The organism is Muribacter muris, from assembly GCF_004569585.1.
GTDB lineage: Bacteria > Pseudomonadota > Gammaproteobacteria > Enterobacterales > Pasteurellaceae > Muribacter > Muribacter muris.
In genome coordinates this window covers 1-52,010 of sequence record NZ_SPPA01000021.1, presented here as the reverse complement: position 1 = coordinate 52,010, position 52,010 = coordinate 1, and the positions used below count along the sequence as shown (strand labels likewise).

46 protein-coding genes, 2 tRNA genes, 1 other RNA gene and 2 pseudogenes are annotated in these 52,010 nt (G+C 45.9%); 30 read left to right on the top strand and 21 right to left on the bottom strand.

Annotation, left to right across the window (positions count from 1 at the left end; all coding sequences use genetic code 11):
• Positions 1-190, top strand: a pseudogene (locus E4T80_RS09480) (IS481 family transposase); the annotation flags it as partial.
• A gap of 109 nt (positions 191-299) precedes the next feature.
• Here the strand turns inward: E4T80_RS09480 and fdhE are convergent.
• The 4 genes from fdhE to fdnG form a co-directional block, all read right to left on the bottom strand.
• Entirely contained in the window at positions 300-1,220 is a 921-nt protein-coding gene (gene fdhE / locus E4T80_RS09475; protein ID WP_135057776.1) for a formate dehydrogenase accessory protein FdhE, read from the bottom strand.
• Between the two features lie 103 nt (positions 1,221-1,323).
• Positions 1,324-2,001, bottom strand: a complete 678-nt coding sequence (locus E4T80_RS09470; RefSeq protein ID WP_135057773.1) for a formate dehydrogenase subunit gamma — start codon at positions 1,999-2,001, stop codon at positions 1,324-1,326.
• Positions 1,994-2,890, bottom strand: coding sequence for a formate dehydrogenase subunit beta (fdxH, locus tag E4T80_RS09465; RefSeq protein ID WP_135057771.1), 897 nt, complete (start codon positions 2,888-2,890; stop codon positions 1,994-1,996). Before fdxH ends, E4T80_RS09470 begins: the two co-directional genes overlap by 8 nt.
• Positions 2,891-5,959 (bottom strand): formate dehydrogenase-N subunit alpha, encoded by a 3,069-nt coding sequence (gene fdnG, locus E4T80_RS09460; protein WP_167740716.1) that lies wholly within the window; start codon positions 5,957-5,959, stop codon positions 2,891-2,893.
• A 230-nt stretch (positions 5,960-6,189) separates the two neighbouring features.
• Here fdnG and fdhD point away from each other — a divergent pair, with 230 nt between their 5' ends.
• Positions 6,190-6,999: a formate dehydrogenase accessory sulfurtransferase FdhD gene (fdhD, locus tag E4T80_RS09450; protein ID WP_135057762.1), complete on the top strand. Its 810-nt coding sequence runs from the start codon at positions 6,190-6,192 to the stop codon at positions 6,997-6,999.
• Between the two features lie 41 nt (positions 7,000-7,040).
• On the opposite strand, the gene E4T80_RS09445 is transcribed toward fdhD, so the two are convergent.
• From E4T80_RS09445 to E4T80_RS09435, 3 genes are all read right to left on the bottom strand, one after another.
• A complete protein-coding gene (locus E4T80_RS09445) occupies positions 7,041-8,432 on the bottom strand; it encodes a YdgA family protein (protein WP_167740715.1) in 1,392 nt (463 codons plus the stop codon).
• A gap of 68 nt (positions 8,433-8,500) precedes the next feature.
• A complete protein-coding gene (locus tag E4T80_RS09440; RefSeq protein WP_135057757.1) occupies positions 8,501-10,624 on the bottom strand; it encodes a 3-hydroxyacyl-CoA dehydrogenase NAD-binding domain-containing protein in 2,124 nt (707 codons plus the stop codon).
• Positions 10,625-10,633: 9 nt separating this feature from the next.
• Positions 10,634-11,938 (bottom strand): acetyl-CoA C-acyltransferase, encoded by a 1,305-nt coding sequence (locus E4T80_RS09435; protein WP_135057754.1) that lies wholly within the window; start codon positions 11,936-11,938, stop codon positions 10,634-10,636.
• Between the two features lie 223 nt (positions 11,939-12,161).
• Between E4T80_RS09435 and E4T80_RS09430 the strand changes: the two genes are divergently transcribed.
• From E4T80_RS09430 to E4T80_RS09420, 3 genes are all read left to right on the top strand, one after another.
• Complete coding sequence (locus tag E4T80_RS09430) at positions 12,162-13,646, top strand: nicotinate phosphoribosyltransferase (protein WP_135057751.1); 1,485 nt, start codon at positions 12,162-12,164, stop codon at positions 13,644-13,646.
• A gap of 172 nt (positions 13,647-13,818) precedes the next feature.
• A complete protein-coding gene (locus tag E4T80_RS09425) occupies positions 13,819-14,430 on the top strand; it encodes a hypothetical protein (protein ID WP_135057749.1) in 612 nt (203 codons plus the stop codon).
• A 521-nt stretch (positions 14,431-14,951) separates the two neighbouring features.
• Positions 14,952-15,917 (top strand): bile acid:sodium symporter family protein, encoded by a 966-nt coding sequence (locus E4T80_RS09420; protein WP_194186382.1) that lies wholly within the window; start codon positions 14,952-14,954, stop codon positions 15,915-15,917.
• 45 nt (positions 15,918-15,962) lie between these two features.
• On the opposite strand, the gene ffs is transcribed toward E4T80_RS09420, so the two are convergent.
• Positions 15,963-16,060, bottom strand: an RNA gene (gene ffs / locus E4T80_RS09415) — signal recognition particle sRNA small type.
• Positions 16,061-16,246: 186 nt separating this feature from the next.
• Between ffs and E4T80_RS09410 the strand changes: the two genes are divergently transcribed.
• Together E4T80_RS09410 and cmoB are read left to right on the top strand one after the other, a co-directional pair.
• A complete protein-coding gene (locus tag E4T80_RS09410; RefSeq protein ID WP_135057746.1) occupies positions 16,247-17,116 on the top strand; it encodes an acyl-CoA thioesterase in 870 nt (289 codons plus the stop codon).
• 428 nt (positions 17,117-17,544) lie between these two features.
• The gene (cmoB, locus tag E4T80_RS09405) at positions 17,545-18,507 is read left to right on the top strand and encodes a tRNA 5-methoxyuridine(34)/uridine 5-oxyacetic acid(34) synthase CmoB (RefSeq protein WP_135057788.1); all 963 of its coding nucleotides are present in this window, start codon (positions 17,545-17,547) and stop codon (positions 18,505-18,507) included.
• A 4-nt stretch (positions 18,508-18,511) separates the two neighbouring features.
• On the opposite strand, the gene E4T80_RS09400 is transcribed toward cmoB, so the two are convergent.
• Positions 18,512-20,050 carry a phosphoethanolamine transferase gene (locus tag E4T80_RS09400; protein ID WP_194186381.1) on the bottom strand — a complete coding sequence of 513 codons (1,539 nt, stop codon included), beginning with the start codon at positions 20,048-20,050 and terminating at the stop codon, positions 18,512-18,514.
• A 1-nt stretch (position 20,051) separates the two neighbouring features.
• Here E4T80_RS09400 and E4T80_RS12810 point away from each other — a divergent pair, with 1 nt between their 5' ends.
• The 6 genes and pseudogenes from E4T80_RS12810 to E4T80_RS09375 form a co-directional block, all read left to right on the top strand.
• Positions 20,052-20,198, top strand: a complete 147-nt coding sequence (locus E4T80_RS12810) for a hypothetical protein (protein WP_167740714.1) — start codon at positions 20,052-20,054, stop codon at positions 20,196-20,198.
• Entirely contained in the window at positions 20,191-20,904 is a 714-nt protein-coding gene (gene pyrH / locus E4T80_RS09395; protein ID WP_047977648.1) for a UMP kinase, read from the top strand. The genes E4T80_RS12810 and pyrH overlap by 8 nt, the downstream gene beginning before the upstream one ends.
• Before the next feature lie 792 nt (positions 20,905-21,696).
• On the top strand, positions 21,697-22,662 hold the full coding sequence (locus E4T80_RS09390) for a sigma 54-interacting transcriptional regulator (protein ID WP_407662376.1): 966 nt from the start codon (positions 21,697-21,699) through the stop codon (positions 22,660-22,662).
• Position 22,663: 1 nt separating this feature from the next.
• The gene (locus E4T80_RS09385) at positions 22,664-24,316 is read left to right on the top strand and encodes an ABC transporter substrate-binding protein (RefSeq protein WP_194186380.1); all 1,653 of its coding nucleotides are present in this window, start codon (positions 22,664-22,666) and stop codon (positions 24,314-24,316) included.
• Positions 24,317-24,362: 46 nt separating this feature from the next.
• Entirely contained in the window at positions 24,363-24,989 is a 627-nt protein-coding gene (locus E4T80_RS09380) for a histidine phosphatase family protein (protein WP_135057740.1), read from the top strand.
• A gap of 2 nt (positions 24,990-24,991) precedes the next feature.
• Positions 24,992-25,651, top strand: a pseudogene (locus E4T80_RS09375) (tyrosine-type recombinase/integrase); the annotation flags it as partial.
• Positions 25,652-25,682: 31 nt separating this feature from the next.
• Here E4T80_RS09375 and E4T80_RS09370 read toward each other — a convergent pair.
• Together E4T80_RS09370 and E4T80_RS09365 are read right to left on the bottom strand one after the other, a co-directional pair.
• Positions 25,683-25,759 (bottom strand) — tRNA-Arg (locus tag E4T80_RS09370).
• Positions 25,760-25,782: 23 nt separating this feature from the next.
• Positions 25,783-25,859, bottom strand: a tRNA-Pro gene (locus E4T80_RS09365).
• 175 nt (positions 25,860-26,034) lie between these two features.
• On the opposite strand from E4T80_RS09365, the gene folD reads away from it, so the two are divergent.
• The 3 genes from folD to E4T80_RS09350 all read left to right on the top strand — a co-directional run bounded on the left by folD (position 26,035) and on the right by E4T80_RS09350 (position 28,952).
• A complete protein-coding gene (gene folD, locus E4T80_RS09360) occupies positions 26,035-26,886 on the top strand; it encodes a bifunctional methylenetetrahydrofolate dehydrogenase/methenyltetrahydrofolate cyclohydrolase FolD (RefSeq protein WP_135057737.1) in 852 nt (283 codons plus the stop codon).
• A 101-nt stretch (positions 26,887-26,987) separates the two neighbouring features.
• The gene (dapB, locus tag E4T80_RS09355; protein ID WP_135057734.1) at positions 26,988-27,800 is read left to right on the top strand and encodes a 4-hydroxy-tetrahydrodipicolinate reductase; all 813 of its coding nucleotides are present in this window, start codon (positions 26,988-26,990) and stop codon (positions 27,798-27,800) included.
• Between the two features lie 48 nt (positions 27,801-27,848).
• Complete coding sequence (locus E4T80_RS09350; protein ID WP_135057731.1) at positions 27,849-28,952, top strand: methionine biosynthesis PLP-dependent protein; 1,104 nt, start codon at positions 27,849-27,851, stop codon at positions 28,950-28,952.
• An 84-nt stretch (positions 28,953-29,036) separates the two neighbouring features.
• Here E4T80_RS09350 and E4T80_RS09345 read toward each other — a convergent pair whose 3' ends face one another.
• From E4T80_RS09345 to E4T80_RS09330, 4 genes are all read right to left on the bottom strand, one after another.
• Complete coding sequence (locus tag E4T80_RS09345; protein WP_135057728.1) at positions 29,037-29,795, bottom strand: iron ABC transporter ATP-binding protein; 759 nt, start codon at positions 29,793-29,795, stop codon at positions 29,037-29,039.
• Positions 29,792-30,733, bottom strand: a complete 942-nt coding sequence (locus E4T80_RS09340; RefSeq protein ID WP_135057725.1) for an iron chelate uptake ABC transporter family permease subunit — start codon at positions 30,731-30,733, stop codon at positions 29,792-29,794. The genes E4T80_RS09345 and E4T80_RS09340 overlap by 4 nt, the downstream gene beginning before the upstream one ends.
• Positions 30,723-31,679 carry an ABC transporter permease gene (locus E4T80_RS09335; protein WP_135057722.1) on the bottom strand — a complete coding sequence of 319 codons (957 nt, stop codon included), beginning with the start codon at positions 31,677-31,679 and terminating at the stop codon, positions 30,723-30,725. The genes E4T80_RS09340 and E4T80_RS09335 overlap by 11 nt, the downstream gene beginning before the upstream one ends.
• 67 nt (positions 31,680-31,746) lie before the next feature.
• Complete coding sequence (locus tag E4T80_RS09330; RefSeq protein ID WP_135057719.1) at positions 31,747-32,649, bottom strand: siderophore ABC transporter substrate-binding protein; 903 nt, start codon at positions 32,647-32,649, stop codon at positions 31,747-31,749.
• A gap of 199 nt (positions 32,650-32,848) precedes the next feature.
• Here E4T80_RS09330 and glyA point away from each other — a divergent pair, with 199 nt between their 5' ends.
• Positions 32,849-34,111: a serine hydroxymethyltransferase gene (gene glyA, locus E4T80_RS09325; RefSeq protein WP_135057716.1), complete on the top strand. Its 1,263-nt coding sequence runs from the start codon at positions 32,849-32,851 to the stop codon at positions 34,109-34,111.
• An 84-nt stretch (positions 34,112-34,195) separates the two neighbouring features.
• Entirely contained in the window at positions 34,196-34,465 is a 270-nt protein-coding gene (locus E4T80_RS09320; RefSeq protein WP_135057713.1) for a DUF1294 domain-containing protein, read from the top strand.
• Between the two features lie 254 nt (positions 34,466-34,719).
• Here the strand turns inward: E4T80_RS09320 and E4T80_RS09315 are convergent, their stop codons facing one another.
• The gene (locus tag E4T80_RS09315) at positions 34,720-35,115 is read right to left on the bottom strand and encodes a ClpXP protease specificity-enhancing factor (RefSeq protein WP_135057710.1); all 396 of its coding nucleotides are present in this window, start codon (positions 35,113-35,115) and stop codon (positions 34,720-34,722) included.
• The gene (locus tag E4T80_RS09310; protein ID WP_047976620.1) at positions 35,115-35,756 is read right to left on the bottom strand and encodes a glutathione S-transferase N-terminal domain-containing protein; all 642 of its coding nucleotides are present in this window, start codon (positions 35,754-35,756) and stop codon (positions 35,115-35,117) included. Before E4T80_RS09310 ends, E4T80_RS09315 begins: the two co-directional genes overlap by 1 nt.
• Before the next feature lie 207 nt (positions 35,757-35,963).
• On the opposite strand from E4T80_RS09310, the gene E4T80_RS09305 reads away from it, so the two are divergent.
• The gene (locus E4T80_RS09305) at positions 35,964-36,287 is read left to right on the top strand and encodes a DUF496 family protein (RefSeq protein WP_047976619.1); all 324 of its coding nucleotides are present in this window, start codon (positions 35,964-35,966) and stop codon (positions 36,285-36,287) included.
• Positions 36,288-36,356: 69 nt separating this feature from the next.
• Here the strand turns inward: E4T80_RS09305 and E4T80_RS09300 are convergent, their stop codons facing one another.
• From E4T80_RS09300 to znuC, 3 genes are all read right to left on the bottom strand, one after another.
• Positions 36,357-37,154 carry a class II glutamine amidotransferase gene (locus E4T80_RS09300; RefSeq protein ID WP_047976618.1) on the bottom strand — a complete coding sequence of 266 codons (798 nt, stop codon included), beginning with the start codon at positions 37,152-37,154 and terminating at the stop codon, positions 36,357-36,359.
• A gap of 117 nt (positions 37,155-37,271) precedes the next feature.
• A complete protein-coding gene (znuB, locus tag E4T80_RS09295; protein ID WP_135057707.1) occupies positions 37,272-38,057 on the bottom strand; it encodes a zinc ABC transporter permease subunit ZnuB in 786 nt (261 codons plus the stop codon).
• Between the two features lie 14 nt (positions 38,058-38,071).
• Positions 38,072-38,863 carry a zinc ABC transporter ATP-binding protein ZnuC gene (gene znuC, locus E4T80_RS09290; RefSeq protein ID WP_135057704.1) on the bottom strand — a complete coding sequence of 264 codons (792 nt, stop codon included), beginning with the start codon at positions 38,861-38,863 and terminating at the stop codon, positions 38,072-38,074.
• Positions 38,864-39,082: 219 nt separating this feature from the next.
• Between znuC and mepM the strand changes: the two genes are divergently transcribed.
• From mepM to E4T80_RS09235, 11 genes are all read left to right on the top strand, one after another.
• Complete coding sequence (gene mepM / locus E4T80_RS09285; protein WP_135057779.1) at positions 39,083-40,609, top strand: murein DD-endopeptidase MepM; 1,527 nt, start codon at positions 39,083-39,085, stop codon at positions 40,607-40,609.
• Between the two features lie 13 nt (positions 40,610-40,622).
• A complete protein-coding gene (dsbC, locus tag E4T80_RS09280) occupies positions 40,623-41,309 on the top strand; it encodes a bifunctional protein-disulfide isomerase/oxidoreductase DsbC (RefSeq protein ID WP_135057701.1) in 687 nt (228 codons plus the stop codon).
• 90 nt (positions 41,310-41,399) lie between these two features.
• The gene (gene recJ, locus E4T80_RS09275; protein WP_135057699.1) at positions 41,400-43,115 is read left to right on the top strand and encodes a single-stranded-DNA-specific exonuclease RecJ; all 1,716 of its coding nucleotides are present in this window, start codon (positions 41,400-41,402) and stop codon (positions 43,113-43,115) included.
• 129 nt (positions 43,116-43,244) lie between these two features.
• Positions 43,245-44,093 (top strand): OmpA family protein, encoded by an 849-nt coding sequence (locus E4T80_RS09270; RefSeq protein ID WP_135057696.1) that lies wholly within the window; start codon positions 43,245-43,247, stop codon positions 44,091-44,093.
• Between the two features lie 81 nt (positions 44,094-44,174).
• Positions 44,175-44,996, top strand: coding sequence for a pyridoxal phosphatase (locus E4T80_RS09265; protein ID WP_135057694.1), 822 nt, complete (start codon positions 44,175-44,177; stop codon positions 44,994-44,996).
• A gap of 3 nt (positions 44,997-44,999) precedes the next feature.
• On the top strand, positions 45,000-45,521 hold the full coding sequence (locus tag E4T80_RS09260) for a GNAT family N-acetyltransferase (RefSeq protein WP_135057691.1): 522 nt from the start codon (positions 45,000-45,002) through the stop codon (positions 45,519-45,521).
• Positions 45,522-45,624: 103 nt separating this feature from the next.
• The gene (gene dapA / locus E4T80_RS09255) at positions 45,625-46,518 is read left to right on the top strand and encodes a 4-hydroxy-tetrahydrodipicolinate synthase (protein ID WP_135057688.1); all 894 of its coding nucleotides are present in this window, start codon (positions 45,625-45,627) and stop codon (positions 46,516-46,518) included.
• A gap of 255 nt (positions 46,519-46,773) precedes the next feature.
• Positions 46,774-47,421 (top strand): OmpW/AlkL family protein, encoded by a 648-nt coding sequence (locus E4T80_RS09250; protein WP_135057685.1) that lies wholly within the window; start codon positions 46,774-46,776, stop codon positions 47,419-47,421.
• Positions 47,422-47,484: 63 nt separating this feature from the next.
• Positions 47,485-48,039 carry a methylated-DNA--[protein]-cysteine S-methyltransferase gene (locus tag E4T80_RS09245; RefSeq protein ID WP_135057682.1) on the top strand — a complete coding sequence of 185 codons (555 nt, stop codon included), beginning with the start codon at positions 47,485-47,487 and terminating at the stop codon, positions 48,037-48,039.
• A 59-nt stretch (positions 48,040-48,098) separates the two neighbouring features.
• Positions 48,099-49,307 carry a cystathionine beta-lyase gene (metC, locus tag E4T80_RS09240; protein ID WP_135057679.1) on the top strand — a complete coding sequence of 403 codons (1,209 nt, stop codon included), beginning with the start codon at positions 48,099-48,101 and terminating at the stop codon, positions 49,305-49,307.
• Between the two features lie 52 nt (positions 49,308-49,359).
• On the top strand, positions 49,360-50,673 hold the full coding sequence (locus tag E4T80_RS09235) for an NCS2 family permease (RefSeq protein ID WP_135057676.1): 1,314 nt from the start codon (positions 49,360-49,362) through the stop codon (positions 50,671-50,673).
• A 129-nt stretch (positions 50,674-50,802) separates the two neighbouring features.
• On the opposite strand, the gene purK is transcribed toward E4T80_RS09235, so the two are convergent.
• The gene (purK, locus tag E4T80_RS09230; RefSeq protein ID WP_135057673.1) at positions 50,803-51,891 is read right to left on the bottom strand and encodes a 5-(carboxyamino)imidazole ribonucleotide synthase; all 1,089 of its coding nucleotides are present in this window, start codon (positions 51,889-51,891) and stop codon (positions 50,803-50,805) included.
• Between the last annotated feature and the right edge of the window lie 119 nt (positions 51,892-52,010).

Genomic DNA, 52,010 nt, shown 5'->3' with positions numbered 1-52,010 from the left:
TTACCAAGTGGCATTTAGGAAGAAAATTTATATGGATTTGAGTACATTACAAGCTGATTTGGATGAATGGTTGCTGTATTATAACCATCACCGAACCCATCGAGGAAAAATGTGCTGTGGAAGAACGGCAATGGAAACATTAGTTGATGGAAAACGAATTTGGGCAGAAAAAAATTTAAGCTCAAATTAATCTGACAAACACACATCGTTTTAAACGGGGACTGTCAGATTGAGTTTGATCTTCTACACTTTATTTTTGCAAAGTATATTACCGAACCCATCGCTTGCAATGGTATCGACTACTCGGCGATTTGGAATAGAAACGGGTTAATGCCGCTGCGGGAGAGGTTTTTTTGTTCCATTTCCGCATCAAGAAAGAGGGTGGCGAGATCGTCTGCAATCGGCTCGACATAAGGATCTTTTTCTTGATACATCGCTTTGAGGTAGCTGTCGCAATCGCCGCAGCTTTCCGCTTTGACTGGCGATTCCACGCTGTCTAAGCTCCAGTAGTCGAGTTTGCCCGACTGTTCGCAGTTGGAGCATTTTGCCCGTACCATATTCCATTCACTTTCGCACAAGGCGCAATGGAGGTAACGCAAGCCTTGGGTATCGCCAAAGTGAATGACGCTGGCAACGGGGGCAGAGTCGCACACGGGGCAGCGGTGGCGTTCGCCGTTCTCTCCTTGAATGTGGCGGGGCAGTTGTTGGGTGAGTTGTACCCAGTAGAGCGAAAGTGCTGCCCATAAAAACACGGCTTTATCTGCGCCAACTTGCTCGTAGCGTTCGTTGAGCAGGTGATCGGCGAGGGTTTCTAGCTCGTTTGCCGCTGCTTTTTCCAGCCATTCCAGTGTGGCAAGGATGCTGTCGTTGGCATAGGGTTTGAACTTTTCAATTAAGGCAATCAATAAGGTGCGCCATTCGTTTGAACGTTTAAACGTTTTTATATCAAGGGGCTTTAAGCCTTGCTGCCCGCTTAGGCAAGCGGTCAGTTGTGTTGAAATATTAGCAATCGGATGTGTTTCGAGCAATTCAAGTTGAACGTCAACTAAATGGGCTGCAAATTGCAGGTAATCGCCAAAGGGGTGATTTTCGGCGAGTTGGCGTAGCCTTTTGGCTCGGCGGGCGTAGAGATTTTTTGGGTTGGCAAAGAGTAGAGGCGGGTGCTGAAAACTGCTTGCCGCTTGTTTGATTTGGTCTTCGGGTAAAATTCGGATACTCATTTTAATGCTTTACATTGTGAAAGGCTGAGAAAATAGGAGGGGCGGTTGCCCCTCTTATGAATGTCAGTTTGCAAATTTGGGGTTTGAAACCGACCGCTTGTGGCTATTTGGTTCGTTGTTTGTCTGCCAGTTCTTTTTCCAGTTCCGGCAGCACCTCTTCACGCCACCAACGTGGGTGATGTTTTTTCGCCCAACGCACCGTTACCCAGCCTTCGACCATTCCTCGAATCGATCCTTTCACCCAGAACGCCATATACATATGCACCATAATGCCGGTGAACAGTAAAAACGCGCTAAGGGAGTGCAGTAAAATCGCAATGCGGATCACAGGAATAGAGAAATTATGGGCGAAATATTGTCGCCACATAATAATGCCGGTGGCAAGTAGGGTGAACATCGCCAAAATCAGCGTCCAGAATAGCATTTTCTGTCCGAGATTATATTTGCCGTTGTCGGACACAGCGTGTTCGTTGCCTTTTAGCACTTCTTTGATGTTTTTCAGCCATACCCAGTCATTTTTTTCCGGAAAGTTATGCCGCCAGTAGATCAAGCAGAGATTGACGAAGGCAACAAACATAATTAAGCCGGTGAACGGGTGGACGAAACGGGCGATCTGCGGTGTGCCGAGAATGTCGGTTAGCCACGCAAAATCGGGGAAGAAGAACGCCAAGCCGGACAAGCCGGTGGTGAAAAAGCAGATCACCAACAGCCAGTGGCTTAGGCGGGCGGGCAATTTATGGCGGACGATTTTTTGGTCGTTGCCAATCTCGATTTTACGCATTGTTGCCTCCCTGTTCGTCTTCGTGTTCGTCAAGTTCCTCGGTATTCGGGCCGATGGATACATAGTGTGCGATTTCGGCTAATGCCAAACCGCCCATTGCCACAGCTGCAACCGGTTTTAGCACATCTTTCCAGAGTTTGATGGTCGAGTCGATATGCGGATCTTTCGGCAAGCCTGAATAAAGTTCCGGTTTGTCGGCGTGGTGTAATACATACATTACGTGTGTGCCGCCGACCCCCTCCGGATCGTATAAACCGGCATTTTCGTAGCCGCGGGATTTCAAATCGGCAATGCGACTTTCGGCGTAATGCTTCATATCGTCTTTGCTGCCAAAGCGAATCGCACCGGTCGGGCAGGTTTTGACACACGCCGGTTCTTGCCCTACATTGACCCGATCGACACACAGAGTGCATTTGTACACACGGTTGTCGTCCGGATTCATACGCGGAATGTTGAACGGGCAACCGGCAATGCAGTAGCCGCAGCCGATACATTTATCCGATTGGAAATCTACAATGCCGTTGGCATATTGGATAATCGCCCCCGGCGACGGGCAGGATTTTAAGCAGCCCGGTTCGGCGCAGTGCATACAGCCGTCTTTGCGGATCAGCCATTGCAAGCGGTCGTTTTCTTCCACTTCGTTGAAACGCATTACCGTCCACGCTTTTGCATTGAGATCGGCGGGGTTATCGTAAACCCCGACGCAGTTTTCCGGCTCGGCTCGAATGTCGTTCCATTCCGAGCAGCCCACCTGACAGGCTTTGCAGCCGATACAGGTGGTAACATCGATCAGTTTTGCCACTTCAAATTTGTGATCTCTGGCGTGTGGCGGCGGTGTCAGCCCCGATGTAGCAGAGGCGTTGATAATATCTTGAGTTTGTACGCCCATTTATGCCTCCGTGATTTTTTCGATATTGACTAACATACATTTGGATTCCGGCGTTTGTGTATTGGCATCGCCGGCACGCACGGTCAGATTGTTGGCAAAGAAGCCTTTCTTCGCTTTAGTGGTTGCGGCAAAGCCCCAGTGGATTGGAATGCCCACCGTATGAATGGTTTTGCCGTCCGCCGTTAGCGGTCTAATCCGTTTTGTGACTACGGCAACGGCTTTAATAAAGCCACGCTTAGAGCTGACTTTGACTTTATCGCCGTGTGAGATACCTTTTTCTGCGGCAAGCGCTTCGCTGATTTCCACAAATTGCTCCGGTTGAGCGATGACATTAATCAGCGCGTTTTTCGTCCAATAGTGGAAATGCTCGGTTAAGCGATAGGTTGTGCCGACATACGGGAAGTCGGCAGCCGTGCCTAAATCGGCTTTATCGCTTTCCAAAATGCGTGCTACCGGACTGGAAATCACGTTCGGGTGTAACGGGTTAGTACCGATTGGCGTTTCCATCGGCTCATAGTGTTCAGGGAACGGCCCGTCCGCCATACGTTCACGCACAAACAAGCCACTCACACCTTCCGGCTGCATAATAAACGGCAGGGTAGGGCTGTTCGGCGGTGCAGTGCCGTAGTCGGCAACGTCCACATAGTTCCAGTTTTTGCCGTTCCATTTGACTAATTGGCGTTTCGGATTCCACGGTTTGCCCGCTAAATCGGCAGAGGCACGGTTGTATAGCACGCGGCGGTTGAGCGGCCACGCAAATGCCCAGCCGAGCGTGTTGCCGAGATTGGACGGGTCGGCGTTATCACGGTTTGCCATTTGATTGCCTTTTTCCGTCCATTGTCCGGTATAGATCCAGCACGCACCGGAGGTTGAACCGTCATCACGCATTTGAGCAAAGCTGGAGAGCAGTTGCCCTTTTTTGAGAATGAGATTGCCGTTGGCATCGTAAAGATCTTCTAACGCATAGCCGTTGTTCTCTTTTGCCACTTCCGCCGCTTTCGGTTCAAGCGGGTTGGCGTAATCCCAACTCATTGCTTCGAGCGGTGCAAGCGGTGCTTTGCCGCCCTCTTTTTGATAAAGGTGGATAAGCTCGGCACGCAGTTCGGACATAATTTCACCGTCCGTTTTTGCCTCACCCGGCGGTTCAGCTCCTTTCCAGTGCCATTGTAACCAGCGACCGGAGTTAGCGATTGAACCGTCTTCTTCAACGAAACAAGTGGTCGGTAAGCGGAAGACTTCTGTTTGAATGTCTTCCGATTTTACATCGTTAAACTCGCCGTGGTTCATCCAAAATTCGGAGGTATCGGTAATCAACGGATCCATAATCACCAAATATTTGAGCTTGCTCAAGGCTTTGATGATTTTTTGTGAATTTGGATAGGAAGCAATCGGGTTCATTCCTTGGCAGAAGAAACCGTTTACTTTGCCTTGGTACATTTCCTCAATGTAACGGAGCTGATCCATTCCGCCTTTTGGTAACTTCGGCAGATAGTGATAGCCGAACTCGTTCTCTTTCGTGCCGTTATCGCCATAGAAAGATTTGAGCATACTCACCATAAATTTCGGGGTATTCTGCCAATAATTGACCTGATCTTTCATCAGCGTTTTCGGGGTAATCCGTTTTAAGAACGCATCAAGGCTGGTATCCGCTTCGGTTGGGAGCGGAATGTAGGACGGCAGCATATGCGGGAATAAGCCTAAATCGGTAATCCCTTGCACGTTGGAATGCCCACGCAACGCATTCACGCCGCCGCCGGAAACGCCGATGTTCCCCAAGAGTAATTGGATCATCGCCATCGTGCGAATATTTTGTGCGCCGACGGTATGTTGCGTCCAGCCTAACGCATAGAGGAAGGTTGCCGCTTTATCCGGTGCCGAGGTTTTGGCAATTTCTTCACAGAAGATCAGAAAATCTTTTTGTGGCGTACCGGTAATGCGTTCGACCATTTCCGGCGTATAGCGGGAAACGTGCTCTTTAAGCATATTTAATACACAACGAGGGTGCTGGAGGGTTAAATCCCGTTTGGGTTGCCCTGTTTCGTCAAATTGATATGCCCAAGTGGAACGATCGTATTTACGGGTTTGTTCGTCATAGCCGGAGAATAAGCCGTCTTCAAATTTGAAATCATCATTGATTAAGAAGGCTGCGTTGGTGTAATGGCGAACGTATTCGTGCTGAATTTTATCGTTTTCAAGCAAATAGCGGATAACGCCGGATAAAAACGCAATATCCGTGCCTGAACGTAACGGCATATAAATATCCGCCACCGCAGCGGTACGGTTGAAGCGTGGATCAACCACCATCAATTTCGCACCGTTTTGCTTTTTGGCTTCAATCGCCCAGCGGAACCCGACAGGGTGGGCTTCCGCAGCGTTACCGCCCATCACAATAACTAAATCTGAATTTTTAATATCAACCCAGTGATTGGTCATTGCACCGCGACCGAATGATGGGGCAAGACTTGCCACCGTCGGTCCGTGTCAGATACTCGCTTGGTTGTCGGTAAAAATCATACCGAGGGAACGCACAAATTTTTGCGTTAAAATCCCTGTTTCGTTGCTGCACGCCGAGCCGGCGAGAAAACCGGCGGTCATCCAGCGATTGACTTCAACTCCTTTGTCATTGTGAGTAACGAAGTTTGCGTCACGGTCTTTTTTCATATGTTTAGCGATACGTTCAATCGCTTCGTGCCACGAGATACGTTTCCACTCGGTTGAACCGGCTTCACGCACTTCGGGGTATTTCACACGGCGATCGCTGTTTACATAATCCAATGCGCCTGCGCCTTTCGGGCATAATGCCCCACGGCTGACCGGGTGATCGGGGTCGCCCTCGATGTGAAATAGTTTATTTTTACCGTTCATTGCACCGTCGCCCATACTGTATAACAGCATACCGCAGCCGACAGCACAATAAGTACAGGTGTTGCGTGTTTCTTTAGCACGCAAGAGTTTGTATTCACGGGGGGCAGCTAATGCCGTTGCGGGCGCAAAGCCCAACATTGCCGCAGACGTTCCCGCCATACCACCTGCACAGATCTTAAAGAACTTTCTTCTACTGATCTGCATAATCACTCCTAAAAACCACAAATGTGGTCAAATTAACTTCAAAATATCACTAAATTGAATTTGGTTCGTCAAAGCGTGGTATTATCTACCGAATAATCGGATTGATCTTCTGTTTTATACGAATAAAACGAAAAATCCGCCGAAACTTTGACATAAGCCAAACTTGGCTAAATGATACAATTTTTTAACAAAATTTGCCACTTTCTTACGGAATTTTCAAGGAATAGCCAATGCCGATTGTTCAAACCCACGCTTTTCGTCTCACCCTTAAGAACGATTCGTATTTATCGAATGCAGTTGATGAAAACTTGATTACCGAAACGCCGGTTGCTTTGGTATATAACGGAATTTCCCATACGGTGATGATGTGTAGCCGACAGGATTTAGCCGATTTTGCATTGGGATTTTCCCTTGCCGAAGGGATCTTAGCGGATAAAAGCGAGCTTTATGGTTTGGAAATTGCGGAACATTGTCACGGTATTGAAGTGCAAATGGAGATTTCCACCCGCCGTTTTCACGCACTAAAAGCAAAGCGGCGGACAATGGCGGGCAGGACAGGCTGCGGAATTTGCGGGGTCGAGCAACTTGAGCAAGTGGCACGGCAGTGTCAATTTTCCCGACCATCTCACCGCTTGCAAACGGTCGATCCCAGCGTATTGGACAACTGCTTGGCGCAGTTAGAGCAGCATCAAATGCTGGCAAAACAGACGGGGGCGAGCCACGCTGCCGCCTTTTTTGATCCGCACGGCAAATTGTTAGCCCTACGGGAAGATGTTGGACGCCACGTTGCGTTAGATAAATTGTTAGGCTGGTACGCCAAAGCGGATAAGCCCGTTGGTTTTGTGTTTGTTACTAGCCGTGCCAGCTTTGAAATGGTGCAAAAATGCCTTGCCTGTGGGGTGGAAATGCTGTGTGCTATTTCGGCAACCACCGAAATGGCGGTGAGAATGGCAAGGGAGAATGGTTTTAGCCTGTTGGCTTTTACCCGTAAAGGCAGAGCCACGGTTTATTCGGGTATTGAGCGGATTAAACAGGGCTAAAACCGCAATAGACAGTGGGTTTCCCCACTGCCTGTTCATCGTTAAAATCTATTTAAGCTAAACATCAGCATTATCAGCGCATTTTGAACTTCGGCATCTGATAATGCTTTCCCGTTGAGCAGCACTTTTCCTTCGTCAATTTGGAGATCGGCGGTGATTTGTTTGTCATCAATGTTTACCGCTTGGGTTTGCTTGAGCTGATGGATTAACTCGGCAACGACATAGTCTGCTTGCTGTGAGGCTTGCTCTGGCGTTGCGCCTTGCACTTGTGCCATTTGGTTGATGAGCCCTTTTATTACCGGCAGATCAAATTTCACTTTGAAGTGTGATTTTTGTAATAATGCCAATGCTTGCGAAGGCGTTGCTACTGTTTCAAAGGGCTTGCCGTTTGCCACCAGTTCTAGCGATAGCTCGCCTTGATCATTGCTTAATTTCAATGGGGTGATATGTATCTTTATCCCTTTTTTCACAAGATTGTGCCATTTTTCAAATGATTGTGGTGAACGCTCTAACAAAAAACTTTTCAGGTAAGCGTTAAATTCATTAGTCAGTTTGGCATCACTCTCCATTAAGGAGTTAAAGGTGAGTTTGCCTAATGATGTCTGAGCGGTCGGCGTGCTTAACACAAGATCGAAATTGATATTGGCATCTCCCTCATACCGCTCGCCTTTTAAGTTATTATTGCCATTCAGACGGATATTTTGGTAAGCAATAGCCGTGCGTTGAATGTTATTTTTGATCGCAATATTATCTATTGTCGCTGATAGTGTTCCTAAGTCCAAATGTACAAAATCGCTAGGTGCAGCAAGGTTTGCTTTATAAGCAAGGTTATCGACTTCGATGGTTATATTGTTGTCGGTAAATTTCAATTTAGGCAAGACAGTCGTCGTAAGCCCGCTGAACAAGTCGCCGCTGAGTTTGCCATCTAACTGTGTTTCCGTTGCCGCCATTTCAAAGGAGGTTGATTTAAGCGGTTGGGTATGGATAACACTGGTTAAATTGCCTGTGTAACTAAGATTCGTATGACTGTTTAGAAACGCTGTTTGATTATTGATGAGATCTTTTAGCTCGTCAGGGAAAATCATACGGCTATCGCCACTGATTGCCATTGGAATGATATTCCCTTTTTGGAGGCGGTTAAGTGGAAAAGGCCCGTGGTAGAGCGTATCTTCTCCTTGAATGCGGTATTGCTTACTATCGGCATTGATTTCAAATACATATTTTGCCTCAGAACTAAACCAGTGGCGTTCAAATTGGAGATCTTTAAATTCCGCTTTTATCCCTTGGGCTTCAAGCCGCTTAAGTTGCAGATTGGCTTGGGCGAACATATTGGGATAGCGTTGCTCTGCCTGTTTTCCGGTAAAATAACTGCCGCCCACGCCGGCGATACCGACAAGGGCGATGACAGATAGGGCAATTTTGGACAGTTTCATAAGTTTTCCTCTTGAGTTGATGAATTGGTTTGCAAGTTTTTCGTTGTTACGCACCGCTTGCAAAGGCATTATTGTGTATTGGCTTTGGCTAACAACCATTCGCACGGGGTGAAGCGTTCACCGTAGCGTTGAGAATGTTTACGCAGTTGGCTTACGATTTCGGTTGCACCGATTTTTTCGATATATGCATAAATGCCGCCACGGAAATCCGGAAATTCAAAGCCGAGTACCGAGGCAACGTTGCCCTCGTCTGTCGAGCGGATCACGTTATCCTGCAAGCACCAGCACGCTTCGTTGATCATTCGTAGCAAGCAGCGGCGTACGATTTCTTCCGATTCCAAATCGTTGCGGGTGATGGTCTCCATTACGTGATAAATACTTTTATCTTCTTGAATACGGTTGCCTTTATTGTCGTACATATAAAAGCCCCGTCTGTTTTTACGCCCTTTGCGTTCGTTTTTAATCAGCAATGCCACGCTTTCCGGCAGGGCAAAACGGCTGCCCAGCTCGGCAACCATTGCCGGATTGGATTTGGCTAACACGTCCAAGCCGATGTCGTCAATCATTGCCAGTGGGCCGATTTTAAAGCCAAATTCTTGTAGAGAACGGTCGATAAACTCGATCGCTTCCCCTTCGACAATACATTGAATCGCTTCCAATAAAAACGGCGTGAGAATACGGTTGATGAAAAAGCCCTGCTTATCCGCCACTAACATTGGGATTTTGCCTTGTTGAATGGCAAAGTGAATCGCCGTGGCAATCGCATTTTGGCAGGTTGTTTCGTGGGGAATAATTTCCACCATCTGCCGTGTAGTAACCGGGCTGAAATAATGAAACCCGATCACATTTTGAGGACGGGTCGCCACGCTGGCAATATCACGGATCGCAAAGGTCGAGGTATTGGTGGCAAAAATCGCTTGGTCGTGATAGTAACTTTCGCTTTCCCGCACCATCTGTTGTTTGAGTTCCAATTTTTCATACACCGCTTCAATAATAAAGTCGGTCGATTTGCCTGCTACTAACCGCTCGCCGCCGGTAATTAAATTCATTCGCTGAATCATTTGACCGTGGGAGAGCGTTTTTTTCGCCACCGCCATTTGCATTAACTCGTAACATTTTTGCAGGGCTTTTTGAATTTCAGACGGGTGAATATCCTTAATTCTGACCGGAATTTGCGCATTATTCGCCGTCAAATAGGCAATGCCCGCCCCCATATAGCCGCTGCCCAGTACGGTAACTTGGCGGACATCTTTGACTTTCGATAAATCAATGTATTGCTCTTTCATTGCCCGTTCTGCCCGCTTGAGCTTCATCAATACTTGGGCTTCTTCGGTATGGAACAGTTCGACCAACGCATTTTGCTCTAATATCAGCCCCTCTTTAAAATGCGGCTCTTTGAGTAGCGTGAGCAGATGCGTAACGGCAGGGTAATTGCCGAAGGCTTTGTGCCAAAGGTGGTTATCGACATAATCAAGGTATTTTTGGCGGATAAACGGTGTGCCTTCAAGCTGCTTACGCCATTTTTTCATCCGATCAAGCGGGTGTTTATGGTTGATTTTTTGCACTTGATTATTTAAAAGCAGGGTATAAGCACTTTCAAACAGATTACCTGCGGGGATCACTTTGTCGATCAGCCCGATCTGTAACGCTTTTTCCACCCCGATTTTATAACCGGAGGCTAACAGTGGGATTGCCTGTGGCAAGCCGATTAAACGGGGTAAACGCTGTGTGCCGCCGGCAAAGGGTAAAATGCCGGAACGCACTTGCGGCATTGCAAATTTGGTGTAGCTTTCCTCACTGGCGATACGGTAGTCGCACGCCAAAGCCAATTCTAACCCCACGCCGAAACAATCTCCATCAATGACTGCCACCACCGGTATTTTTAAGGTGTTGATTTCCCGCATTACCCGTTGAGCATCACGGGAAAATGCCTGTAATTGCTCGGTGGTTTTATGGCGTAATCCATCCAGCTTATAGCCTTTAATGAAGGATTTAGGCTTGGCGGAGACGAAAATCAGCCCTTTCGCTTGTTGATAAATGACCGAACCGATGACGGTACGCAAATCATCAATAAAATAATCGGGCAACCAGTTATGCGGATTGTTTGGCACATCAATGCGTACTACGGCGATTTGGTTGTCGTCAATCTCCACCTGAAACGGTGAAGCAGGGTAGGTTGAAGGTGTTGTCATTGTCATTCCTTATTCGCTTTCCAGTACCATTGCCGCCCCCAAGCCGCCTAAGCCGCTAGAGGCAACCAACGATAAACCGCCGCCCCGATGTTTTAGTGCGTGCAGGGATTGAATTAAAATGCGTAGGCTGGTGGCAGCCCGTGGGTTGCCAAAGGCAATCGAGCCGCCGAGATGATTGAGCTTCGCCGGATCGATTTCCCCCAAACACGCGGTGCGATTGAGCTGATTTTTTGCAAATTCCGTTGAGGCAAACAGTTGCATATTAACCAGCATTTGTGCGGCGGAGGTTTCGTGAATATCAATATAATCCATCTCTTGCAGGGTCAGCTTGGCTCGCTCAAGGGCAAGACTGCTCGCCAATGTTGCTCCCATAAACATATTTTGCCAAATATCATTGCCGGTAATCGCATAACTTTTAATGTAGCCGAGCGGCGTTAAGCCTAAGGTTTTCGCTTGCTTTTCCCGCATTAGCAGAACAGCAGCAGCACCGTCAACGGGTTTAGGCATATTGGCTTCGGTAACGGTTGCGTAATTTTTATCCAGTAACGGCGAAAAGCGTTCATAGTAGCTAGAGCGGACTGCGGCAGAGACGAGGGTATCCGACACCACAAAATCGCTATAAGGACGAGGGAAAGACGGCATTACATCGTTTTTGAATAAGCCGAGCTTCCACGCATTTTGTGCTTTAAGGTGGGATTGGCGGGCGTATTCGTCTTGCTCGGCACGGCTGATATGGTGCTGCTGTGCCATTCGCTCGGAAATATCGGCAACGGAAAGCTGCGTCATATAATCTTTGAGATTGACCCCGTGTGGTTTGAGATCCCGCCACGAGAATTGACGAAACAGGCGGTATTTATCTTCTAAGGTTGGGGCTTTGAAAATCTGTTTGAACTTATAAATCACCCGTGGGCTGATGCTTAACGGTGCATTGGAAATCGAATCCGTGCCGCCGGCAATACCGGCAGAGATTGATCCGCTGACAATGCTGCCCGCCACATTCACTAAGGCTTGCAACCCCGATAAACACGAACTGCTCAGGGTGTAAGCCTGCAAGGTCGGCATATTTAACGCGAGGGCAATCTCTCTGGCAGGGTTGGGAATATCGGGCTGTTGAATGACCTGCCCGAACACTAATTGTTCAATGTTCGTGCGATCAATCGCGGTGCGGCTTAAAAGTTCGTTTGTTACCATTGTGCCGAGATCAGTCGCATAAGAGGATTTAAAGCCCGTATCTCGTTGCACGAAAGGGGTGCGTAAACCGGCGACAATCGCAATGCGTTCGCCTTGTGCGGTTAAAAGCGTCTGTTTCGTCATTAGATTTCCCGCTAATCAGTAAAAATTAGCAAATTTTAGCACGGGAATTGCCGAAATGCGTGAAATAAATTGGGAATTTTTACGGAATAGATAAGCGTAGCGTATGGTTGGCAAATGAGTGTTTTTATAGGTGGGAATAAAAAATTTTGTCTTATTTAATTTGCTTTTTTGCGGAGGTGGTTTATGATAATGCCCGTTTAAATTTGGGCAAAAAGGAAAGAATATGCCATATTTTATGCCAAAATTAGCACGAGCAACTGCTATTCCGAGCTTACTTTGCGATTTTTATAAAGTATCGCACCGCTTGCAGTATCCGCAAGGAACGGAGATCATTTACAGCACCCTTACCCCCCGCAGTAATAAACTCGCCCCGCACCTTGACCGTGTCGTCTCTTTTGGTTTTCAAGCCTTTATTCGTAAATATTTGATCGATTATTTTAATGACAATTTTTTTGCCCGCCCTCAAAATGAGGTAGTGCAGGAATATCGCGATTTTATCACCGCCACCTTGAACCAACAGGATTCGGGCGATCATATTGCCCGCTTGCACGCTTTAGGCTATTTGCCGCTGCGGATTAAAGCGATACCGGAAGGTAAAACGGTGGCAATCAAAGTGCCGGTAATGACGATTGAAAATACCCACACGGATTTTTATTGGCTGACCAATTATTTGGAAACCTTGATCAATGTGTCGATGTGGCAGCCGATGACGTCCGCCTCAATTGCCCGCCGCTATCGGCTCACCTTAACGGCATTTGCCTGCCAAACTTGCGATAATGATGATCACGTTGTATTTCAATCCCACGATTTTTCAATGCGGGGAATGAGTTCATTAGAGTCGGCGGAAACATCAGGGGCAGGGCATCTCACCGCATTTTTGGGGACGGACACCATTCCGGCAATAGCTTATGTGGCACATTATTATGGTGCGGAAGGGCTGATTGGCACGTCAATTCCCGCCTCGGAACACTCGGTAATGAGTGCACACGGCGTCGATGAATTGCCGACTTTCCGGTATTTAATGGCAGCACACCCTGACACTATGCTCTCGATTGTTGCCGACACAACGGATTTTTGGCGGAATATTTGTGAAACATTGCCTCGTTTGAAAGCGGAAATTATGGCGCGCCCGCCGAATGCCAAAGTGATTATTCGACCGGACAGCGGCGATTCCTTTGCGATTATTTGCGGCGATCCGCAGGCGGAAACCGAACACGAACGCAAAGGCTTGATTGAATGCCTGTGGGATATTTTCGGCGGCACGATTAACCAAAAGGGCTATAAAGTGTTGGACGCCCACATTGGCGCAATTTACGGCGACGGCGTGAATTTTGAAAAAATGGTGCGGATTTTAACCGGCTTGAAAGAAAAAGGCTTCGCTGCCAGCAATATTGTCTTTGGCGTTGGGTCGCTCACTTATCAGCATAATACACGGGATACGCTCGGTTTTGCCACCAAAGCCACCTCAATGACGATTAACGGTCAGGAAAAAGCGATTTTTAAAAACCCCAAAACCGATAACGGCTTGAAAAAATCCCAAAAAGGCAGGGTAAAAGTATTGTCGCCCGACCACTATATTGACGGCTTAACCGCACAAGCTGATTTCAGCGGTGATATGTTAGAGGTCGTGTTTGAGAACGGGCGGCTAGTCCAAACCACCGATTTTAATCAAATTCGGCAACGGTTAGCGTGTGAGTGGGCAGTATAGTTAAAGTATGTTTATCAACAAGGCACATTGCATAGCGATAGTATGAGGTAATATTTCTTTACATTTATCAGGTAGCGTGCTTTACTTATCAGGGATAAATTAACAACTGTTTAATACTAAACCTTAGGAGACACTGATGAAACATTTAACGAAAGTGAGTTTGGCAATGCTAATGGCATTAGGATTAGCCGCTTGTGATAAAAAAGTTGAAGATAAGGCGACAGCTGCTGCAACTGAAAGTACACCGCAGGCGCAAGTTGCAGAAAAAACGGCAGCCCAAGAACTTGTTTTTCCTACACCAAATCCAAAATTATTAGAGCCTATTGCGATTTCCGATAAAAAATCGGCAACGGGTTTAAAAGATTTACAAACACTAAATGCCTTTTGGGACAAAAGTGAAGTTGAAGGTAATAAAATCAAGCAAGCCTTTCAACAAAAGGTTCGTGAGCTTGGAAAAGATAAAGAGGCATTAGCGCAATTTATTGCAACAGAGGGGCAAAAGCTGATTGATTGGAATAAACAGTTTGATGAACAGTTAGCAAAACTGAATATTCAAGATGCAGAGGTTGCCGCAATAGCGACACGTTTATCCGATTACACCCGGTTTGGTACGGCGGTATTACAGGCAAACTTTGGAGTAACACAGCAGGCATCGAAAATGTCACCAGCAGAAGAACAGGCTCTGTATGCAAAAATGAAAGAGTCTGCTAAATTTAGTAATCAGATTGTACAAGGCACAATTATTCCAGCAATCAATAAGCTAGTCGATAAATATTCAAAATAATACCTTAATAGAGAAAGTATATTGTAAGGTGATATTATAAAAGCTGAAGGGGAATCCATTCAGCTTTTATTTTATGTTTAGGCATTAGTGTCTATTTTTCGGTATTATGTAGCAAATGCACAAAAATAGACATTTTAACAGAATGTAGGGACACACTGCGTGTGTCCTTTATAAAAATCAAATTATTTCAATAGGTTAACATTCGGATACACACAGTTTGTTTCTACAAGTGAACAAAAAGCAAATTTGTGCAACTGCTACATAATATTGCTATTTTTTCTAAAAGGTAAACTGAATTTGAATATATTTGGTTTATTCTAATAATAGACATATTAACTAATATATAAATTTATGAGCGTTTTATTTTTTCGGAAAAGGTACAGATAAAATTGGGTGAAAATAAGTCATTTTAAAATAGCTGTATTTATTTCAGTATTGATATTTTTCCACACTTTTGATAATGGTAGCGTGTTCTTGATAAAACGAACATCTGACAATAACAACATTAAAGGAAGTGAAAAATGCTGACATTACTGAAAAAAGCCAGTTATTTTTTGGCGAAATTTACCGCATTATTTATCATTTTATTAGCGTGTCTAACCTTTTATCAGCCTAGCTTGTTTGAATGGGTAAAGGGCGATGCGCAAATAGTCGTACTTAGTCTGATTATGCTTTCAATGGGAATGACGTTAGGGGTTGAGGATTACAAAATCCTTGCCCAACGCCCTTGGGATATTCTTATCGGCACGGTGGCACAATATACGGTAATGCCGTTTGTCGCCATTGCGATTGCGCAAAGCCTCTCACTTTCGCCGGCGATGACTTTAGGCTTGGTACTGGTCGGCTCGTGTCCGGGCGAGGTTGCCTCAAATATTATGGCATTTCTATGCAAAGGTGATGTTGCCTTTTCGGTTGGAATGACGACGGTTTCCACGCTGCTTGCCCCTGTAATGACCCCACTGTTATTAAATTATTTGGTCGGGCAGAGTGTCGCAATGGACGGCTGGGCAATGTTTAAATTTATGTTATTGGTAACGGTGTTACCCGTAGTTGTCGGATCGAGTTTAAACATCGGGCTACATCGCAAAAAATGGTTTCAAGATGTGCAAGCCTTAATGCCGGGGATTGCCGTGATCAACTTTGCCTTTATTGTTGGTGGTGTAGTCGCCCTGTATGGCAACTATTTTTTGCAGTCCGGTGTGATAATCTTAGCCTGCATTATTTTTCATAATATCATCGGCTACGGGTTAGGCTATTTAGCCGGCAAACTGTTCGGAATGAGCTTGGCGAAAAAGAAAACGATTTCAATTGAAGTCGGGGTTCAAAACGCAGGGCTGGCAACTGGCTTAAGTATGAAATTTTTCCCGACCATACCGGAATCGGCGGTGGTGTGTGCCGTTGCGTGTGTGTGGCATTCTGTTGCCGGGACAATTTATGCCAATTTTCTGTTATGGCTGGATAAATTCAGACAGGTAAAAGTCGCCTAGCGGTTGGAAAATTGCCCTTATTTGTAAATTTGGAAAAAGGTGAGGGCGTTTCCAGCAAAACTCGGCACATAAACATTTCGATTCTGGCTGCTTTCTTCCGAACCTGACCAAGTAAACCGAATGTTATTGCGAGAAACCAAAAACGCCCTCATCGGATTACACTGTTTGTGTAAGGGCTCGGATTATAGGGAAATTCCTGCCATAAAACAAGCCCTGTGCCTAACAAGCGGTGCGATTGGTGTAAATTTTTGCAAAAAGTGTGAGAAATCCGACCGCTTGCCCTACCGATTTGCGTACAATGGGCTAAAACAATCAAAAAGGACGTGATGATGAAAAATCGGCTGACTCAACTTATCCAACTGCTCACCCTCACACCGTTGGACGAACATCGGTTTTGCGGGCAGAGTGAAGATTTAGGCTTACCGCAGGTGTTCGGCGGGCAGATTGTGGCGCAATCCCTCGCAGCCGCGACGCAAAAGGTGGCGTTAGAGCGGCATTTGCACTCTTGCCATAGCTATTTTATTAAGGCGGGTGAGGTGGGCGTGCCGATTATCTACCATACGGAAATATTGCGTCAGGGCAATAGTTTCACGGTGGTGAACGTTAATGCAATGCAGCACAATCATTTGCTTGCCCGCACAATGGCGTCTTTTCAACGGGACGAAGCGGGCTTTAGTCATCAAGTTAAGATGCCGAACGTTGCCGAGCCGGCAGCGTTTGCCTCGGAAAATCAGCTTATTTATGCGTTGGCGGCGCACCTACCGCCGAAATTAAAAGCGATTTTTCAGACCGAACGTCCGTTTGACGTGCGGATAAAATACCCGAATAACCCGTTTGAGCCACAAAGATTACCGGCTGAACAGCAGATTTGGGCAAAAGTGAACGGTGAAGCCCCACAAGATGTGCGGTTACACCAATGTTTAGCCGCCTATTTCAGCGATTTTCACTGTATTTTGACAATGTTACACCCCCACGCACGCAGTGTGATGCAACCGACTATGCGTATTGCGACCTTAGACCACAGTATGTGGTTTCACCGTGCGTTCGATTTTAACCAATGGCTGCTGTTTGCATTGGATAGCCCGAACGCTTACGCCGGCAGAGGCATTACACGCGGGCAGGTGTTTAATCCGCAGGGCGAATTGCTATTTTCTTATCAGCAGGAAGGATTGATACGAGAAATGCCGCCTGAAAAATAGGGCAGGGAAAAAGTAAATTTTTATTGACAACCGTTTTTTTTTTTTTACGATCGGGAAGTTTTATCGCCGTACCACATACAGTCGATAAAGCACTCGTGAAAACGAAGAAAATTTTATTCATTTTTAGTTATTTGCCAAACCTTGCGTTTGGCTTTTTTTGTTTTTCAAAATCCGATATTATCCGCAATGATACACACGCCGATTTAAACGTCATTGTCAGGCAACAGGCGGGGATTAACAGCCGCATTCTTTTAACATTTCTGATGAGGACAAACGTGGTGTATCGCCGAAACGGGCGGAATTGAATTTATGTCGCTGAAAATGGCAAAAAATCTCGCTAAACCGACCGCTTGCTTGTGAGCATTCAGGTTTATCCCTCGCATTATTTATATTATGATAAGACGTTCAATAACCTTATATCGAAAAATATGATTGATTTCCGTCCTTTTTACCAACAAATTGCTACCAGTCCATTGGCTGCGTGGCTGGAAACCTTGCCTCTGCAACTCAAACAGTGGGAAAAACAGACTCACGGCGATTATGCTAAATGGGCAAAAGTGGTCGAATTTTTGCCGCAGTTGGCGGCTGAAGTAAATTTAACCGATAAAGTTGAAGCCCGTTTGACAGAACCGTTGAGCGACGGTGAGTGGCAACGTTTAACCTACCATTTAAAGCAACTAATGCCGTGGCGGAAAGGCCCTTACCACCTTTACGGCGTACATATTGATTGTGAATGGCGTTCCGATTTTAAATGGGATCGGGTACTGCCACACCTTTCGCCGTTAAACGGTCGGACGATTTTAGATGTGGGCTGCGGCAGCGGCTATCATATGTGGCGAATGGTTGGCGAAGGGGCAAAAATGGTGGTCGGTATTGACCCGACCGAGCTGTTTTTGTGCCAGTTTGAAGCGGTGCGGAAATTGTTGAATAACGATCGGCGGGCAAATTTAATCCCGCTCGGCATTGAGCAAATGCAACCGTTGCACGCCTTTGATACGGTATTTTCAATGGGGGTGTTGTATCACCGTAAATCGCCGCTCGATCACCTTTCCCAATTAAAAAATCAATTAGTCAAAGGCGGGGAATTGGTGTTGGAAACTCTCGTGATTGACGGTGATGTGAATGATGTGCTAGTGCCGTCAGACCGTTATGCGAAAATGAAAAACGTCTATTTTATTCCGTCCGTGCCGGCGTTAATCAACTGGTTGGAAAAAGTCGGCTTTAAAAATGTGCGTTGTGTTGATGAAGCCGTTACAACTTTAGCCGAGCAGCGTAAAACCGATTGGTTGGAAAATGAATCGCTGATCGATTTTCTCGACCCGACCGACCATTCCAAAACGATTGAGGGCTATCCTGCCCCCAAACGTGCGGTGTTGATTGCCAATAGCTGATCGGCTATGGCGTAGGTATCGGGATTGCCGGATCGGGCAGCGTGTTAAAATTGCCGATAATCCCTTTCAGCCCGTAATCGTCAGGGTGCGATTGCGGGCTGAACAGATCGAGGCTTTTATCCAGTTTCGGGTGTTCAATGCCCAACCAGTTTGCAATGCCATTGGTAAAATTTAAGCCGGATTTGACCGCTTGATAGACCTTTCGCTCGTGATCATCACTGGCGATTTTAAACAACGGTACATCAAAATGGCGAGGGCTTTTGCCGCTACTGTTGTGAATGACGATGTTATCCTCGCTGATACTGTGGGCAAGTCCGTGATCCGCAAAATAGACCATTGAAAAGCGGCGTTGGTTTTGTTGGTAATTTTCCGTCAAATATTGGTGCAGCGTTGCCAATAGCTCATCGGTCTTTTTAATGGACGAGACATAGCAATTTAGGTTGTGATATTTTTTCGGCAACGTCGCGTCATCATAAAGTTTGGGGTAATCGGTTAAACGGTCGCAACTGATCGGGTGAGAACCGTATAAATGCACCACGATAAACCGTTTTTGCTTACTCGGCTGCGTAATAATTTGGCGGAAGATCGGCAAAAGGGCAAAATCGCTGATATTTTGCGAAAACGAATCGCCGGATTTAAGGAAAATCGTTTCATCGCTTTTATTGGCAAGGGCGGAAACCGGTGTGTCAAACGTGCCGAGGTAGCCTTGATTGGAGAGCCAGACGGTTTTAATGCCTGCGGATTTCACCAGATCAATCAGGCTATGGGTATAGTCTCCCTCCCAGTTGAGCGTGTCCGGCAGGGTCAGCATCACTTTGAGCGAAGCAATCGTATTCGTGCCGCCGGCGGTTAAACCGTCAATTAACGTACCGTTAGCGCTGCTCATAAAGGGCGTATTGGGCGAAGGGTAACCGTAGGCGTGGTGGTAATCCTTACGGGCGCTTTCGCCGATAACCAACACATAATCATCATATTGATCGCCGATAAGGCGGGCTTGCCCCCACGCACTGTCGATAGTCAGCCCGTTTAAACGGCTTAACTCTTGGCTCACCTGTCGGCTTGCCGAATAGCTTTCGTGCAAAAACTTAAACGGCGGCGTGGACATAAACACGAGCAAAATGGCGGCGACCAGAAAGGTGCGATTGTGGTGAAATCGCACCCGAAACCGTTCGGTCAGATAACGGAAAAGCAATAAACAGGCAAAAATACCGACCATTGCCAGATAATGCAGCGGCGGGATTTGGCGGAAAAATTCCCGACTCTCTTGCAAATCGGTGGCGAAAACAGAGGCGACATATTGATACGAGGGCGCACCAAAAGTTAAACCGATCGGCGTATAGAGCGCATACAGGCTAACAATCGGGAGCAGCAACGCATAAAAGGCTTTTTTGCTACTGTTTAACAGCAGCCAAACCAGCGTCAGCAGGGAGATTTCCTGTGCGGTCGGCGAGGGGAAAAAGCCCGAACCGAGCAACATTAAGAAGCTGCCGAATGCCGCCAAGCCTAGACTTGCAAGCGGTGGGATAAACTTAAAAATGGACATAATGTCAAAAAATCCGGAAAAAATAGACGAAATTTTACCGAAAATAATCGGGGCTGGCTATGGGCGTTCTCTTTTAGAATTGAAAAAGATCATCTATAATAATCCGATTTTTTTACATTCTGACAGCGCAAGAGGTAACGATGAGTAATCCGATTTATAAACGTATTTTGTTAAAATTAAGTGGTGAAGCCTTGCAGGGCGAGGAAGGTTTTGGGATTGACCCGTCTATTTTAGATAGAATGGCGTTAGAGATCAAAGAGTTACTGGAAATGGGTGTAGAAGTCGGAGTCGTATTGGGCGGCGGCAACTTATTCCGTGGCGCAAAACTAGCCAAAGCGGGAATGAACCGTGTGGTCGGCGACCATATGGGAATGTTAGCCACCGTAATGAACGGCTTGGCGATGCGAGATTCTCTCCACCGTGCTGATGTGAATGCAAAATTGATGTCGGCATTCCAATTAAACGGCATTTGCGATACTTATAACTGGTCGGAAGCGATCAAAATGTTGCGTGAAAAACGGGTGGTGATTTTCTCTGCCGGTACGGGTAGCCCGTTCTTTACCACCGATTCCGCTGCCTGCTTGCGTGGGATTGAAATTGAAGCGGATGTCGTGTTAAAAGCGACCAAAGTGGACGGTGTGTATGATAAAGATCCGGCAAAAAATGCCGATGCGGTGCTTTATCAAACATTAAGCTATGCCGAAGTAATCGAAAAAGAGTTGCAAGTGATGGATTTAGCCGCCTTTACCCTTGCCCGTGATCACGGTATGCCGATCCGTGTTTTCAATATGGGTAAACCGGGTGCGTTAAAAGCGGTGGTTACCGGTACAACGGAAGGGACGACCATTTCCTAACGGACGCTGTTTTCATCGCTAGATATAAGGAACGCCTCGCTGCGTTCCTTTGTTTTTTGGACTAAAACGTAAACAAAAGTTTCCAAATTTAGCGTTTGGGAGTATGATAACCTCTACAACAGGCGGTGAGATTAACCACAAAATTTGCAAAGGGGGATTGAAATGCGATTAGTGATTGAATGTATTGAACGCATCGGGGTAGCTCAGGATATTCTAAGTTTACTTGCCAAACAGAGCATCAATTTAGAGGGCATCGAGCTGGAAAAGCAGGCGGAAAAAGGCTTGATCTATTTACGCACCGAAGCTATTGAGCAACAACATCAGGCAGAACTGCTGCGTCAAATCAAAAAAATTCCGAGTGTCATTACCGTTCAAGCCTTACATCATCTTCCCCAAGAGCGTAAGAATTTAGAGCTGCAAGCCTTGATTGAAGCCTTACCAAATCCGGTGTTGTCGTTGGATATTCACGGTAAAATCGCTTTTGCCAACTCCCAAGCCTGTAAACTGTTGCTGCCGATTTATCGGGCAACCCTGCCAAAGAAAAAGCAACACATTGCCACCCTTGAGGCTGTTCCGTTGAATGAGGTGATCGTCAATCTCAATCGCACCAAATGGTATCCGAGCGTTTTACAGCAAGGCTTGAATGTTCAAAACGATACCCGACAACCGATTTCCCACCCGATTCAATTTCACGATCAAGTATGGCGAATGGACGTGCTGCCCCTCGAATTATGGGAAGCAGGGCAAAACCGCTTGCTCGGCTATGTGGTGAATTTACAATCTCAACAGGCAATGCAGCTCGATTTGCGTCAGTTTATGGCAAATCAGAACAGCGACTTTGATCATATTATCGGCAACAGCCCGAAAATGCGGGCGGTGATTGAACAGGCGAAAAAATTTGCTACCCTCAACGCTCCACTGCTCATTCAAGGGGAAACGGGGACGGGCAAAGATCTCTTTGCCAAAGCCTGCCATCAATTCAGCTTTCGCCGAGACCAAAAATTCATTGCGGTGAATTGTGCCGGTTTGCCGGCAGAGGAGGCCGAGAGCGAAATGTTCGGGCATCGCCGCAACGGGCAAGAAAGCATCGGCTTTTTCGAGTATGCTAACGGCGGAACAGTGTTATTGGACGGCATTGCCGAATTGTCGTTAGAAATGCAAGCGAAGTTACTGCGTTTTCTGAATGACGGCTCATTTCGGCGGGTGGGAGAAGATAAGGAAATTCACGTAGACGTAAGGGTGATCTGCACCTCTCAACAACCGTTAGCCACCTTGGTTGCAGAGGGCAAAGTGCGGCAAGATCTCTTTCACCGTTTGAACGTATTAACCCTGAATTTACCGCCGCTGAGGGAGCGTCAGGGGGATCTGCCGCTGCTGGTCGCTCAGTTTGTCGCCCAAATCAGCCAGCAACTTGGCATTGCTCCGCCTTATTATGATGAAGCCTTTATTAACGCCTTACAGGGCTATCAGTGGGTCGGCAATCTGCGGGAATTGTACAATGCGATTTATCGGGCGTGTTCGCTGGCGACCAATCAATTATCGGTGCAGGATTTGGATCTGCCGCAGGCGATGGCGATTGAAGCGGAGATCAGCCACCTTGAAAACGCCACATTGGACGAATTGGTGAATCGCTTTGAAGCTTCACTGTTACGCAAATTTTACGCCGAATATCCTAGCACCCGCAAACTTGCCCAACGGCTAGGCATTTCGCATACCGCCGTGGCAAACAAACTGCGAATTTACGGCATCGGGAAATAAAATGATGAAGAACTTAACACAAGCGGTCGCATTCAGTACGTTTTTTGCAATTATCGGATTACAACCGACCGCTTACAGTGCGCCCCGCATACCGTCGGATCTGCTGGATAACAGCTTGGTTTATTGCACCAACGCTAGCGGTTTTTCCTTCAACCCGCAAAAAGCGGATGTCGGCACTAATATGAACGTGGTAACGGAGCAAATTTACGATAAACTGTTTGAGTTTGACCCACGGCATAACCGCTTAAAGCCGGCATTGGCGACACATTTTCAGATTAGTAATGATGGGCTGACAATCACCCTCACACTACGCAAAAACGTACAATTTCATCAAACAAAATGGTTTACGCCGAGCCGTGCCTTTAATGCCGACGATGTGGTGTTTTCCCTCAATCGTGTGATGAACCGCCACGAAGAATTATCCGAGCTGGATGCGGCGCAGCGTCAAGAAAATCAAGACGAATGGGCGGATCGTACCCATTTCCCCTATTTTGAAAGTATTGATTTAAAGAGCAAAATTGCCCGCGTGTTTGCCCCTTCGCCCTATGTGGTCAAAATCGAATTAACCCGCCCCGATGCGTCATTGCCGGCGTATTTGTCCAGTCAATATGCGGTGATACTCTCCAAAGAGTATGCGTTGCAACTGAATGCGGACGACAACCTCAGCCAGTTAGATATTTTGCCGGTCGGCACGGGCGTTTACCAGTTGGAAAGCTACGCTCAAAACGATTTCGCCCGCCTCAAACCGAACCCGCATTATTGGGGCGAAAAAGCACATATTGAGAATATGATCGTGGATTTCTCCACTACCGGCACGGGCAGAATGGCGAAATTTCTGAATAATGAGTGCGATATTTCCGCTTTTCCGGAATTAAGCCAATTATCCGTGTTAAACGCCGAGCAGGGCTATTTGGTGGAAAATCAAGGGGCAAATTTAGCATTTTTGGCGTTTAATATGCAGCAACCGCAAATGCAAGATATTGCCCTACGCCGTTATATTGCCCAATCTATTGATCGTCAGCGGTTAGCGAAGGTGTTATTTTATGGGGCGGCACAGGTGGCACAAGGCGTATTGCCCGCTGCGTTGATGGCAGATTTCCGCCCGATTGTACCAAACGAGGCAGCGGCAAATTTGCCGGAAAAACCGCTTAACCGACCGCTTGTATTATGGGTGATCGATGAAAAACGGGTGTATGGTTTGCACCCGCTGAAAATGGCGGAGTTTATCCGGCACGAATTGGTGCGGGCAGGGCTAAAGGTGAACGTCCGCCCGGTCAGCCGTGCCTTTTTGGTGCAACAACTGGAACAGGGCAGTGCGGATTATGATCTGATTTTAAGTGGCTGGCTGGCGAATAATTTCGATCCGGATAATTTTTTAACGCCCATTTTGAGTTGCCAAGCGCCCCGTTCCGTCACCAATTTGGCAAATTGGTGCGAACCGATATTCGATCAGTTGCTGCACTCTGCCCGTTTGAGTGAAAACTCGGCACAGCGGCAGATGCTGTATCAACAAGCAGACGATTTTTTGCAAAAAAACTTGCCGATCGTCCCGCTTGTTAGCGTTAATCGGGTATTGATTGTCAATAATGAAATCGAAAATGTCCGGATCAGCCCGTTTGGGCAGGTTAATTTATCGCGTATTAGAGTGAAATAAGCGGTTTTAGCGCAGTTTCAATCAGTTAATTTAAGAGGAAAGTAAAATGGCATTACAGATTTATTTAATCCGCCACGGTCGCACCGAATGGAATGTGGCAGGTTTATTACAGGGCAGCGGTGATTCTCCGTTGGTCGAAGAAGGCATTGAAAATGCAAAATTAACCGGCAAAGCCCTTGCCGATATTGAGTTTAGTGCCTGTTACTCCAGCTTGCTCAAACGAACCCACGACACCGCCGGGTATATTATCGGCGAACGGGATATTCCCCATTTTCACCATAAAGGGCTGAATGAGCTGCATTTTGGTGTTTGGGAAGGACAGCGTTCCGCCGACTTAGCCGAACACCCCGACTATATTCTGCTCCGCACTCAACCGGAGCGTTATAAAGCGGAAAGCAGCCAAGGCGAGCTGATTGAGGATTTCTACCATCGGGTGATGAAAGCCTTTCAGCAGATTGTTGATCGCCACCAAGATGGCGAAAATATTCTGATTGTCTCGCACGGAATGACGCTAACCCTGCTCACTGCCGTACTCAAAGGCTTACCGTGGCAGCAATTTCGCAATACGGAATTACACAGTTTTGTGCTGAATACGGCAATTAACGTGGTTAAAGTCGAGAATAGCAAAGCCGAATTGGTAGAATTTAATAATGTTGAACATTTGGTGAAATAGCTTTAACAATCTTGAACCTTGCACATAAGGCAGGGATACTAGACAAAGTACCTTATATCCCCAAGAAAAAAGAGCCACCAATTCGAGTGCGTTGGATCACTAAAGAGCAAGCACGAGAATTAATCGGCAAACTTAGCCAAGAATGGATGCGTGCAATCTGCTCATTTGCTTTAATGACAGGAGCAAGGCGTACCGAGATTCTCACTTTGACGTGGGATAAAATCGACTTCGTGCGTAAAGTAGCATTGGTTACTAACGACGTCGCTAAATCGGGTAAAGCTCGCTCATTATTACTCAATGATGAAGCTATCGCCTTGCTTAAATCAATTCGTAACAGACATCCCAAATATGTGTTTGTCGGTAGAAATGGTAATCCGCTAACGGACATCAACCGAAAGTCTTTCACGCTAGCAACGAAAAAATGCTTTCTAGTTGATTTCCATTTCCACGATTTGCGACACACTTGGGCAAGCTGGCACGTTCAAGCAGGTACACCGTTATTCACGCTCAAAGAATTAGGCGGTTGGGAAACACTTGAAATGGTCAAGAAATACGCTCATTTGAATGCGGATCATTTATTGGAACACGCAAACAAAGTAGAATTTCACGGCACATTTACGACACACCTAGAGCCTAAGGCACATTTAAAACGTGTTGCGTAATATATAACGTATTGAAAAATAAGACTTTTAATGGCACGCCCTAAAGGATTCGAACCTTTGACCCACGCCTTAGAAGGGCGTTGCTCTATCCAGCTGAGCTAAGGGCGCAATAATTAGGAAAAAAAGAGAAGTGGTCGGCGAGATAGGATTTGAACCTACGACCCACTGGTCCCAAACCAGTTGCGCTACCAAGCTGCGCTACTCGCCGACGTTTGAATGGCTGGCATTATAAAGTTTTCCTTTGTTTCGTCAATAAAATTATGCCGCTTTCAACTTAAATGCGTATTCTTTAAACATTGAATAATGGAATAGCTTACTAAAAGTCAAAAATTTTGAGAAAATAGCTAACGCAAACGTTTTCGTACTCTGTGGAAGGAATTTTTATGTCTGCGCAAATTATTTCCGGAAGTCAGTTGGCTTCTCAAATTAAAGCCGATGTGGCGTCACAAATTACCCGTTTTATTGAAAAAGGTCAGCGAGCGCCGGGGCTGGCGGTTATTTTAGTCGGCGCCGATCCGGCATCGCAAGTTTATGTGAACAGTAAACGCAAAAGTTGTGCTGGAATCGGCATTCAATCCAAATCCTTTGATTTGTCGGAAAACACGTCCGAAGCCGAATTGTTGGCGTTAATCGACCAACTTAACCAAGATGACAGTGTGGACGGGATTTTGGTGCAACTGCCGTTGCCGGCGCATATTGATAGCACCAAAGTGATCGAAGCCATTCAGCCGGATAAAGATGTGGACGGTTTTCACCCTTATAATGTCGGGCGGTTGTGTCAGCGTATCCCGACTTTGCGTGCCTGCACCCCTTATGGTGTGATGAAATTATTGGAAACGACCGGTGTCGATTTATACGGCAAGCACGCAGTGATTGTCGGTGCATCGAACATTGTCGGTCGCCCAATGGCGTTGGAGCTGTTGTTAGCCGGTTGTACGGTAACGGTAACGCATCGTTTCACGCAAGATTTGGCAAGCCATATCCGCCAAGCCGATATTGTGGTGGTGGCAGTCGGCAAACCGCAATTTATTCCGGGTGAATGGATTAAAAAAGGGGCGATTGTGATCGATGTTGGCATTAACCGTCTTGACGGGAAATTGGTCGGCGATGTGGCATTTGACGTTGCTTCGCAAAATGCCGCCTTTATTACGCCGGTACCGGGCGGCGTAGGGCCGATGACCGTTGCAATGCTAATGCAAAATACCTTGCAAGCCTATCAACAGCATATTGGTTAGGTGTGCCGATCCCCTGCTTTCGAGTCGGGGATTTTTCGTCTTTGAAAAGCAAAAAATATCTTGTAGAATCAATCTATTTCAAACAAATAGAAGGTGCAAATATGACATTAAAAATAGCGATTGTCGGAGCAGGCGGGCGAATGGGACGCCAACTGATTCAAGCGGTACATCAAGCAGAAGGTGTCGCATTAGGAGCAGCTTTTGAACGGGACGGTTCCTCGTTAATCGGCTCCGATGCGGGTGAAGTGGCGGGGATCGGCACAATCGGCGTAAAAATTGAAGGCAATTTAGCCGATACGCAAACGGCATTTGATATATTGATTGATTTTACCCGTCCCGAAGGGACATTAGCCCATTTGGATTATTGCGTGGCGCACGCAAAAAAAATGGTGATCGGCACAACAGGCTTTGATGAGGCGGGTAAACAAGCTATCCGAGAGGCAGCCGAGAAAATCGGCATTGTATTTGCGTCAAATTACAGTGTCGGGGTCAATTTAGTGTTTAAATTGCTGGAAAAAGCGGCGAAAGTAATGGGTGATTATTGTGATATTGAAGTCATCGAAGCACATCACCGTCATAAAGTGGACGCGCCGTCCGGCACGGCATTATCAATGGGGGAACATATTGCGAAAACCCTTGGGCGAGAGTTGCGTACTCACGGTGTATTCGCTCGGGAAGGGATAACCGGCGAGCGTAAACGGGACGAAATCGGCTTTGCGACAATCCGTGCCGGCGATGTGGTAGGGGAGCATAGCGTCTGGTTTGCCGATGAAGGGGAACGGGTTGAGATTACCCACAAAGCCTCCAGCCGTATGACCTTTGCCAATGGGGCGGTGCGTGCGGCAAAATGGCTGGCGGATAAACCTCACGGCTTATTTGATATGACAGACGTACTGGATTTAACTAATCTCTAATCACAAGCGGTCGGTTTGGCTGATCTTTTTGCAAAAGGACAACAGAGAATGAAACACAACATTGAAACCACATTAGTGCAGCTCGGCAATCGTAGCGATCCGAGAACCGGCGCCGTTGCCACGCCGATTATTTTATCTACCGCTTACGGACGGGACGGTTTGGGCGAGTCCACCGGCTTTGATTATACCCGCACCAAAAATCCAACTCGGGATATTCTGGAGCAGGGCATTGCCAAGCTGGAGGGCGGTGATGCCGGTTTTGCGTGTGCGTCCGGAATGGCGGCAATTCAGTTGATTATGTCGCTGTTTAAAGCGCCGGACGAGTGGATTGTTTCCAGCGATGTGTACGGCGGCACTTACCGTTTACTTGATTTTTGTTATAAAAATAACCACACAGTCAAGCCGGTGTATGTGAATACGGCGTCCGTTGAGGCGATTGAGCGGGCGATTACCCCGAATACCAAAGCGATTTTTGTGGAAACGCCCTCTAATCCGCTAATGGAAGAGTGTGATGTGGATGCAATTTCCGCTTTGGCGAAAAAGCATCAATTATTGCTGATTGTGGATAACACCTTTTTAACGCCGGTATTGTTCCGCCCGATAGAACACGGAGCGGATATTGTGATTCACAGTGCAACCAAATATTTATCGGGGCATAATGATGTGCTGGCGGGCTTGATTGTTGCAAAAGGGCAGAGCCTATGCGAGCGGCTTTATTATATCCAAAACGGCGCAGGACCGGTGCTTTCCCCGTTCGATTCATATTTGGCAATCCGTGGTTTGAAGACGTTGGCGTTAAGAATGGAACGGCATCAAGCCAATGCGACCGAAATTGCCGCCTTTTTAAAGGCACAGCCACAGATCTACAGCGTGCTTTATTCCGGTAAGAGCGGAATGCTTTCGTTCCGTTTGAAAGAAGAAAGGTGGGTGCCGATTTTCCTGAAAGCGATCAAACTGATTACCTTTGCCGAAAGTCTGGGCGGCACGGAAAGTTTTATCACCTATCCGTCCACCCAAACCCATATGGATATTCCCGAAGCCGAGCGGATTGCCCGTGGTATCACGAATAATTTATTGCGTTTTTCCGTTGGTTTGGAACATGTGGACGATATTAAAGCTGACTTACTGCAAGCCTTTGCCGAGTTGAAATAACGGCATTTTCAGCCAAAATAGTTGGAAAGGGACACAGGTTGTGTCCCTTTTTTGTGAATTTTTTATCACATCTACCCGCTTGCGTCAGAGATGATGTACCACTAGCGGTTTACCTTGATGGGTTAGCACTTCCGCATCAAGATTAAAAATCTGTTGCAGATTTTCACGGGTAATCATTTCCGCAGGCGATCCGATTTTGGCGATCCGTCCCTGTTGCATCGCTACAATATTATCCGCATAGGCAGCGGCGATATTGATGTCGTGTACCACCATTATCGTGGTGAGGTTCAGCTCGTCAGTGAGTTGGCGAAGTAGTTGCATCAAGGCACGCGCGTGAAACATATCCAAATTGTTGAGCGGCTCATCTAATAAAATATATTGGGTTTGTTGGCAGAAGATCATTGCAATAAACGCCCGTTGCCGCTGCCCGCCGGACAGTTCGGCAAGAAAACGATCGGCAAAGGGGGTGAGATCAAAACGCTCAAGGGCTTGTTGCACAATGGTTCGATCGTTATCGCCGATTTTGCCTTGATGGTGAGGATAACGCCCGAACATCAGCAGATCCCGCACGGTAATGCGGCTGTGAATGGTATTATCTTGGGTTAAAATCGCTAAGTGCTTGGCAATAGTACAAGAGGGCGTGCGGTGAATATCCAGCTCATTAAGGTGAATTGTCCCTTGTTGCAACGGTTGCAGGCGGGCAATCAGCGACAGCAGAGTCGATTTCCCCGCCCCATTTGCACCAATCAAGGCGGTAATACCGCCGTCTTGAATGGTTAAATCAATATGATCGAGAATTTGATGACATCCAATGTGATGACAAACTTGACTAATTTTAATCATTTCGTCTTCCTGAAAATAAGATAAATAAACACGATCCCACCGACAAATTCAATCACCACACTGAGTACGCCGTGCATTTTCAACACCTGTTCAAACAGAGCCTGCCCTAAAATCAAGGTGGTTGCCGAAATTAATACCGTCATCGGTAGGCGGATATGATGCTGCATTGTCGGGCTGATGGCATTCACAATCGCACACACTAATAGCCCGAGGAATAAAATCGGCCCGACCAGTGCGGTGGAAACGGACACCAGCAGCGAGCAGCAGATCAGTAATTGGCGACTGAAGCGGTGATAATCCAGCCCGAGTGCAGTGGCATAGTCTTTGCCGAGCAGTAAAACATCTAATTTATGCCGTTGCCGCCAAACCCAAATCAGACTGAATAGGGCAATGATGCCACCGAACCATAATAAATGCCCTTTTACGCTATTAAAATTGGCAAAGGACGACCCTTGAGCGATAGCAAATTCGTTCGGGTCGATCATTCGCTGAAGCAAATTGTTCAAATTGCGGAATAGCACCCCGAAAATCACTCCGACTAAAATCATTCGGGCAAGATCGGGGTTGCCTTTGGTGAGGGTCGAAAACAGCAAGAGTGAGCCGCCCAGCATCATCAGGGTTTCAAAAATAAATTTACTGCTAATATCCAGTTGTGTAAAGCCGAGTCCCCCGAACATAAAGACTAACGCTGTTTGAGTGAGTAGGTAGAGATAATCGAAGCCGAGAATGCTTGGGGTTAAAATCGGATTGTGGGTGAGCGTTTGGAATAACAAGGTGGATACGCCGATAGTATAGCCGATGATCAGCAACATCAGCCATTTTTTGCCACGAAAGGGGAGGACGAAATCCCAATGACCATTCGCATTGTAGCCGATAAAAAAGAGGCTTGCGCCTAGAAAAAGCAGGCTCAATATCAGTAGGCGGCGTTTAGTGTGCATTACGTTTCCCCTTAAACAGCAGATACAGGAAAATCAGCGTACCTAATACGCCAAATACGGTTGAGATCGGTATTTCATAAGGGGCATTGATGACACGCCCTAAAATATCACACCCCAATACTAAATTTGCCCCAAGCAGTGCAACCACAGGCAGATTTTGGCGTAAACGGTCGCCGGCCAAACGGCAGACAATATTCGGCACGACCAGCCCGATAAACGGAATTTGCCCGACTGTTACAACGACAACAGCGGTAATCATTGCGACTAACACCAATGCCAGCCACGTCATTTGCTGATAGTTAATGCCTAAATTGGTACAGATATTTTTGCCCAATCCTGCAATAGTGAGCTGATCTGCCATAAAATAAATCAGCAAAGCTAAACCGGCGGTGAGCCACAGTAATTCATAGCGTCCGGCAAGAATGCCGGAGAAGTCGCCGGACGTCCACACACTGAGCAGTTGTAAGCTGTCGGTTTCGTAGGCAATAAATGTGCCGATAGCGTCAATAATATTACCAAAGATAATGCCGACTAACGGCACCATCAACTGTTGGTGCGGCGGCAACCGCTGGAGTAGCAAACTAAAAATTCCCATACCGACTAAGGCACAGAGTGTCGCAATCGCCATTTTGCCCAACAAAGCGGCGGTAGGAAAGACGAGGCTGGCAAGCAGAATCCCAATACCGGCACTTTGCGTTGCGCCGATCATACTCGGGTCGATAAAACGGTTTTTTAGCACAATTTGTAACACCATACCCGCAACAGCAAGGGTTGCGCCCACTAATAGTACGGCGAGGGTGCGGGGCAAACGGCTAATCAGCAGCAGTTGCATCTGCTCCGGCTGGGTAAACAGTGTTGTCCAATCAAAGTCCGCCACCCCTGTGGTAATGCTGATCGAGAAAAGGAGCAGCAATATAAAAAGATTAACTCGATGTAAAGAAAACATAGTCCGAAAAAACAAGCGGTCGGATTGCAGAAAAAGTTTGCAATCTTACCGCTTGCTCAAAAAGTGATTATTTTTGCTCGAAGGCGTGCTTAATATTGGTTAAATCGGTTTTGATTTGCTCAACACCGCCCGGTGCAAGATAAGAGGCACTGCTAAGGTACACGATTTGCCCGTTTTTCCACGCTTTCGTTTGATGAACCAACTCATTATCCAGCACCTCTTTTGCGGTTTTGCCCTCTTCGCCGATAGCCGCAATGCGATCTAGCACGAATAGCCAATCCGGATTGAGTTTTTGGATAAATTCAAAACTGACCGGCTGACCGTGCCCTTGAGCTTTCAGGCTAGGATCTGCCATTGGTATGCCGAGGCTATTGTGAATCCAACTTAAACGATAGCCCGAACCGAAAGCGGAAATTTTGCCCCCGTTCACCAAAATAATTAAGCCGTTACCTTTGCCTTTTACAGCGGCTTGGGTTTGTTGGAAAAGCGTACTTATCTCGCTTTTGAGTTTGTCCGCTTCCGCTTGCTTGTCGAATAATTTGCCGAAACTGTCAATCCGTTGCAAACCGCTTTCGATCAATTTATCGCCGTTATCGGTTAAATCAATGGTTTTCGCAAGTGAGCTGACATCATCGAATTTCTTCGCTGTACGAGTGCCGACAATAATTAAATCCGGTTTAAGCTCGTTTAATGCCTCCAAATTCGGCTCGAAAACCGTACCGACTTTTTGAGCATTTGCAAGCGTAGATTGAGTGTAAGGTATGAGCTTAGCAACATCTGCCGCACCATCGACTTTCACGCCTAAGGCGTGCAACGTATCAATACTGCCGGTATCAAATACCGCAATTTTCGCCGGCGGCGCAGAGAGCGTTACCTCCCCCCGAGCGGTTGGGATTGTTACCTCTTTCGCCAATACGGAAGTGGTAAGTGCGGCAAAAGCCGTCAGCGTGAATAATGTTTTTTTCAGCATAGTAACACCTATATTATTGATAACAATTCTCAATGATTGTAAGGGAATTTTAATGAAAATACAATGTATTAAACTTATCTTGATCGTAGGTGGTGAGAAACAATGAAAATTTGCAAAAAACACTACCGAACTTGTAAAAAACTGCGTAAAATGGCAGAGTTTTTTATTACGCAAACGATTACTTATAGGAGAATCCGCAATGTTAAGACGTGATATGAATATCGCAGATTACGATCCCGTATTATGGCAAGCTATTCAGGACGAAAACCGTCGTCAGGAAGAGCATATTGAGCTTATCGCTTCAGAAAACTATGCCAGCCCGCGTGTAATGGAAGCACAGGGATCTCAATTTACGAACAAATATGCGGAAGGCTATCCGGGCAAACGTTATTACGGCGGTTGTGAATATGCCGATATTGTTGAGCAGCTTGCTATTGATCGTGCAAAAGAATTATTCGGTGCGGACTACGCTAATGTGCAGCCTCATTCGGGATCACAGGCAAATGCAGCCGTGTATATGGCGTTATTAGAACCGGGCGATACTATTTTAGGAATGAGTCTTGCTCACGGCGGTCATTTAACGCACGGTGCGTCCGTGAGCTTCTCCGGCAAAATTTATAAAGCGGCGCAATACGGTATTACCGACGAGGGTTTGATTGATTATGATGCCTTGCGTAAACAAGCCCAAGAAGTGAAGCCAAAAATGATTGTGGGCGGTTTTTCAGCCTATTCGCAAGTGGTAGATTGGGCGAAAATGCGTGAAATTGCCGATGAAGTCGGGGCGTATTTGTTTGTCGATATGGCGCACGTTGCCGGTTTAATTGCGGCGGGTGTGTATCCAAGCCCGATTTCTCACGCACACGTTGTAACCACTACAACGCATAAGACGTTGGCAGGTCCTCGTGGCGGTTTGATTTTATCCGCAGCGAAAGATGAAGAACTGTATAAGAAATTACAAAGTGCTGTTTTCCCGGCTGGGCAGGGCGGGCCTTTGGTACACGTGATGGCGGCGAAAGCGGTCTGCTTTAAAGAGGCGTTAGAGCCGGAATATAAAACCTACCAAGCGCAAGTCGTAAAAAATGCTAAGGCAATGGTTGAAGTGTTTAAACAACGTGGCTTTGATGTTGTGTCAAACGGCACGGAAAACCACTTATTCTTGGTCAATTTGGTCTCAAAAGGTTTAACGGGTAAAGCGGCGGATGCGGCTTTAGGGCGTGCGAACATTACGGTCAATAAAAATGCAGTGCCAAATGATCCGCAAAAACCGTTTGTAACATCGGGCATTCGTGTCGGTACACCGGCAGTAACCCGCCGTGGCTTTAAAGAAGCTGATGTTGTTGAGCTGGCAGGTTGGATGTGCGATGTATTAGACAGTATCGACAAAGATAACGAAGCTGATGTAATTGAAGCGACAAAAGCCAAAGTATTAGCAATTTGCCAACGTTTGCCGGTTTATCCATAGTGATTTGCGACTGCAAGCGGTTTGTTTAGACTGATTTTTTGTAAACCCCGATTTACTCGGGGTTTCTTTTTTTAGGAAAAATGAATGTTAATTTTTGTGTGTGGCTATTTGTTAGGGATAAACCTGCTTGGTCTTTATTTAATGTATGTTGATAAGCAGAAATCTCTGAAAAAGCATTGGCGTATTCCGGAATCGAATTTATTGTTTATTTGTGCCTGTGGCGGATTTATCGGGATCTATCTTGGAATGAAATATATTAGGCATAAGACGAAGCACTGGCAGTTTCATTTTGCGGTGATTACCTCAGTGTTAGGCTGGCTAGGTTTAGCTATATTTTACGTTTATTTGCAGTAAGCTGTTGGATTTGTTCAAGCTAAAAAAAGCCCACAATCAAAAAGCGAGAGTGGGCGGAGGTCTTACCTAAAAGGAAACGAAAAAAACTTGCTACTTTAAATTAAGCATCTAGCGTCTTATCAGACTGGCGTTTACGCATAAAGTTCAAATGGAGTGAAAAAATTTTTATATTTTTTGAAAAAAAAATTTCTTTTTGGAAATTTTAGACATTTCTTAAATATAAAAAAGCCTATCAGGAGTGATAGGCTAACGGGTTATTTAACTAATTGAAGACGACCGCTGCGTTTTTTCGGCTCTTTTATTGAGGTGGCAACTGAACGGGAAGCTGCCTCTTGGTAATAAGATTCGTCTTGGAACATTACCCCGTCGCCGCTTTCTTGGGCGTAGATCGCTTCGGTTGCCCCAAACGGAATATAAATTTGGCGGAGCATTCCGTTAAAGCGGGCTTCAAAGCTAATATAGTCATCATTCACCACATATTGCCCAATAGAGCGAGGAGAGATATTTAGAATGATCTTTCCATCTCGAATATACTCTTGCGGTACGTCAACATCAGGATAGTCCGCATTGACAAGCAAGTAAGGGGTATTATCGTTATCAATAATCCATTGGTAATAAGCGTGATAAAGATAGGGGCGTAACGGTTTCATTAGTCTTTGTCGTCCATTAAGTGTGTCGGAGCGCTGCCGCCGACAGATTGTTTGAAGCTATCCCGATTGAATACACGGTTCATATAGGTTTTAACCGCTTTGCTGCCTGCGCCGGTAAATTCAACGCCTAAATTGTGCAATTTCCAAAGTAACGGAGCAACGTAACAATCGACTAAGCTAAAATCATCACTCAGGAAGTAGTCTTTATCGGCAAAAACAGGGCCAAGAGATAAAATTTCTTCTCGTAGTTGGTTAAGGGCTTTTTTGGCTTCAGCAGTGGTCGGATCTCGGTCAATAAGATCAATTAAAGTGAACCAATCATTTTGAATGCGGTGCATATTTAGGCGGCACTGGGCTCTCAAAACCGGATAAACAGGCATTAGTGGCGGGTGAGGGAATCTCTCGTCCAAATATTCCATAATAATGCGTGCATTAGTGAGAATTAAATCGCGATCCACCAGTGTTGGAATAGTGCCACGTGGATTCACTTCCATTAAATCTTCGGAAATTACATCGGGTAAAATATTTTCAATTTCATACGCAACCCCCTTTTCGGCTAATACAATGCGGACTTGATGGCTATAAATATCGTTTTTAGAAGCAAAAAGTGTTGGTACGGAACGTTTATTTGCGCTCGTCATTGAGATCTCCCTGATTGAAATTACATCGGCTGAATTGGTTAATTTTACCATACCTTATTCCACGAATAACAGTGTTATTTTAGTGCAAGGGTTGCCTAGACTTGATTTGTCGCAATTTGTCTGAAAATTTGTGCATAAACCTTTTGACGTTAGGGGCGAAAACGTCTAGCATTGAGCAAGTTACGATAACCAATTTGAGGATAGAATATGGATACGGCTAAAAAACAATCATTCAAAGATATGTTGGATTATGTGCATCTTTATCGCTTAAAAAACAAATTGTTGAGAGAAACAGCGGATAATGATCGAAAAATTCGGGATAACCAAAAACGGATTTTATTGCTGGATAACCTCAATCAATATATTACAGATGCTATGACGGTAGATGAAATTCGTGCGATTATTGCCAATATGCGTGATGACTACGAAAACCGTGTGGACGATTATATGATTCGCAATGCGGATTTATCCAAAGAGAGACGTGAAATTCGCCGTAAAATGGCAGAACACGCATCGAAAAAAGGCAAATAAGATTTGTAAAAATCAACCTATAACTGACCGCTTACCAAGGACGCATTACGCGTCCTTGGTTTTGAGCGGTTAAACGTGGGGTTGACATTCCGGCAGTGTACCTTCCACTTCAAATAAGGTATCGCCATCTTTAAAAAAGACGAAGCCGCCGTTTTTCATTTTGACCCAATTTTCGTTTTTGGTGAGCGGTTGGGTGGTAATGATTGTAACTTTGTCCGATTCCGTCGTGTATTGGCTGAAATCGATCAGCACATCGTCATCACGCAAGGCTTTGCCAAAAGGGGCTTTGCGACAGACATAATGCAAATTGGTTGAGCAACGGGCGATCATCCAATGTCCGTTAGACAAAATAAAATTAAATACCCCGTGCGCTGCGATTTCGTTGGTGATTTCCATCACTGCATCAAATAGTGCCTGTTCGGACGGCTTTTGAGGGAAACGCTCTTTCAGCTTCGCGACCATACAACAGAAAGCCGCTTCGGAGTCCGTTGTGCCGATAGGCTGGTAATGATTATTCGGGCAGACGCTGACTTCAACCGTGCCATTATGGGCAAATACCCAATTCTCCCCCCAGATTTCACGGATAAAAGGGTGTGTATTTTCCAGATTAACATCGCCTTTTGTTGCCTTGCGGATATGGGCGATCACATTGTAGGACTTGATACGGTATTGATTGACGAGATCTGCCATCGGAGAAGACGCACCGGGGCGGTTATCCCGAAAAATGCGTACACCCTTACCCTCAAAAAACGCAATACCGAATCCATCGGTATGGTGGTCGGTTAAGCCGGCCCGCCGCCGAAATCCTTCAAAGGAAAAGGTAATATCCGTCGGCGTATTACAATTCATTCCTAATAATTGACACATAATAGACTTCTTATTGTAGTTGTAGAGAAAATCACACCGCTTACCTAAACAGCAAGCGGTGTGATTTAAGCGAAAATTTGCAAAAAATTCAAGAGCCTAATTTAGATTTTATTGATCTTAATTATATTCTTTTTTGCATAATGACAGGAAAAACAGTAAGGCGGCACAAACCACTACGGAAGGGCCTGCCGGCGTGTCTTGGAAAGCGGATAATATCAGCCCGCCGCTAATAGATAAACAGCTAAACAGAACGGCGTAAAGTACCATTTGCTCCGGCGTTTTAGCAAAACGTCTGGCAGCGGCGGACGGGATAACTAACAGCGAAGTGATGATCAATGCGCCGACAAATTTCATACTGAGCGCAATGGTTAAAGCGGTGAGCAACATTAGCAGCAAACGTAGGCGTGCAACCTTCAGTCCCTCAATGTGTGCCAGTTCGGGGCTAACGGTAATGCAGAGCAGTTTTTGCCAAAATATTGCCAAGAGGCCGGCAATAATCACTACGCCAATGGCGATAAAGACGACATCGTGAAAATTGATCGCCAGTAAGTCGCCGAATAAGTAGGACATTAAATCGACTCGTACATTATCCAGTAAACTAATGGTGATAACCCCAAGGGACAGGCTGCTATGGGCGATAATGCCGAGTAACGTATCAAGGGATTGATTGGCGTGTTGTTCCAACCAAACGAGCGCAATGGCGAGGATAAGCGTCATTGCGATGACTGCAAGGTAAGGATCAAGATGTAGGAAAAGTCCGAGTGCCACCCCCAGTAGTGCGGAATGGGATAGGGTATCACCAAAATACGCCATTTTACGCCAAACGACAAATGCCCCCAGCGGTGCGGTAATCAAGGTTAATAATATGCCCGCCAGCCAAGCGGGAAGCAGAATTTCAAACATAATAAGCCTAAAAACTAATGTTGACAGTTACCACAGCAGACATTACCGTGCAAGTCGTGGTGGTGATTATGGTTATGCGTATAAAACGCTACATTTTTAGCAAATTGGTCGCCAAATAAACGGATAAAATGCGGATCTGCCGAGATCGTTTCCGGCGTGCCGGCGCAGCAGATATGCCGATTGACGCACAAGACTTCGTCCGTATTTGCCATTACGATATTTAAGTCGTGGGAAACCATTAGAATGGCGCAATTTAGCCAGTGGCGTGTTTTATTTAGGAGTTGATAGAGTTCCGTTTGCCCTGTAATATCCACACCCTGCATTGGTTCATCTAAAACAAGCAGTTGCGGTTTTGCTAAAATGGCACGGGCGAGTAACACTCGTTGGAGCTCGCCGCCGGAGAGCTTTTGCATACTGTTTGCTTTCAGATGTGTAATAGAAAATAATGCTAAGGCTTCATCAATGTGAGCAGGCTTAACATTCGGTTTCAGCGACAGAAATTTTGCCACTGTGATTGGGATAGCCTGCTCTAATTGTAATTTTTGCGGCACATAGCCAATGTGTAATCCCGACTGGTGAATGACTTTGCCGCTAGTCGGCGGGAGCAGTTTCAGTAGCACTTTAAGTAAGGTCGATTTGCCGCCACCGTTTGGCCCAACGATGGTGGTAATACTGTTAGGGTAAATCTTCAAATCAATATTTTGCAGCACCGGTTGTTCACCGAATATCACGTTGATATTGTCTAAACGGACGAGCGGGGTCGCATTGGTGTGCGAAGAAAGAGGTTTGATTTGCTTAATCTGCATTCTAGTAAAATTTTTAGGGTTAATCGTGCTAAAATTAGCGGATTTTGGCGGGTTTGACAAGAAAGACAGTCGGAATTTTTTAACGGTTTATGTGTCTATCCAACCACGCTACAAGAATTGAATGAGAAAAAAAGAGATTAGGATAATATTTTGCGACACGTTATTTTTGCCAGAGATCGCCGGAAAAAGAAAAATCGCCTCAAGGGGCTGATTTTTTTAATGGCGTTATTCTCCATTTTTATCGGCATTGTGCTGACCATTAAAAATCAGACACCTGATAGTGATCCCCAAAACACGATTGCGCTGGTTGTAAAGCAGGAACAGACCAGCGAAAAAAGCGTAGCGGAGGATAGCGAAGCGTCTAAAGATCTTCAAGAGAATGCCGAACCTGCCCAACCGGAGAAAGATAACGGGTTAGCGGCAATTGATCACGGTGAACCGACTTATATTGATATTGAGATCAATGAGGCGGATAACGAAGACGAACATTCTTTGGTACAAGAAGATGCCAATGCAACCTCTTATGAAGATGATTTAACCGAACAAGATGACGAAGTTGAGGTTGTAGAGACGCCGCAAGGTGATGAAATTATTGAAGATGCGATTGAACCTGATGCAACGGAAACATTATCGGCGGAAGCGGAAAATGCGTTAGATGATTTTTTGAATGTGGCGGATCAGGCGATGCGCATCAAAAAACAATTCAGTTATACGGTTACTCGGGGCGATAAGCTCAAAGACGTGCTTGAACAATCGGGGCTGGGGGCTGCAACAGCAAAAGCCTTAGAACGTCGTTTACCGCAATTAACCCATTTACAGGCAGGGCAACAATTCTACTGGATTTTGGATAATCAGGGCGAGTTAGAGTACCTTAACTGGTTGGTCTCGGAAAAAGAAGAAAAAATTCTGGAACGCAAAGCCAAAAATCAATTTGCGGTCAGAACCATTGAAAAACAAGGTGTTTGGAAACAAGATGTAGTGAAAGGAACACTCAACGGTAATTTTAATGCCAGCTTGAAAGCGGTCGGTCTCTCCCAACGACAAATTAGCCAGCTTGCCAGCGGTTTACAGTGGCAAATTGCCACGAATAAATTGAAAAAAGGGGATAAATTTGCCATTTTGGTCAAACGAGAGTACATCAACGGCAAGATTACAGGGCTAGGCAATGTGGAAGCTATTCACATCATCAGTGGCAATAAAAGTTATTATGCGATTCAAGCGGATAACGGTCGCTATTATAGCCGCCACGGTGAAACCTTAGGCAAAGGCTTTGCCCGTTACCCGCTGCAATTTACACCGAGAGTCTCTTCCTCCTTTAACCCTCGCCGTCTGCACCCGGTTACCCGCCGTGTTGCACCGCATAAAGGGGTGGATTTTGCCGTGCCGACAGGCACACTGGTGATTGCACCGGCAGACGGTGTGGTTGAACACGTTGCCTACCAAGCAAACGGGGCGGGGCGTTACATTAAAATTCGCCACGGCGGGCAATATACAACGGTCTATATGCACTTGAGCAAATCCCTTGTGTGTATCGGGCAGAGTGTGAAAAAAGGCGATCGCATCGCTCTATCGGGCAATACGGGGCGTTCAACCGGTGCTCACCTCCACTATGAATTTCACATTAACGGCAATCCCGTCAATCCAATGTCGGTTAAATTGCCGGGAACCGGCTCGGGAATGCAGGGTAATGAACGTAAAGCATTCTTAGCCAAAGCCAAAAATATTGAAGCAAAACTCAAACTTTAACCAAGAGGTTTTTATGAAAAAACAGTTAGCAACTTTTACCGCTCTTTCCCTATTAAGTTTATCGGCACTGGCGGACGATGCGTCATTACAGAAAACATTAGAAGGAATGGGCGCAACCAATGTCAAAATGAGTGATTCCGTTCTACCCGGTTTTAAAACCGCCGTTTCGGATCAAGGCGTGGTGCAAATTAGCCAAGACGGCCGCTATGTGATCCAAGGGCAAGTTTATGAATTGAAAAATGGTAAAGCGGTGGATATTACCAACCGTGCGTTACTGGCGGAGTTAAATGCTTTAAGCAATGAGATGATTGTCTATCCGGCTAAAAATGAAAAGCACGTTGTTACCGTGTTTATGGATATTACCTGCCATTATTGCCATTTATTGCACACAAAATTGAAAGAATATAATGATCTCGGTATTACGATTCGCTATTTGGCTTTCCCGCGTGGCGGAATGAATACCCAAACAGCGAAGCAAATGGAAGCCATTTGGACGGCGAAAGACACAGTATTTGCCTTAAACGAAGCAGAAAACGGCAATTTACCGAAAGAGGTGAAAACGCCGAATATCGTGAAAAAACATTATGAACTCGGGATTAAATTTGGGGTAACCGGCACGCCGAACATCGTTACTCAAAGTGGTGAGCTTATCGCCGGTTATCTTGAACCGAAACAACTGTTAGCCGCATTAAACGACTAAGTTTGCTTTTGCAAGCGGTCGGTTGTTGCAAAGATTTGACAATTTTCGACCGCTTGTTCCTTTCATTTGTACCATATAATCCATAATGTCGTGAATAAAGTAATCAAACGCCGCCCTTTAGTTTCGTCCGCCAGATTGTCGGAAAATCCGTTGTTGAACCGCATTTATCAAGGACGAGGTATTTCGTCCCCCGCACAGCTTGAACTTTCTCTGAGCGGTTTGCATCACCCGAAACAGTTAGCCCATATTGATACGGCGACCCATTTGCTTGTCGAGAGTTACCATCGTCAAGATCGGATCGTGATTGTCGGGGATTTTGATGCGGACGGTGCAACCAGTACCGCGTTGGCGATATTGGCATTACGTCAATTTGGGTTTCAAAATGTCGATTATTTGATCCCCGATCGCTTTTCACAGGGTTACGGGTTAAGTCTGAGTGTGGCGGAAACCGTCTTGGCGAAAGGGGCGGATCTGGTATTAACCGTGGATAACGGGACATCTTCTTTTGAGGGGATTGATCGTTTAAAAGCCGAAGGGATTAAAGTGTTAGTTACCGACCATCATTTACCCTCGGACGAGCTGCCGAATGCCGATGCAATTGTTAATCCGAACCTGACTCAGTGCGGTTTTCCGTCCAAATCCCTTGCCGGTGTGGGAGTCATATTTTACGTGATGATGGCATTGCGAGCGGCTTTTCGTGAGCAAGGGCTGTTTAAGGGCAAAGAACCGAATATCGCCGAATTATTGGATTTAGTGGCGCTTGGCACGGTAGCGGACGTAGTTGCACTCGACCATAACAACCGTATTTTAGTGCATCAGGGGCTAAACCGTATCCGGGCGGGTGCTTGCCGGGTAGGAATTCAAGCGCTGGTTGAGGTATCCAAACGGGAACTTGCTAATCTGCTTGCCAGCGATCTTGGCTTTGCAGTTGCACCTCGGCTCAATGCGGCAGGGCGTTTGGAAAATATGGCATTGGGGGTCGAGTTATTGATTTGTGATAATCTCGCCGTTGCCCGTCAATTAGCCTTAGAGCTGGACGATTTAAACTGCACCCGAAAAGCCTTTGAGCAGGAAATGAAAGCCGAGGCGCTCGCCATTTGTGCCAAATTGCCGAGCTTAAACCAACACTCACAGGCGCACGGTATCGTGTTATATCAAGCCGACTGGCATCAGGGGGTCATCGGGATTTTAGCTTCTCGGATTAAGGATCAATTTCATCGTCCCGTGATTGCCTTTGCTCAAGAGAGCGAGGAGAGCGAATTTCTGAAAGGCTCTGCCCGTTCGATAGCTGGTTTGCATATGCGAGATGTACTGGAAAGGCTGGATACAACGTATCCCGATTTGATCGTGAAATTTGGCGGACACGCAATGGCGGCGGGGCTGACAATTCATCAAGATAATTTTCAACGCTTCCAACGGTTATTTGACGAGACGATTAACGAACAGGTCGGACCGGAGCAATTACAAGGGATCATTTACACTGACGGCGAATTAAGCGGCGAAGAACTGAATTTAGAGACCGCCGAACTCCTGCGACAAGCGGGGCCTTGGGGGCAAAATTTTGCAGAACCAACCTTTGAAGGCGAGTTTAAGATTTTGCAACAAAAGCTCTTGTCCGGTAAGCACCTGAAGTTATTGGTGGAGCACCCGCAAGGAATGCTGCTTGATGCTATTTGGTTCAATGTGGATCTGCGTTTATTTCCCGATTTATCGATTAAACAGGCGAAATTAGTTTATCGTTTGGATATCAATAACTTTAGGGGAAATCGAACTATCCAACTGTTAATTGAATATTTAGTAGGGTAATTGCATTTATTATTAGAATGTAAAAATTTTTTATTGTATAATAAAAAACCGTATATGCCGTATTGGCTATATTGCCCATCTATTTTTAATCGGTTTTTAGTCTAAAAACTCAATTGAAGGACATTAAAGATGAATAAAACAACTGTTTTTCGTGGTTTACTTTTATCGAGTGTTGCGCTTGCTGTAGCAGCTTGTGGTAACTTAAGCAAGGTATCTGATGAAGGTACAACAGAAAATCCGGTATTCCCAAAAATTTCCGAATCTGAATTTAACCACGACGGTTCACAATTCGGTTCTTGGCCAAATTGGGAAAACGTTCGCCAGATCGAACGTGGTATGAATAAAGATCAATTGTATAACCTAATTGGTCGTCCGCATTTTGAAGAAGGTTTATATGCTGTGCGTGAATGGGACTATGCATTCAACTACCGTGAAAACGGCGTACATAAAATTTGCCAATTCAAAATTTTATTTGATAAAAATATGAATGCGCAGAGCTTCTTCTGGTATCCGAACGGGTGTAACGGTAATTCATCATTTAACTTAAGTGGCGACTTCTTATTCGATTTCGATAAAGACGTATTAACAGCGAAAGGTAAAGAAGTGGTGGATAACGTTGCGGCGCAATTAAAAGCGTCCGGTGCGCAACAAGTGAAGATTGCCGGCTACACAGACCGTTTAGGCTCGGTGAACTATAACTTAGATTTATCACAACGTCGTGCCAATATGGTGAAAGCCCGTTTAGCACAACAAGGTGTTACAGCGCAAATGGAAGCGGTCGGTTACGGTAAAGCGAACCAAGTAAAAGCGTGTGATGGTGAATCCGGTCAAGCATTGCGTGATTGTTTACGCCCTAACCGTCGTGTTGAAATTTTTGCTAACGGCGGCGTATTGAAACAAAGCGAAGGCGGTAATGTGGCAGGTCCTAACGGTCCGGCTCCGCTTTACCAAACACCTGCGTACAATACAGGTAAATAATTTACTGATTTAATCTGTTTTGCGTAGTAGAATAGAAAGGGCGATTAATTCGCCCTTTCTTTTTTCGTGATGGAGTATAAAATGTCCTACCAAGCTATCGCATTCGATTTAGACGGCACGCTCTTATCCAGTCAAGGTACAATCCTTGAGGCCAGCAAACAAGCGATCCGAGAAGCCTGCCAGCAGGGATTAAAAGTATTTATTGTTACGGGGCGCCATCATACGGCAGTCCGTCCTTACTATGCCGAACTTGGCTTAGATACGCCGGTGATTTGCTGTAACGGTACCTATCTTTATGATTTTCAACAGGATAAAGTGCTTTTTTCCCGCCCACTCACCCAGATACAAGCACAGCATTTAATTGATTCTGCAAAGGCACAAGGCATTCACGTCTCCGTGTATATCCGTGATGCAATGACTTACGAAGTGCTGAATGCACATTTCACCAAGTTCCTAAATTGGGTTAATCGCTGCGATGAAGCAGTACGCCCCGATGTTCGCCAAGTTGAAAATTACCAGCAATTTATTGATGAAGGGATGACCATTTGGAAAGTGCTGATTAGCGATCCCGATCTAGAAAAAATGCAAAAATTTGTCGATAATTTACCGCCTGAACAATTTAGTGCGGAATGGTCTTGGGTTGATCGGGTCGATATTACCGCTCAAGGAAACAGTAAAGGACAATGTTTGGCGGAGCTGTTGAAATTAGAAGGGATTGACCCTCAAAATGTGATTGCTTTCGGTGATAACTTTAATGATATGAGTATGTTAGAGTTGGTCGGAATGGGGATTGCAATGGGCGGTTCAGAGGACGAGGTGCAACAAAGTGCAAAAATGACGATAGGGTCTAATAATGAAGAGAGCATTGCACAAACGTTAAAGGATTTATTGAAGTTAGGGTAAGCAATGGCGATTCGAAAAGCGATCGAAGCGGATTTCGATGCGATTTTAGCGATTTATAACCAAGCGATTCCGACACATCAGACCACCGGTGATTTGACATTTGCCACCCGAGAGAGCCGCCGAGAGTGGTTTGATTTTCATCTTAATAGTGAGAAATATCCGCTTTGGGTAGTTGTAGAAAATGGTGATGTGGTCGGCTGGTTCAGTTTCTCGCCGTTTTATGATCGAGCGGGCTTTGCTCATAGTTCGGAGATCAGCCTCTATTTAGACGAACGGGCAAAAGGTAAAGGCTACGGTTCAAAAATAGTACAATTTATGCAGGACATAATGCTGGCACACGGCATCAATGTGCTGACAGCCTATGTATTTGAGCTGAATCAAGTCAGCTACCGTTTAATGAAAAAGCACGGCTTTGAATGTTGGGGACGTTTCCCTAATCTCGCGAATATGGGGAAAGACGAGCAAGGTCAGGATAAATGGCGTACCTTATTATTGATGGGCTATCAGAAAGGTATTGAAGGCTGATGTAAGCGGTCGGTTGTGGCAAAAACTTTGCAAAAGGGTGCGAAAGTCCTTGCATATTGATGGGGATTTTTGCAAGCTATCCAAAAATTGAGATATACAGGAGATGATAATGAGAAAACCCTTCTTTTCAGGCAGTATTGTGGCGTTGATTACGCCGATGAAAAACGGCGAAATCAACTTTGATGAAATTCAAAAATTGGTGGAATTTCATATCAATGCCGGCACGCACGCGATTGTGTCAGTGGGCACGACAGGCGAGTCCACCACTCTAAGTATTGATGAAAATGTTAAAGTGATCCGAAAGACCGTGGAATTTGCCGCAGGGCGTATCCCGATTATTGCCGGTACCGGCTCGAATGCGACCAGTGAAGCCATTATAATGACTAAACTACTCTCCGATAGCGGCGTAGCGGGCTGTTTAAGTGTTGTGCCCTACTACAATAAGCCGACTCAAGAAGGAATGTACCAGCATTATAAGGAGATTGCAGAATGTACCGACCTACCGCAAATTCTGTATAACGTACCTAGCCGCACTGGCAGCGATTTGAAACCGGAAACTGTCGGACGCTTGGCAGAAATTCCAAACATTGTTGCGATTAAAGAGGCAACGGGGGATTTAAGCCGCCTACCGTTGATTAAGCAATATGCGGGCGAGGACTTTATTTTCTTGAGCGGCGATGATTCTACCGGTTTGGAATCAATGAAACTTGGCGGTCAAGGGGTGATTTCCGTTACCAATAATCTTGCGGCTGCGGATATGGCAAAAATGTGCGAATTAGCGTTAGCAGGGCAATTTGAGGAAGCGGAAAAGATTAACCAACGCTTAATGGGGCTACATACAAATCTGTTTGTCGAAGGTAACCCGATGCCGGTGAAATGGGCGGCGTATAAAATGGGGTTAATCAGTGAACCGAGCTTGCGTTTGCCGCTGACGGTTTTATCCGAACAATATCAGCCATTGATTACGGCACAATTAGAAAAAGCCGGATTACTTTAAACTATACCTGTAGACGCCCGATGAAAATCGGGCGTTTTGTGTTAATGGCAGGCTATTGTATCGGTAGATGAGGGTGGTTTTGTGCTAGATCAAATTTCATAAAATAAAGAAAATCAAAAAATGCGATTGATGTGAATAAAATGTCTAAATATTGATATTTATCAAACTCAATGCGTGTATTTATCCTTACAATGTTTACCGTTTAGTAACATTTTGTTGCTTACTTTATTGGTCAATTAAACTAAGGATCTTCAAATGAAAAAATCAGCGTTAGCCGTTCTTTTAGGGAGTGTATTATTAGCAGGTTCAGCAATGGCACACGAAGCAGGCAGTGCCATTTTCCGTGTGGGTGGCGTGTTTGTAAATGCAAATTCAAGCTCTGAAACCAAAACACCAACTAAAATTAACTTAGAAGTTAATGATAATGCACAAGTCGGTTTAACCGCAACTTATATGCTTACCGATAATATCGGGGTCGAATTACTAGGTGCTACGCCATTTTCGCATAAAGTGCGCGCTTCTATTCCGGCATTAAATACAGCATTAGGCGATGTGGTAAAAGTGAAACATTTGCCGCCAAGCTTGTATGCACAATATTATTTCTTAGATAAAAATGCAGGCGCTCGTCCTTATATTGGTGCAGGTTTAAACTATACCCGTTTCTTTAATGCCAAATCGTTAAATCCGGCAATTACAGATTTAAAAGTGAAAAAACACTCGTTCGGACCAGTGGTAAATGCGGGTATTGATATTAAATTAAGCGACAATGTTTCTCTTAATACAGCACTTTGGTACACCCGTATTAAAACTAAAGCGACTTTCAATGCGTTGGGCGGACAACATCAAGTGGATATTAAACTTGACCCAATCGTCTATTTCGCAGGCTTATCCTACAAATTCTAAGACTTTTATTTAAAAGCAAAGGCGTGTAAACTGAAACACGCCTTTTTCTTTTTGAGGGTCAAAATGCAACCTCCAACCTATTATCAATATTACACTTCCCCCGTGGGCAAATTGTTGTTGCTTGCCCAAGATGTCGGCTTAACCTACATTGAATTTGAGCAAGAACAACTGACTACTGCACTGGATCGCTTTCAAACGGCAACACAGGCAAGCGGTCAGATCCAAGCTATTTTTGACAAAACCGCAGCGGTTTTAGATCGGTATTTCGCCGCTGAAGTTGTCGATTTCGCAGAATTGGATTTTCTCGCCCCGCAAGGCACGCCTTTTCAGCAAGCGGTTTGGCAGCAGCTTCGCCAAATTCCCTATGGGGAAACAACCAGTTACGGCGAAATTGCCCATCGGCTTGGTAAGCCGAATGCAATGCGTGCGGTTGGCGGGGCGGTTGGTCGTAATCCGATTTCGATTTTGATCCCGTGCCACCGTGTGCTAGGCAAAAATCAAAGTCTGACCGGCTTTGGCGGCGGTTTGCCGAATAAGCGTTATTTATTGCAATTAGAACATATTCATTATAAAGATCACGGGGTTGAATTTGTCAAACCGAAACAGAAAAAGTGGTAAAAGGCGAGGTTTGCAAAATATCGCTTTTATCGCCCCCCTTGTAAGTTAAGGAACATAGAATGACACAACATCACACACTTCAAACCAAACTTATCCACGCCGGACGCAACCCACGCTATACTCAAGGCGCAGTAAACAGCGTCATTCAACGGGCGTCTTCGCTAGTGTTTTCGAGTGTAGCAGAGAAAAAAAATGCAACCCGCAACCGGGCTAAACAGGCTCTGTTTTATGGCAGACGTGGCACGCTAACGCATTTTGCACTGCAAGATGCAATGTGCGAATTGGAAAACGGTGCGGGCTGTTATCTCTATCCGTGCGGAGCGGCAGCGGTGAGTAATGCGATTCTCGCTTTCGTTGAACAAGGCGATCATATTCTAATGAGCGGTTCGGCATACGAGCCAAGCCAAGAATTTTGCAATGTCATTTTGAAGAAATTGGGGGTGGAAACGACCTTTTATGATCCGATGATCGACCAACCGGCGCTTTCCGGCTTGATTACCCCGCAGACGAAGGTCTTATTTTTGGAATCTCCGAGTTCTTTAACAATGGAAGTGCCGGATATTCCGATGTTAGTGCGAACCGCACGGGCGATTAACCCCGATATTGTGATTATGATTGATAATACGTGGAGCGGCGGGGTTTTGTTTCCTGCGCTTAAGTTCGGTATTGATATTTCCATTCAAGCAGGAACGAAATATTTAGTCGGGCATTCCGATGCAATGATTGGTACGGCAGTGTCTAATGCCCGTTGCTGGGATCAACTGCGGGAACACTCTTACCTAATGGGGCAGATGGTCGATGCGGACACCGCTTATTTGGCTGCTCGTGGCTTGCGGACATTAGCCGTACGCCTTCAGCAGCACCAAGAGAGTGCCTTAAAGGTTGCCCAATGGCTTGCCGAGCGTCCCGAAGTCAAAGCGGTTTATCACCCGGCACTGCCGAGCTGCCCGGGGCATTTCGTGTTTGAACGGGATTTTCTCGGATCAAGCGGTCTGTTTTCCTTTGAACTTTGCAAAACCTTGGGCGAAGCGGAATTAGCGGCGTTCTTAGATCATTTTGAACTTTTTACAATGGCGTATTCTTGGGGCGGGTTTGAATCGTTGATTTTAGCCAATCAGCCGAGCGAGATCGCCCGTATTCGTCCGGCGGTGGCTCGCCGGTTAAGGGGTACGTTGATCCGAGTGCATATCGGCTTAGAAGCGGTGGACGATCTGATTGCGGATTTAGCCAACGGATTGGCAAGAATAGATTGGCAATCGTTTGCGTAAGCCTTGACGGTTAAGCTAAAATAAGCCCCTTATTTATTATTAAGGGGCTTTTATGTCTGTGTTATCTTATTTTCAACTGCAACAACGTGGTTCAAACCTTCGCCAAGAAATCATTGCCGGTTTGACGACGTTTTTGGCGATGGTGTATTCGGTCATTGTTGTGCCAAATATGCTTAAGGAAGCCGGTTTTCCGGCAGAATCCGTATTTATTGCAACCTGCTTGGTGGCAGGATTGGGCTCTATTTTGATCGGGCTTTGGGCGAACGTGCCAATGGCGATCGGTTGCGCCATTTCCCTTACGGCGTTTACCGCATTTAGTTTAGTCTTAGGGCAAGGCATAAGCGTACCGATAGCTCTTGGCGCAATCTTCCTAATGGGGGTTGTGTTTACCCTTGTTTCAATTACCGGTATCCGTAGCTGGATTTTGCGTAACCTGCCTGCCAGCATTGCGCACGGGGCAGGGATTGGTATCGGGCTGTTTTTGTTGTTGATTGCGGCGAACGGTGTTGGGTTGGTGGTCGGTAATCAAGCCGGCTTACCCGTTAAAATGGGCGATTTCACCGCCTTTCCGGTGGTAATGTCGCTGTTAGGCTTAGCGGCGATTATTGGGCTAGAGCGTCTCAAAATCAAAGGTGCAATCCTTTGGGTGATTATTGCTATCACGATGATTGGCTTGCTGTTTGACCCAAATGTCCGCTTTAACGGGCAGATGTTTAAATTGCCCTCCTTTGGTGAACAGAGCCAATTCTTGAATTTGGATATTATCGGTGCACTCAATACCGCTATTTTACCTGTAGTATTTGCCTTGGTGATGACGGCGATTTTTGATGCGACCGGTACAATTCGTGCCGTTGCGGGTCAGGCGGAATTATTGGATAAAGACGGGCAGATCATCAATGGTGATAAGGCACTGACATCCGATTCCCTCAGTAGCATTTTTTCCGGTTTGTTCGGCACAGCGCCGGCGGCAGTGTATATTGAGTCGGCTGCGGGCACGGCAGTTGGCGGCAAAACTGGCTTAACGGCAATTGTGGTCGGCGTACTTTTTCTGTTGATGCTCTTTTTTCAACCGCTGGCTTTTTTAGTACCAAACTATGCCACCGCACCAGCATTAATGTATGTAGGCTTACTGATGTTGAGTAATGTGGCAAAATTGGATTTTGATGATTTTGTCGGGGCAATGGCAGGCTTAATTTGCGCCGTATTTATCGTTCTGACGGCGAATATTGTTACGGGCATTATGCTGGGATTTGCCAGTTTAGTAATTGGGCGTGTTATTGCCGGTGAATTTAAGCAATTAAACGTCGGGACGGTAATTATTGCGATTGTATTAGTGGCGTTTTATGCACTAGGCTATGCCATTTGATCTCTTTTAAGGCTAAATAAACAGAGGGGAACTGCATTGCGTTCCCCTTATTTTTGTATAGAAACTTGGCGTAAGGCAGAGAGTCGCCAATTTAGGAAAAATCCCCTCAAATTGAGGGGGGATTATTTTTTAAATCAGTTTATTGATCGCCCAATCTAAACCGCTCTGGAAATCGTGGCTAAGATGCGGGCTAAGTTGGCGGAGTGCATTAATCAGCACGGTTTTATCCTGATGACATAAGTTGATATGACCGAGTTTTCTGCCTGCTCGAACTTCCTTTCCATACCAATGGAGCTGGCTGAAAGGGGTATTTAACCACGCCGGATTATGCTCAATGCCGATTAAATTCACCATTACGCTAGGGGCGATCGGAGTGAGTGGGGGAGCCGGCAGATCCAGTAATGCCCGCAGATGTAATTCAAACTGGCTGATAGTGCAACCCAGTTGCGTCCAATGTCCGCTATTGTGTACCCGTGGGGCAAGTTCGTTAATCAGCAATTTATCACCCACCACAAAGCATTCCATTGCCATTACGCCGACATATTCCAATTCTTGCATAATGGCGGCGAGCATTTTTTCCGCCTGCTGTTGAAATTCACGTTGGTGAGGAAGTGTAATATCCATTACACTGTAACGTAAAATGCCGTTTTGTTGCAAATTATGGGTAACAGGGTAAAAACGGGTTTCACCGTTGCGGAAGCGTGTGCCGACCAATGATACTTCAGCGTCAAACGGAATAAATTTTTCCGAAATCACGTCGCCGAACAGATCGGGGGTAATTTGGGCAATATTATCTTGAGTGATGATCCATTGCCCCCGCCCGTCATAGCCGCCGGTACGGCGTTTTACCACCACTTTTTCACCGATATTGTCAAAAATCTGCTGCCACTGATTTGGGCTTTCAACTAATTGCCACGGCGAAGTCGCCAACCCAAGCTGGTCAAGCAATGCTTTTTGGGTATAGCGATCGGCTAAACGCCCGAATACCGAGAGATTGACGAAATTTTGGTGATGACTGAGCAAGGTGGTAAGCGGGGTATCCGCCCAGCGTTCAATTTCAGCGGTAATTAAGCAGTCGCGTTCTAATTCAATGACCGGATCATCAAAAGCCAGGGGCTGAACCTGAATATCTAACGGCGCGCCAGCGTAACGGAGCATTCTGCCGAGCTGCCCGTTGCCAAGCACATAAATTGGAGGGTAAATTGCACTTTTTTGCATAAAAATTACTCGTTTTTCTTGGTGAGAATTTTCTATTTAAATTCAAATAGATATTTAGCCTATTTTGCAATGTATGCCGAAAAAATGCAATGTATGCCGAAACTATTTTCTTATTTTGG

Coding starts and splice junctions, on each gene's coding strand:
- fdhE (WP_135057776.1), bottom strand. CDS start 1,220: ATGAGTATCCGAATTTTACCCGAAGACCAAATCAAACAAGCGGCAAGC.
- E4T80_RS09470 (WP_135057773.1), bottom strand. CDS start 2,001: ATGCGTAAAATCGAGATTGGCAACGACCAAAAAATCGTCCGCCATAAA.
- fdxH (WP_135057771.1), bottom strand. CDS start 2,890: ATGGGCGTACAAACTCAAGATATTATCAACGCCTCTGCTACATCGGGG.
- fdhD (WP_135057762.1), top strand. CDS start 6,190: ATGCCGATTGTTCAAACCCACGCTTTTCGTCTCACCCTTAAGAACGAT.
- E4T80_RS09445 (WP_167740715.1), bottom strand. CDS start 8,432: ATGAAACTGTCCAAAATTGCCCTATCTGTCATCGCCCTTGTCGGTATC.
- E4T80_RS09440 (WP_135057757.1), bottom strand. CDS start 10,624: ATGACAACACCTTCAACCTACCCTGCTTCACCGTTTCAGGTGGAGATT.
- E4T80_RS09435 (WP_135057754.1), bottom strand. CDS start 11,938: ATGACGAAACAGACGCTTTTAACCGCACAAGGCGAACGCATTGCGATT.
- E4T80_RS09430 (WP_135057751.1), top strand. CDS start 12,162: ATGCCATATTTTATGCCAAAATTAGCACGAGCAACTGCTATTCCGAGC.
- E4T80_RS09425 (WP_135057749.1), top strand. CDS start 13,819: ATGGCATTAGGATTAGCCGCTTGTGATAAAAAAGTTGAAGATAAGGCG.
- E4T80_RS09420 (WP_194186382.1), top strand. CDS start 14,952: ATGCTGACATTACTGAAAAAAGCCAGTTATTTTTTGGCGAAATTTACC.
- E4T80_RS09410 (WP_135057746.1), top strand. CDS start 16,247: ATGAAAAATCGGCTGACTCAACTTATCCAACTGCTCACCCTCACACCG.
- cmoB (WP_135057788.1), top strand. CDS start 17,545: ATGATTGATTTCCGTCCTTTTTACCAACAAATTGCTACCAGTCCATTG.
- E4T80_RS09400 (WP_194186381.1), bottom strand. CDS start 20,050: ATGTCCATTTTTAAGTTTATCCCACCGCTTGCAAGTCTAGGCTTGGCG.
- E4T80_RS12810 (WP_167740714.1), top strand. CDS start 20,052: ATGTCAAAAAATCCGGAAAAAATAGACGAAATTTTACCGAAAATAATC.
- pyrH (WP_047977648.1), top strand. CDS start 20,191: ATGAGTAATCCGATTTATAAACGTATTTTGTTAAAATTAAGTGGTGAA.
- E4T80_RS09390 (WP_407662376.1), top strand. CDS start 21,697: ATGCAGCTCGATTTGCGTCAGTTTATGGCAAATCAGAACAGCGACTTT.
- E4T80_RS09385 (WP_194186380.1), top strand. CDS start 22,664: ATGATGAAGAACTTAACACAAGCGGTCGCATTCAGTACGTTTTTTGCA.
- E4T80_RS09380 (WP_135057740.1), top strand. CDS start 24,363: ATGGCATTACAGATTTATTTAATCCGCCACGGTCGCACCGAATGGAAT.
- folD (WP_135057737.1), top strand. CDS start 26,035: ATGTCTGCGCAAATTATTTCCGGAAGTCAGTTGGCTTCTCAAATTAAA.
- dapB (WP_135057734.1), top strand. CDS start 26,988: ATGACATTAAAAATAGCGATTGTCGGAGCAGGCGGGCGAATGGGACGC.
- E4T80_RS09350 (WP_135057731.1), top strand. CDS start 27,849: ATGAAACACAACATTGAAACCACATTAGTGCAGCTCGGCAATCGTAGC.
- E4T80_RS09345 (WP_135057728.1), bottom strand. CDS start 29,795: ATGATTAAAATTAGTCAAGTTTGTCATCACATTGGATGTCATCAAATT.
- E4T80_RS09340 (WP_135057725.1), bottom strand. CDS start 30,733: ATGCACACTAAACGCCGCCTACTGATATTGAGCCTGCTTTTTCTAGGC.
- E4T80_RS09335 (WP_135057722.1), bottom strand. CDS start 31,679: ATGTTTTCTTTACATCGAGTTAATCTTTTTATATTGCTGCTCCTTTTC.
- E4T80_RS09330 (WP_135057719.1), bottom strand. CDS start 32,649: ATGCTGAAAAAAACATTATTCACGCTGACGGCTTTTGCCGCACTTACC.
- glyA (WP_135057716.1), top strand. CDS start 32,849: ATGTTAAGACGTGATATGAATATCGCAGATTACGATCCCGTATTATGG.
- E4T80_RS09320 (WP_135057713.1), top strand. CDS start 34,196: ATGTTAATTTTTGTGTGTGGCTATTTGTTAGGGATAAACCTGCTTGGT.
- E4T80_RS09315 (WP_135057710.1), bottom strand. CDS start 35,115: ATGAAACCGTTACGCCCCTATCTTTATCACGCTTATTACCAATGGATT.
- E4T80_RS09310 (WP_047976620.1), bottom strand. CDS start 35,756: ATGACGAGCGCAAATAAACGTTCCGTACCAACACTTTTTGCTTCTAAA.
- E4T80_RS09305 (WP_047976619.1), top strand. CDS start 35,964: ATGGATACGGCTAAAAAACAATCATTCAAAGATATGTTGGATTATGTG.
- E4T80_RS09300 (WP_047976618.1), bottom strand. CDS start 37,154: ATGTGTCAATTATTAGGAATGAATTGTAATACGCCGACGGATATTACC.
- znuB (WP_135057707.1), bottom strand. CDS start 38,057: ATGTTTGAAATTCTGCTTCCCGCTTGGCTGGCGGGCATATTATTAACC.
- znuC (WP_135057704.1), bottom strand. CDS start 38,863: ATGCAGATTAAGCAAATCAAACCTCTTTCTTCGCACACCAATGCGACC.
- mepM (WP_135057779.1), top strand. CDS start 39,083: ATGGCGTTATTCTCCATTTTTATCGGCATTGTGCTGACCATTAAAAAT.
- dsbC (WP_135057701.1), top strand. CDS start 40,623: ATGAAAAAACAGTTAGCAACTTTTACCGCTCTTTCCCTATTAAGTTTA.
- E4T80_RS09270 (WP_135057696.1), top strand. CDS start 43,245: ATGAATAAAACAACTGTTTTTCGTGGTTTACTTTTATCGAGTGTTGCG.
- E4T80_RS09265 (WP_135057694.1), top strand. CDS start 44,175: ATGTCCTACCAAGCTATCGCATTCGATTTAGACGGCACGCTCTTATCC.
- E4T80_RS09260 (WP_135057691.1), top strand. CDS start 45,000: ATGGCGATTCGAAAAGCGATCGAAGCGGATTTCGATGCGATTTTAGCG.
- dapA (WP_135057688.1), top strand. CDS start 45,625: ATGATAATGAGAAAACCCTTCTTTTCAGGCAGTATTGTGGCGTTGATT.
- E4T80_RS09250 (WP_135057685.1), top strand. CDS start 46,774: ATGAAAAAATCAGCGTTAGCCGTTCTTTTAGGGAGTGTATTATTAGCA.
- E4T80_RS09245 (WP_135057682.1), top strand. CDS start 47,485: ATGCAACCTCCAACCTATTATCAATATTACACTTCCCCCGTGGGCAAA.
- metC (WP_135057679.1), top strand. CDS start 48,099: ATGACACAACATCACACACTTCAAACCAAACTTATCCACGCCGGACGC.
- E4T80_RS09235 (WP_135057676.1), top strand. CDS start 49,360: ATGTCTGTGTTATCTTATTTTCAACTGCAACAACGTGGTTCAAACCTT.
- purK (WP_135057673.1), bottom strand. CDS start 51,891: ATGCAAAAAAGTGCAATTTACCCTCCAATTTATGTGCTTGGCAACGGG.